The organism is Roseateles cavernae (assembly GCF_040187885.1).
Lineage (GTDB): Bacteria > Pseudomonadota > Gammaproteobacteria > Burkholderiales > Burkholderiaceae_C > Roseateles_E > Roseateles_E cavernae.
Genome location: NZ_JBDPLH010000003.1, coordinates 560,638 through 618,308, shown reverse-complemented (window position 1 = coordinate 618,308; position 57,671 = coordinate 560,638). Strand labels below are relative to the sequence as shown.

Below are 57,671 nucleotides of genomic sequence, written 5' to 3'. Positions count from 1 at the left end.
CCGCAATCGGGGCCCATCTCTAGCCCGGTGCCGATCTTGGTCATCACCCCGGTGGCCTGGATGCGCACATAGGGCCCGATATTGCAGCGCTCGCCGATCCGCACACCTTTGGCAGCGAAGGCGTCGATATAGACACCGTCCTGCAGCGTGACCGCACGGCCCAGCGTCAGGAAACCCTTGTTGACCAGCGATACCTGCCTGCCGATGAACACTGTCTTGCCCGTGCGCAGCAGGCCGCGCAGCAAGCCCAGGCCGCGTCGCCAGCCCAGGCCGAGCAGCACGCCCAGTGGAATGTCATCGGCCAATCTGTACTGCGGCCCCTTGAGCAAACGCGCGACGAAATTCAGAACACTCCGAATCATTGCTCCCTCAATCCAGTCAGAAATCTATTCATGCTGCGGCGACTTGGCTCAGAACTTGGCCATGGTTCTGCACGCTAGCAGGCCGCGCAGGGACGCCATGGCCTTGCCCGGCTTGCCCTTGGCGAAGAACTTCAGCGCGTCGATCAGCAGGGAGATCGCCGCCGTCGGCAGATAGGCAGGGTAGTAGCGCTTCGTGAAAACCAGCTTGTTGCGGAACAGATAGAACAGCGACAGCTCGGAGCCGCCCGACGACGCGGTGCCGATGGTGGCGCCATGCTTGTGAAAGACCAGCGACTGAGGCGCATAGCCGAGGCGGAAGCGCCCGCGCCCGCGCTGTGCCCAGTCGTGCTCCTCGGAGTAGAGGAAGTAGCGCTCGTCCATCAACCCGACCTCGCTCATGTAGCGGCGCGACACCAGCATCGCCGCGCCGATCACATAGGCCAGTTTCGCTTCGACGGCGGCCGGCGACGCGGGGATCTCGTCGACCCTGGCATTGATGCCCAGCGCGGCCGAGCGCGCGCGCAGCGGGTTGTAGCTGGAGCCGGCAAAGGCCTGCAGGCGCTGGCGGTCGTGGTGCAGCACGAGGCTGGAGCCGCAGATGCCGATCGATTCGTCCTGCTGCATGCGGCCGACCAGATGGGTCAGCGCATCAGGGTGCACCTCGGTGTCATTGTTCAGCACCCAGCAGTAGTCGGTGGCGGGGTTGGCCAGCGCATAACGCATGCCGACATTCATGCCGCCGGCGTAGCCCAGGTTGGCGCCGGTCTGTATCAGCGTGATGTCCGCGCGCGGCGCGCTGCTGGCCAGGGCTTGCTGCAGCGACTCAAACACCTGCACGCGCCCCGGGAACTCCTCGGTCAGCGCCTGCAGCGACTGCCAGGACTCGGGCTTCGAGGCGTTGTCGCAAACAACGATGTCGAAGCGCGGGTAGTTGAGCGCAAAAAGGGAGCGAACACAGGCCTTGCTGTCGTCGGCGCCGTTCCAGTTGAGGGTAATGACAGTGGTCTTGGGTGAAATTTCGCTCATGGCTGGACGGGCTCCTCAGCTGCGGTTCGGGTTCTGACCCAGAGCAGCAGATACATCAGCAACAGAAGCAAGGTGCAAGCCAGCGTCGTCAGCAACCAGGCTTGCATGCCGCCCTTGTGGATGGCCAGCCAGCCAATCGCCAGCATCAGCGTCAACTGCCCGGCAACCAGCCAGACCTTCTTGGACTGCAGGCCGGCGGCAACCAGCACCAGGCCGCAGCCGGTTTCCAGAAAACGCAGCGCCAACAGGCAACCGAACAGGGGGAGCAGCTGTGCGAGCTCGGTGAATTCGGCACCAAACAGCAGCAATGTGATCGGCTCCGCAAACACGGCAAGACACCCGCCAGACAGCAAACCGACACCGCCGAACAACAGCAGCGTGCTGGCTGCCTGCTTGGTCGAACGGCTGCCGTTCTTCATGTCACCGGCCAGGCGAGGCAGGATGTAGAGGGCCAGAATGGGCGCCAGGCGCGAGAAGCCCTGCACCAGTTTCATGCCGGCCTGGTAAAGCCCGACGGCTCGCAAACCGAGGGCCGCATTGATCACCAGCGTGTCGAGCTGCGTATAGGCCGTCGACAGCGCCAGTTCGACGGCATAGGCAAAGGCGCTGCGGCTGAAGGCCAGCGCATCCTTGAGCGGCGCAAGGCCGATGTGATCGAACGCGGCATGGGACTGCGCGCGCGTGATGAGGAGTCCCAGCACGCGCGACAGCAGAAACGCTGCCGCGACCGCTTGGACCGAATCGAACAGCCACGGCGTCGTCAACATGATGACGATGTGGACGAGGGAAACAACGGAGGCCGTCCGGGCTTCGGCGGCGAAATTGGAGGCAGCCCTGAATCCCAGCCCATAGAGCTCAGACACCGACTCCGCGATCTGGGCCAGCAGCAGCGGCATCAGGATCAAGGCAGCCGAGGTATCGAGCGTCAGACCGCCGATGACGGCCGCGATGGCCAGGACGCCGCCCGCCAGCAGGAGCTTGGCCGTGAGCACCGCAGCCATCTGCGCCTGCTTGCGCTCGGGGTCGACACCGAAGGCACGCAATGTCGCCGTGGTGAAACCGAAGTTGACAGGGATCACGGCCAGCGTGGCGATGGCGAGCCAGAAGGCGAAGCTGCCGAAGTCACTCGGCCCTAGGCAACGCGCCAGGACGACAAACACGACCATGCCTGCGCCCAGCCTGAGCACATTGCCCAGCACGACCAGCAGGAAGTTGGGGGAAATCTTCAATCGCATCGCAGGAACCGATGCCTGCACAGGCATGGCTTAGCCATCCACGATGCGCTTGACTTGATCGATGATGACCAGCTCGGATCCATCACATGCTCTCATTTCATGGTGAAGCTCAGGGGTGCTGCTTGGCAAGGCACCCGGGCCGTTTCAGATCACTCGCCGCCTGAACCGGGGTGCCACGCCATCAGCAGGTACCGTGTCTGCACGTGCCCCGGACGCGAGGACGGCCAACAGGCAGCAGAAAAAGAGCGCGCTGTAGGCGGTCACCATCTCGGGCTGCGTGATGCACAACCCCAGCATGGCAGGCAGGACAGCGACGGCCGCGATACGCAAGGGTTTGTGCCGCTCATCACTGGCAGCGATCGCTTTGCGGCCGCGTTGCCAACTCAGTGCCAGCAGCGCCAACAAAGCGGCCAGCGCCGGCACACCGACCTTCAACGCAACAAAAACATAGCTGTTGTGCACATAGCGCGTGTGGTCCTCGAAGAGCCGGATCTCGCTGATCCAGCGTCGATATTCACCACCCAAGCCAACACCAACCAGCGGCGAACGGGCAATGCGGCGCATGGCGTCTTCGTTCTCGAGCTTGCGCCAGCCCAGGGAGGTACGGCTGCCGCCTTCGTCACGCACGCTGACGAAGCGGGTGACCACCGCATCAAGCACTGCGGGTTTGAAGAGCGCCAGGGCACTGACACCGATCACGCCGCTGAAGAGCAGGATGGTCAGCATGTAGACCGCCCGCCGCTGACCGACCCAGAAGATGCTCAGCAAAACCGCACAGGCGGTCCAGAACCACAGCGCCCGTCCGAAGTTCACATACAGCGCGCCCAGCAGCAGGAAGAGCGCAGGGATCAGCAGCCATGGCCGCCTGCCGTGCACCAGCGACACAAAAGCCCAGACAAAGCAGAACAGCACAAACACGAAGCCATGCATCTGCACCCGGGTCTGCTCTGCTTGAGAACCGCCGGCGGTGTCGAGGGCCCCGACACGGCCCGACGCCACGATCTGGATGCCGGTGCTCCACTGCAGCAGCGCGATCAGGCAGACGGCACCCCCGATGAACAGTATCAGGCCGGACAGCTTGCGCATGCCGTCAGCTTCCTTGTTCACCAGCCAGTAGAGCAGTGGCAACCAGAGCCAGTACAGGAAGGCCCGGCCATCTCGATACAGAAAGGGCACCTGGTTATGGAACCAGGTCAGCGCCAGGACGCCAGACAGCGCCACCAGGCCCACGAACACCAGATAGGAATTCAGGATCGCCTTGGGCGGAAGGAATCGGCCGCTTGAACCCAGGGCCTTCAGCCCGAGAACGGCCAAGGTTCCGAACGTCGCCACGTCGGCCCATTTCACATCCGGCGCGACCAGGACGACCAGCGCATAGGCCCCGATGCCCAGCCAGGGGAAGTTCCAGACCAGCAAGGGATAGACGATGGCCATGCACAGAGCCACGACAAAAACCCAGGGCAGGAACACGCACAACAAGCCGGCAAAGGCCGCTGCAAAAAGCAGCGCTCCGATGGCCAGCGTGTCCTGAGCCCGCTTCTTGAAGGGTCTGGGGGACAGGCCTTGCCTGCGCGGCCGACCCAGCATGGACGAACCCGTCATCACAACTGCTGGCCTCGCATCAGGAGCCTACAGACCCGGCCACGCGAGGCACATGCTGCTGAGGCATGGCCCGCAGCAGTTGGCCGGCAAAGGCGTCCTGGAGTGCGAAGGCATTGGCGGTATCGCGGTCGATGCTGGACACGCGGAACAGCAGACCATCGGGGATCAGATCCTTGAAGCCATAGCGCATCTCGGCCAGCTTCTTGTTGACGCCGCCACGAACAGCCGTCTCACCGATCACCGTCCAGTAGGTCACCGGCTCGTAGCGCTGGTTGCCGAGCACCGTCTCCAGCCTGCGGGCCGGGATGGACACAGCGCCTAGGTTCAGCTCCACCGGCTTGTTGCTCTTGAGCTGGAAGCCCTGCGCGGGGTAGCAGATCTCGGGGTAGTGCATCTGCATGCTGTCGCGCTGGTCGTTGCCGTAAGCAATGCTCAGCATGATGCGCTGGCCACGGCTGTTGACATAGGTGCGCGAGAGGATCTGGCTGTAGAGCTGGTTCAGCAGTTCTTCCTGCTGCGGATTGACGACGCCGCCCACAACGGTGGTGTCCTGCTGCCAGTCGCCGAAGCGGCTGGGGATGATCTGCTCCAGCTCGAATTCGCCATGCAGCGTGGCCATGCGGGTGGTGGGCGTGAGCTTCCAGCCGACGGCGGCTGCGGCGGCCATCAGCAGCAGGGCCACGCTGGCACGCCGGACCTGGCTTTGGGGCGTGTTGTTCATGATGTTGCTTGCTCCTTGCTCAGACGGCCGCTGCCAAAGCGCAGCAGGCTGTCGGTGGCGATGATGAGCATCAGCGCGCTCATGAACAGCACCATGCCGGCAAAGCCGTGCAGGAAGCCCTGGCCGGCTTCGTCGCCGAAGTGGTAGGTGATCAGGGTCAGCACCATCACGCGGATGACATTGGCCGCAAAGCTGATCGGCACGATCAGGATGGCCAGCGCCACATTGCGGAACAGCGAGGCGTAGCGAACGATGTTGAGGTACAGCAGGCCCAGCGCTTCGAGCGTGAACAGCGTGTGCAGACCAGCGCAGGCATCGGCCACCAGCAGCTGGTAGGGGCCGATCTGCAGGATCACGCCGGTGCGGCTGATCGGGTAGCCGGCCGCGTGCAGGATGTTCTCGGCCACATAGGAGACGGCCATCTTCATCGGCTGGGTCAGCGCGTCCACCACGGCACCCGGCAGCGGGATCATGAAGAACATGAAGAAGATCGCGAAGCCGATAGCCTTGAGCTGGCGCGGGCCGCGCAGCAGCAGCACGATGCCGCACACCATCGCAATGGCCGAACCGACCTCGAACAGCCAGATGCCTTGCGAGCGCCCGATGGCATAGGCCAGGCCGCCCAGCACCAGCAGAATCCAGGCCAGCATGGGTTTGGGCGGCGAGCTGCTGACGTCCATCAGCTCGCCCCATTTGCGGTAGATCAGCCAGATCGTGACGCCCAGCACGATGGGACCATGACCTTGCTCATCGGTCGCCCAGAGGCCATTGAACAGGCTCACCAGCGTGGGCCCATACATGGCCACCAGGCCGAGCCCGGCGATCAGCCAGGGCACCAAATGGGCGCGGCCTTTGTCGGCCGGTGCCAGTGCTGCGCTCATCGGGGTCACCTCAATACTCGTTCATGATGACCCCGGCCAGCTTGGCAGGGCTGTTCTTCAGGGTGGCGACCAGATCATGCACCGCGTTGACGCGCGTCGTGCCCTTGCGGGCCAGCGCCAGCGCAGCGCCACAGCGGGCAGCAATGACGGCATAGTCGGCGCCGTAGGTGGCGGCCGGTGTATCGACGATGACGTAGTCGAACTTGGACACCAGCTCGCGCATCAGCAGGCCGAAGGCGGGACGCTCGACCAGTTCCATCGGATTGGGCGGCTGGGTGCCGACCGGCATCACGAACAGGCTGGGCAGATCAGCCACCGGGCGTATCACATTGGCCTCGGAGCGGCCGGACAGGATGCCTGACAGGCCCGAGTTGTTCTCGATGCCGAAGACCGAATGCTGGCGCGGGTTGCGCATATCGGCGTCCACCAGCAGGGTGCGTCCGCCGAGCTGGCTGAAGGCGATGGCCATATTGGCGGCGAAGAAGGTTTTGCCATCGCCGCTGTCATGGCTGATCACGGCAATGGCGCGGCGCGGCTCATCGGCATTGAACAGCTGCATATTGATCTGGCTGCGCAGCACGCGGAAGGCCTCCGCCTGGTGGCTGAAGGGCTTGTTGGCCAGCACCAATTCCTCGCTGGGCAGCTTGCCGCCACCGGGCGCATAGGGGTAGTGGAACTGCTGGCTCAGGGCCCACAGCACATCCTCGCCCTTGGCCAGACCGAGGGCCACGGCGGCCTCGCCGAACTTCAGGCCTTTGGCACGCTGGTGCGCCAGGATGCGCTCGACCTGCTCGGCCGTGAGGTTGTTCGCCTCGGCAATGATGTGACCGATGGAGCGGTCCTGCAGCGCAGGCTTGGCATCCTGCCCACCATATTCGCCGCTGATGGCTGAATCTTTGAAGTTAGACATGGGTTCAGGCGGCTTTCGTGGGCGAGGCGATGTGACCGATCAGGCGCTGATGCATCGCGGCATCTTTCTTCTTGCCGGCGGCGCTGTGGCTGTTGGGGCCAGGCAGCAGACCGATCACGGGCAGGCCCAGCAGGCCTTCGATATCGTCGGTGTCGCGCACGCGGCGGTCGCGCAGCTCGGCCCCCAGCCCGACGCCGGTGGCCATCAGCAGACCCACGAAGAGCGCCAGCACCGAGTTCAGCAACACACGCGGCGACGAGGGTTCAAGCGGCGGCACGGCCGAGTTCAGCAGGCTGACATTGCTGGAGGTGGCCTGGCTCTCAAGGCTGGTCTGGGTCAGGCGCTGCAGGATGGCGTCGTAGGCGCGCTGGGCGTTCTCGACATCGCGCAGGATCAGGGCCCCCTCGTCGCGCACCTGCTTCATGCGCAGCACCTTGTTGCGCTGGGCTTCGAGCTCGGCGCGGGTCTGGGCCTCGCGCTGGCGGCTGATGTTGCCGCTGACGCCGACACCGGCGGACAGGCGCTTGATCTCGCTGTCGATGCGCTCGCGCAGCTCGGTGATGCTGGCCTTGAGCTCGACCACTTGCGGGTTGCGGTCCCCCAGGCGGGCACTCAGCTCCTGCAGACGCGCTTCCTGGCGCGACAGGTCAGCGCGCAGCGAAGACACCACCGGGTTGCTGGTGATTTCCTGCATCTTGTCGGCGGAGCCGGCATTCGCCTGCGCCTGACGGCTGGTGGCTTCGCCGGCCAGAGACTGCAGGATCACCAGCTGACTGGACAGCTCGTTGAGGCGCTGGTTCTCGATGTCCATGCGCTCGTCGGTCATCACGACGCCGCTGTCGCGCTGAAAGGCGCTGAGCCGGTTCTGCGCCTGTTCCAGGGCGTCGCGCGCTTCCTTGGCCCGGTTGTCAAAGAAGGCGCTGTACTGCTTGGCCGGATCAACCCGCAGATCGACGGCGGTGTCGATATAGGCCTGCACGAAGGCATTGGCCAAACCGGCCGCGAAGCGCGGGTCGGGTGCGCGATAGGAGATATTGATGACGCTGGATTCGCGCGAGGGCTTGACGTCCAGGTCCTTCTGGAAACGGGCAACCAGCCAGGTTTCTATATCGCCTTCGCCCTGGGTGTCGTCCTGCCACTGCTCGCGAATCTGCGCGTTCTCGACCAGCTTGAGTGCGCGCACGACACGGCGCGCCACCCGATCACTCTGGATGATGTCCACCTGGGTGGCCATCACGGCGGGGTTGGTCATCGACTGGAAGGCGATCGCGGACAGCGGATCGGGCTTGGCATCGACGACGACGCTGGCGGTTGCCGTGTATTGCTTCGGCAAGAGCAGGCTGATGACCACGGCCGGAATCAGCACCGCCAGCAAGACGGCCAGGAACAGCCATTTGCGGGCGATGAGGATGGAGAGGAACTGTCTGAATGTCATTGCAATGGCCCTGCCTTAGAACAAGCTCTCGCGCACATACACCACATCGCCATCCTTCAGCGATTCATCCATCGCTGCTTGCAAGATCTGGACCTTGCCGTCGGCGCCCTTGCGGTGCACGCGGATGCCCTTCTCGGTGCCGCGCTGGGTCAGGCCACCGCCGGTGGCCAGGCTTTGCATCAGCGTCATGCCGCGCTCCAGGCGCATCGCGCCGGGGCGCTGCACCTCGCCGTAGATGTAGACCATGGGCGCACGGTCGACCCACAGCACATCGCCGTTCTGCACCAGGATGTCCTGGCTGCGGCCGCCGGGGGCGAACAGCGCCGGCAGATCGATCTCGGTGCGGAAGGCCTGGCCGTTGCGGGTGCCGCTCAGGATCACGATCTCGGCACCGCTGCTCGCGACGCCGCCGGCATTGGCCAGCAGATCGGTCAGACGCATATCGGCCACCTCGATCGGGAAGCGGCCGGGGCGGTTGACCTGGCCCAGCACGCTGGCCTGGTTGCCCTTGACCTGCAGCACGACGATGGTGACCTGGGGCTGCTTGACGAAGTTGCCGCTCTTCAGGCCGTCGGCGATCAGCTTCTCGGCCTGGGTGACCGAGAGGCCGCCGATCTTGATCGTGCCCAACAGCGGGAAGCTCAGCACGCCGGCCTCGGAGACACGGGTCTCCAGCGTCAGGTCGGGGTTCTGGTAGACGCTGATGCGCAGCACATCGCCGGAACCGAGCCGGTATTCGGCCGTGGCGGTGGCCGGCGCAGCGGCGCTGGTCTGGGCCGAGGCCGGTGCGATAGCGCCGAGCAGGCCGGCGGCGGCCAGGGCAATAGCGAGGAGGTGATGCTGAGTGCTGCGCATTACTTGAGGCCCATTCCCTTGGAGATGGCGTTGGCGTCCAGGCCGCTGGCGGCCGGGGCGGCCGGCGTGGCGACCGCAGGCGCGGCGGGGCTGGGCGTCGTCACCGCAGCGGACGCTGCGGCGGCCGGCGGCGCGCCCTCGGCGAACTTGCCGACATATTCGATCTTGGCGGCTTCGCGCATGGCCTTCATTTCCTTCACGACCAGCTCGGACTTGCGCTGGTTGCTGAGGAACTGCTCGATGGCCGGGCGGGCGCGGGCTTCGTCGACCGGCTGGCTGCGCGAGCCCACCAGGAACAGCACCTGCAAGCCGTTGGGCGCGGCGGTGACGGCGGAGTCACCGTCCTTCATGCGGGCGATGGCGTCCAGGCTGGCCAGCGGCAGCTGCTCGGCGGCGCGCACCGCCTGGTTGCCGGCAAAACGAATATCGCTGGCCTTCAGATACTCGGCAAACTCGGCCATATTCTTGGCCGCCTGCAATTTGGCGCGAATCTCGGGAATCTGCTCGGGCTTGGCCTCGATGGCCAATTCCTGCAGGCTGTAGATACGGCGTTCCTTGAACAGCGCGGGTTTCTCGTTGTAATACTTTGAAACCTCCTCGGCCGTAGGTTTGGCCGCGCTCTCGCCGAGCCGCTCGACATAGGCGCGCGCGATGATTTCGCGCTTGGCGGCCTCGACCTGCTGGACCACGCGCGGGTCGCGGTCGAGCTTCAGGTCTTCGGCCTTCTGCACCGCCAGTTCCTGCTCGATCAGGCGCTCCAGCACCTGCTTGCTGGCCGCCTCGGCCTGCTCGGGCTTCAGACCTTGCTGGCGCTGCAGCACGAAGTTGATCTGATGAACGGTGATCTCTTCCTTGTTGACCTTGGCCGCCGTCTGCGAGGCCTTGTCCTTCTTATCACCGCCGCCGCAGGCGGCCAGCAGCACGACCGCCACCGCCGCCAGGGCAATCGCGCTGGCGCGCATGCCGCGCGGCTGCTCTTGCTTCATCAGATTCATAGCTATGACTTTCTGTTTTTGGGCTCTCGGGTGAGAGCGTGCACCCCGGGCTCTCCGACGGCGCTATGTTGCAGCGCACAATGGCGCCCGGTGGCAGTCGGCGAGTGTAACTTTGCAAAATGACAATTGACTCCCCCCTAAGGCGTGATCCGGTTCCATATTGCTACAGGAAACCTGTTCGATCGCGCCCTCCCGGACCGCAGTCCAGCCGTCGGGAACCCCTCGTCATTGTTTTGTCAAACACCGGGAAAACCCGGTGCTTCCGGCCCCTCCGGCATATTGTTGACCGGTCGGCTGAATGACTGATCCATTTAGTCACGCCGAGTTCCGGACACCCCCGTGGATCGGGGGGTGGCTGATTTGCAGAAAGCTCGTTGGCCCGGCGGGCTGCGCAGGGAGGGGCCGGTTCAGCTCAGCACTTAATGCCGGCGTGCAGCGCGACGATGCCGGCGCTGAGGTTGTGCACGTCCACATGGCCGAAGCCGGCCGTCTTCATCATGGCCTTGAGTTCGGCCTGGGGTGGGTGCATGCGGATCGATTCGGCCAGGTAGCGGTAGCTCTCGGCATCGCCGGCAATCATCTGGCCCAGCTTGGGCAGGATCTTGAACGAGTACCAGTCGTAAGGCTTTTGCAGCGGCGCCGCCACCTTGGAGAACTCCAGCACCAGCAGGCGCCCGCCGGGCTTGAGCACCCGGCACATCTCGGCCAGGGCCTGGTCCTTGTGGGTCATATTGCGCAGGCCGAAGGCCACGCTGACGAGGTCGAAGCTCTCGTTCTTGTAGGGCAGTTTCTCGGCGTCGCAGAGATTGGTGGGCAGCACCAGGCCCTCGTCGAGCAGCCGGTTGCGGCCCTGGCGCAGCATCGCCTCGTTGATATCGGTATGCACCACCATGCCGGTCTCGCCGACCTTCCTGGCGAAGGCGCGCGACAGATCACCGGTGCCGCCGGCGATGTCGAGCACGCGCTCGCCCGGCTTCAGATTGGCCACGGCCACCGTGTAGGCCTTCCAGGCCCGGTGCATGCCCATGGACATCAGGTCGTTCATCACGTCGTACCTGGAGGCGACGGAATCGAACACGCCGCGCACGCGGCTCGCCTTCTCGCGCTCGTCGACGGTCTGGAAGCCGAAATGGGTGCTGCTCATAGGTACTTATTCCTCAATGGGACGAACAGGCGCTGCCGCCCTTGGCCGGCATGGCATCGTCGCGACCCTTGCCGGCGGCGGCCAGCTTGGCCTCGTAGTCGGTCCAGAGCCGGGCCTGCTCGGCGCCGAGCTGGTAGAGATAGTCCCAGGAGAACAGGCCGCTGTCATGGCCGTCGCTGAACTGCGGACGGATCGCGTAGTGGCCGACCTGCTCCAGCGCCGTGATGCCCACCTCGCGCTTGCCGGTCTGCAGGGTTTCCTGGCCCGGGCCATGGCCCATCACCTCGGCCGAGGGGCTGTAGACGCGCATCAGCTCGAAGGGAATCGAGAAGCGCGCGCCGTCGGAGAAAGCGATCTCCAGCAGCCGCGACTGCTGGTGCACGGTGATGTCGGTGGGCGTGGGGGAGTTGGGGGTGAGGCCGGCCATGGGAGAGGACTGCTGCGCGAGCGAGGGAGCCAGTGTAGCCGGCCGCCCCGGGCCGGGCCCCGCCTCAGCTGCCTATCACCCCACCATCGAGCTTGCGCACCACCACGGTGGCCGAGCGAGGCCGGCCGTCGGGGCGCTGGTCGGGCCAGTTGGAGAAGCGGCGCGGCTGGGCCGGGTCGCTGCGCTCGCTGGGGCTCTCACCCGGGTGCTGGATATTGATGAACATGGTGCGGCCGTCGGGCGTCATCGTCGCGCCGGTGACCTCGCTGCCGGCCGGGCCGGTCAGGAAGCGCCGCACTTCGCCGCTGCGCGGATCGGCGGCCAGCATGCAGTTATTGCCCAGCCGGGCCAGATCGCCCTTGCCCATCGCCGAGGTGGACATATCGGTCTGAATCCACAGCACGCCGCGCCCATCGACCCACAGGCCGTCGGGGCAGCCGAAGGCATCGCCCTTGACATTGCCCTTGGCCTCGGCACGCTCGTTGGCCGGGTCGCCGGCCAACACGAAATGATCCCAGCGCAGCGCGGTGGCATCGAAGTCGCCCTGCTCCTTCCAGCGGATGATGTGGCCCATGCTGTTGTTGGCGCGCGGGTTGGCCGCATCGACGGCCGGCTGCTTGTCGCCGGCACGGTTGCTGTTATTGGTCAGCGTGCAGTAGACATAGCCCTGCTGGTCCACCGCGATCCACTCGGGGCGGTCCATCTTGGTGGCGCCCAGCAGATCGCTGGCCTGGCGGCTCTTGATCACGACCTCGCCCTGGTCGGCGAAGCCGGCAGCGGCGCTCAGCGGGCCCTGGCCCTGGCTCAGCGCCAGCCAGCGGCCCGTGCCATCGGCGTCGAAGCGAGCGACGTAGAGCGTGCCGTGGTCCAGCAACTCGCTGTTGGCGGCAAAGCCGCCGGGGCGTATCTTGTCGCGGCTGACGAATTTGTAGATGTACTCGAAGCGGGCGTCCTCGCCCATATAGACCACGGCGCGGCCGTCCTGGGTCACCGCCACGGTCGCACCCTCGTGGGCCGCGCGGCCCAGCGCGCTGCGCTTGATGGGCGTGCTGCTGGGGTTGAAGGGGTCGATCTCGACCACCCAGCCGAAACGGTTGGGCTCGTTGGGATGCTTGACCGCGTCGAAGCGCTCGTCATGCTCGTGCCAGCGGTAGCCGGCCGGGTCGCCCTTGCGCAGGCCCCAGCGGCGCTGGTGCGCATCGGGCGCATCCGGGCCCTTGAAGTAGTTGATGAAGTTCTCTTCGCAGGTCAGGTAGGTGCCCCAGGGCGTGATGCCGCTGGCGCAGTTGTTCAGCGTACCCAGCACACGGCGGCCACTGGCATCCTGCGCGGTCTGCATCAGCGCATGGCCGGCGGCCGGACCGGCCACCTGCATCGGCGTATAGGCGGTGATGCGGCGCGCCCAGGGCGAGGACCGCACCAGCTCCCAGCGCCCGCCGCTCTGCTGCTGCACCTCGATCACCGAGACGCCGTGCGCGGCCTGGGCCTTGCGCACCTTCTGGGCGTTCCAGCTCTGCATGCCGTCGGGGTGCAAGAGGCCATCGTCGCTGTATTCATGGTTCATCACCAGCAGGCCGGACTTGGAGCCCTCCTGGGCGAAGAAGTGGATGCCGTCGTGGTGCATGCCCAGCTGGGTTTCCTGCTGGGCCGCCGTGTTGCTGCCGTCGAAGCGAAAGGCGCTGTCCTCGCCCGACAGCCCAACCGGCTCGCCCCAGGCGGCGATCACCTGAGCGCTGTAGCCCTCGGGCACCACGATGCTGTCGGCCGTCGACACCGGCACGCTCTTGAAACCCAGCAGCGGGCCACCCAAGGCCCCGCCGCTGGCGCAGCCGCCCAGCCCCAGCAGGCCGCCGAGGCCCAGGCCCAGACCGCCGCGCAAGAGGCTGCGGCGGGCCGGGTCGGAGACCTCGTGGATGCTGGTGTTGGCGCTGCGGTTGCTGTCTTCCATCGTCAGGAAATCCTTGGCCATTGCGGTCTGCCTCGTCTGGGTGGATGCCAAAACCGCGAGCTTGACCCGCCGATGATGACAAGACCGTGACAGACCCCGCCGGCCAAGGTGGCAGGTCGGCTTACCAGCTCAGGCTCAGCGAGTAGTTCACATTGGTGCTGCCGCTGTAGTAGTAGACCCGCACATAGAAGTTCTGCGTCGTGCTGCCGGCGTTGCGATAGCTGGCGCTGTCGGTCAGGCCGACATCGCGCTCGCTGCGCGCGACCACGGTACCGGCGCTGTTGACGATGTGCAGGTCGTAGTCGGTGCTGCCATTGGGCATGGGCAGACTGGCCGACAGGGTGCGACCGGCCGGCAGACTGACGCGGAAGTAGTCCGAGTCGGTGCTGCTGGACAGCACCGCCCGCAGGCTGCGCGGCGCAGCCACCGCATTGGCCTGGGCCAGGCTGTTATTGGGCTCGACCTCGTCCAGCGTCGGTATGTCGCCGCTGATGGCCAGCACCGCCGCGTGCGCGTCCAGCAGGCCGCTGCCGCACTGGCTGCAAGTGCCCGGGAAGGCGCGCGCGCTGCTCTTCAGCGCGGCAGCGATCTGGTCGGGCGTGGCGCTGGGCTTGGCGCTGAACATCAGGGCCGCGACTCCGGCCACATGGGGGGCCGCCATCGAGGTGCCTTGGTAGAAGGCGTAGTTGTCGGCGGCCGGCGTGCTGGTGCCGGTGTTCAAGGTGGACAGGATGCCGTTGCTGGTGCCCGCGCCGGTGTTGCCGCCGGGCGCGGCCAGGGCCACGACCGCGCCGTAATTGGAGTACGGGGCGCGCGCGCCATAGCGGTCGGTCGCGGCCACCGTGACCACACCGGCGCAGCTGGCCGGGCTGAAGCCGCTGGCGTTGGCATTGGAGTTGCCGGCCGCCACCACCACCACCGAGCCGCGCGAGCGCGCGCCATTGACCGCGCTCTGGGTCGTGCTGTCGCAGCTGCCACCGCCGCCCAGCGACAGGTTCAGCACCTTGGCCGGCGTCGCGTTGGCCGGCACGCCCGGCACGCTGCCGCCCGAGGCCCAGATGATGCCGTCGGCGATGTCCGAGGTGTAGCCGCCGCAGCGGCCCAGCACCCGCACCGTCTGCAGCTTGGCGTTGAAGGCGATGCCGGCAATGCCGGCCGCGTTGTTCGTGCGCGCCGCGATGGTGCCGGCCACATGGGTGCCGTGCCAGCTGCTGTTGCGCGCGCCGCTGCCCGTACCGCACTGGCCGGCGCTGCTCCAGTCGCCGGGGTCGCTGGGGTCGGCGTCGCGGCCGCCGCCGTCATTGGCGGTGGGCACATTGGCGATCATGTCGTAGCCGGCCACGGTCTGGCCGGACAGATCCGAATGGGGGCGGATGCCGGTGTCGATCACCGCCACCACGACGCCGGCACCGGTGGCCAGGTCCCAGGCGGCCGGGGCGCGGATGCCGCCGGTGGCCTCGAACAGATCCCATTGCTGGCTGTACTGGCTGTCATTGGGCGTCAGCAGCGCATACATCTTGCGGTCGGGCTCGGCATACTCGATGTCCGGGTCCTCGGCCTTCAGCCGGGCCGCCAGCGCCTGCATCTCGGCCAGCGGCAGGGCCCGGTCCAGGCCCATCACATGGGCGCCGACGCCGCTCTGGCGCAGCAGCTGCAGCTTCAGGCCGCGCTGCGAGACCAGGCCACGCGCCCGCTCGACCCGCTGGCTCAAGGTGCCGGCCTCCAGCACCCGGGCCCGGGCCACCAGCTGGCCGCGCTCCAGCACGGCCTCGCTGGCATCGCGGTACTTGATGATCAGGCGATCGGTCTCGCTGCTGGGGACGGCGCGCAGCCCCGGGTCATCGGCCTCGGCGGCGGACTGGCCGGCCTGGGCGGCACCGGCAGCGGCCAGCGCCAGCGCCAGCAAGACCGGCTTGCGGCCGGCACGGAATCGACGAAGTGAGTGCATGAATGAAACTCTCCGAAGTCGGACGCCCGGCCGTGCTCGGCATGGCGTCCTGGCTGGCCCCCGGTGGGGGGCCTGATGTCCGCCGGAACGGGCGGGTAGCCCGGCGGCGGCAGTGGCTTCCGCGGGCCGGTTCCGGACCCGGCCCGCGAAAGTGGGCGCAGTGTAGGCAGGCCAAACGGGCGCATATCGCCCACCTGTCAACCCTTGCAGGGCGGGCAAACCCGGGCGCCGGTGGCGGCCCCGATGGCCGGCGGCCCCGCTTGCCGCTACGCTGGCCGGCTCTTACAAGCCTCTGCCAAACCCATGCCACGCCTGACAAAAATCGCCGCCGCCCTGCTGGCCGCCAGCACGCTCGCCCTGCCCTCGGCGCGGGCGCTGGACCTCAAGAATCTGTCGCCCGATGTTGCGGCCTGCAATGACTTTTACGAGTTTGTGAACGGCCGCTGGGACGCCGCCACGCCGCTGCCCGACGGTCGCGCGCGCATCGGCAGCTTCATCGATCTGCGCATCGCCAATGACGCCATCCTGCAGCAAGGCCTGGACGAGCTGATCGCCAAACCGGCGCTGCAGACCAGCCCGGGACTGAAAGCCGTGGCGGCCTTCTATGCCAGCGGCATGGACCTGGCCGCCATCGAAGCCGGTGGCCTCAAGGCCTTGCAGCCGCTGCTGGCCCAGATCGCGGCGCTGCGCGGGCCGGCCGATCTGCCGGCGGCGCTGGCGGCGCTGAACCGGGTGCAGGTGGCCGCACCGTTGAGCGCCTATGTGTGGCACGACCCCAAGGACACGCGCCGCCATGCGCTGATCGTTGCCCAGGCCGGCCTGGGCCTGCCCGACCGCGAGGACTATTTCAAGAGCGATGCCGTCTCGCTGCGCCTGCAGGCCGCTTATCGCGCCTACGCCAAGACGCTGCTGGCTGCGGCCGGGCTGCCGGCAGAGGCCGCCGATATCGAGGAGCTGATGGCCTTCGAGGCCCGGCTGGCCGAGGCTTCGCGCACGCGCGTCAAGCTGCGCGAACCGAATGCCAACTACAACCCCTTCGATGCCAAGGCCCTGGCGGCCAGTGCGCCGGGATTCGACTGGGCCGCCTACCTGGCCGCCTACACCGGTAGGCCCGAGGGCGTGGCGCGCTTCATCGTCGGCCAGCCCGAGTTCGCCCAGCGCCTGGGCGAGCTGGCCCGCGAGGCGCAGCCAGCCGTCTGGCGCAACTACCTGAGCCTGCGCCTGCTGGACGCCAGCGCGGCGCGCCTGCCCAAGGTCTTTGCCGACGCGCATTTCGCCTATCACGGCACCGCCATCGCCGGGCTGAAGGCGCCGGCGCCGCGCAGCGAAGACGTGATCATGAGCATAGGCGGGCGCACCGGCAGCGCACCGGTGGGCCTGGCCCTGGGCGAGCTCTTCGTGGCCAAGGCCTTCCCAGCCGAGGCGCAGGCGCGCTCGCAGCAGCTGGTGGCCGATATCAAGGCGGCGATGCGCGGCCGCATCGAGGGCCTGACCTGGATGAGCGCGCCGACCAAGCAGCGCGCGCTGGCCAAGCTCGACGCGATGGCGCTGAAGATCGGCGCGCCCGAGCGCTGGCCCGACTATGCCGGCCTGCCACTGAAGGCCGATGACTATGCCGGCAATGCGCTGCGCGCCAGCGCCTGGCAGAGCGCCCAGCGCCTGGCCGATCTGGACCGGCCGGTGGACCGCTCGCGCTGGTTCACCAGCCCGCACATCGTCAACGCCTTCGCCGGCGGGCTCAACGAAATCGTGTTCCCGGCCGGCATCCTGCAGCCGCCCTTCTTCTCCGCCTCGGCCGACGACGCGGTCAACTACGGCGGCATCGGCATGGTGATAGGCCACGAGATCACCCATCATTTCGACGACCGCGGCCGCCAGTACGACAGCGTCGGCAATCTGGCCGACTGGTGGACGCCCGAGGACGCCGCCGCCTACCAGGCCCGGGCCGAGCAGGTAGCCGGGCTCTACAGCGGCTACGAGCCGCTGCCGGGCCAGCGCATCAACGGCCACCAGATGCTGGGCGAGAACATCTCCGACATCGCCGGCATGCCGATCGCCTTCGAGGGCCTGCAGCGCGCACTGGCCCGCAGCGGCGCGCGCGACAAGGTCGACGGCTACACGCCCGAGCAGCGCTTCTTCCTGTCCAACGCGCTGATCTGGCGCACCAAGATGCGCAATGAGCTGCTGATCAACCAGCTGCGCACCGGCCAGCACTCGCCGCCCAAGTACCGGGTGCTGGGTCCGATGTCCAATCTGCCGGCCTTTGCCCAGGCCTTTGCCTGCAAGCCCGGCGACGCCATGGTGGCGGCCGAGCCGATCAGGGTCTGGTGAGGGCTCAGGCTGCGGCCGTCACGGCGGCCGCGATGGCCGCGTCCAGCGCCGGCAGGCGCTGACGCAGCGCCGCCAGCCGGGCCTCGTCGGCGGGGCGCTGCGCGCTGCCCCAGACCGGGTTGGGGTAGTGGCTGTCCCAGTCGAAGCGGGCGATCACATGCCAGTGCAGATGGGGCACGACATTGCCGAGACTGGCGAGATTGATCTTGGTGGGGGCCAGGTCTTGCCTGAGCACCGTCTCGATGCGGTTGACGGCCTCCATGCAGGCCAGTCGCGCGGCGGCGTCGAGGTCGCTGAACTCGGCCACATGGGCGCGCCAGATCAGGCGATAGAAGGCCGGGAACGCGGCCTCGTCGGCGCGGATCACGCGCCACAGCGGGGTTTGCGCGATCAGCAGGCCGCCGTCGTCGCGGCACAGCGGGCAGTCGGATTGAGTGGTGATGTCCATGGCAGCGGCACTGTAACCGGACGCGCGGCTTCGTCATGACTTCCGGCACGGCAGGCCCGTCGCAGCGGGGCTTGTGACGAAATCAGTTCGTCGCGAATTCCGGCCGATCATCACCCGACTTTGGCTTTTGGTCGCGGCGACCTTGGTCCGACCCCAGGGGCAACCCTAGGCTGTGCCCATGTTCCGGAGCGAGCGCTCCGGTTCTTCGCACCCACCGACAGCCATCGATCAAGGAGATTCCCATGACCAAGACCCTCTACCGCACACTGAGCGCCACCGCACTGGTTCTGCTCGCCGGCCTGGCCCAAGCCCAACCCGAGGGGCTCAAGCGCGTCGAAGTCAGCGGCAAGCAAGGCGAGCCGGTGCGCCGCGATGTCAGCCGCAGCTGCCCCGGCGTCGCCGCCACGCTGCAAGACGCACTGGAAAAGTCCTGGCACCTCGAAGAGCAGGAGGCCACGGTGCGCGTCTCCTTCCGCCTGCAGGGCGAGGACACCACCGAGGTCAAGTCGCAGGGCGGGCCGTTGGCCTACCGCATGGCCGTGCGCCGCGCGGTCAGCGGCATGCAGTGCACCAAGCAGGCCACGGACGGCCAGCTCTACAGCTTCGAGATCAGCTTCGTGGCGCCGAAAGACGAAGACGGCAGCTATCGCGTGGCGCTGCAGGAAAACTGACAGCGCAACGCCGGCGGCGCGACAGACAGCGCGGCCAACTTTGTCACGGATTGATCGAGATCAAGCCGCAATTGCTGGGTTTCTGACAGCTCCGCGCCCCCGTGAGGGGGCGATTACCGTACATTGCGCCCTTGCCCGATCGGGCGAGTGCGAGGCGCGGACCGCGCCTCTCTTCCAAGCACCAGCGCCAGCCGCATAGACAAGGCGAGCACGCCCTCCGGGCTCGCTCTGCGGCATAGCACCGATCCCCATGCATAGACCCCGCTGAGCCCACCCGGCTGCAGCGAGAGCCGCGCGTGCGCATCGCAATGCCTGGCTCGCCACCGAAGAGCATCATGAGAATCGACAACTCCGACCCCCGTGCATCGACCCTGGGCTACGCCAGCGTGGCGCGCCGCGTCTCGCTGATCAGCTGCCTGGGCATTGCCGCCCTGCTGATCGCCATCTGCGCGCTGATCTCCTGGCTGCTGACCGAGCAGGCGCGCCAGCGCAGCGTCGACTACATGACCAGCGAGGCCGCCGCCGTCGCGCGGGTGGCCGATGCACTGGACCGCACCGCCCGCCAGTCCGCCGACCGGCTCTACGCGGTGCTGGCCGCCGAGCTGACCGGCAGCTTCGCGCTGCAGGGCGAGGCCGAGCTGACGCACGACGGCCAGGCCCTGGCCGGCGAGCTGGGCCTGGTGGATCGCTTCAGCGCCAAGACCGGTGGCGTGGCCACCATCTTCGCGCGCAAGGGCGAGGACTTCATGCGCGTCACCACCTCGCTGACCAAGCAGGACGGCTCGCGCGCGATGGGCACGCTGCTGGACAGCCAGCATCCGGCCTTCGCCAAGATGATGGCCGGCGGCAGCTATGTGGGCCCGGCCACGCTGTTCGGTGTGCCCTTCATGACCCGCTACCAGGCCATCAAGGACGCCCAGGGCCAGGTGGTCGGCATCCTCTTCGTCGGCTTCGATATGCGCGGCCTGCAGCAGGAGCTGGTGGCGATGGCCCAGGCCGTGAAGCTCTACGAGAGCGGCGGCCTCTACATCATCGACCCGGCCAAGTCGGCCGCCGACGCCTATCTGCGCGCCCATCCGAGCGCCCAAGGCAAGAAGCTGGCCGAGCTGCTACCGGGTGGTGCCGAGGGCCTGCTGAAGGCGCTGGCCGAGGCGCCCAAGGGCCTGCTCAGCGAGGCCCCGGCCCTGTACAACGACAAGCACGACGACGCCTTCGCGGTCGCGCAGCGCAGCGAGGGCACCGGCTGGTGGGTGGTGGCCGAGGCCTCGCAATCGACCGCGCTGGCCGCGCACTACCGCTCGCTGCAGGCCTTGTGGGGCCTGATGATGCTGGCCGTGCTGGTGCTGGGCCTGGGCATCACCGCGCTGCTGCGCCGCTGGGTGGGCCAGCCGCTGGAAGCGCTGAACGGCGCGGTGCAGGCGATTGCCGATGGTGATCTGACCCAGCCGGTCGGCGTCGCGCGCCGGGACGATATCGGCGCGCTGGCGACCGGCGTGGAAACCATGCGCCAGCAGCTCGCGGGCACGATTGCCGAGGTTTCGCGCGCCAGCGACCAGATCGGTCTGGCCAGCGCCGAGGTGGCGGCCGGCAGCCGCGACCTGTCGCAGCGCACCGAGCAGTCGGCCAGCCGCCTGCAGGAGACGGCCGGCGCGATGGAAGAGCTGTCCGGCTCGATGAGCCAAACGGCGGCCGCCGCCGAGCAGGCGCATCAGTTCGTCGGCGCGTCCGACCAGGCGGCCGAGCATGGCGGGCAGGTGGTGGCGCAGGTGGTGCAGACCATGGAGCAGATCCGCGGCGCCAGCGCCCAGATCGCCGAGATCACCGGCACCATCGACTCGATCGCCTTCCAGACCAATATCCTGGCGCTGAACGCCGCCGTCGAGGCGGCCCGCGCCGGCGAGCAGGGGCGCGGCTTCGCGGTGGTGGCCAGCGAGGTGCGGGTGCTGGCGCAGCGCAGCGCCGAGGCGGCCAAGCAGATCCGCAGCCTGATCAGCAGCAGCTCAGAGAAGGTCGAGTCCGGTGCCCGCCTGGTCGGCGAGGCCGGCACGGCGATGCAGGAGATCCTGGGCAGCGTCAAGCGCGTGGCCGGCATCATCGGCGAGATCTCGACCGCCGCCCGCGAGCAGGCCATAGGCGTGGGCCAGATCAATGCCGCCGTGGCCGACCTGGATCAGGGCACGCAGCAGAACGCGGCCCTGGTGGAGCAGAGCACGGCCGCCGCCGAGAGCCTGCAGGAGCAGGCCGACAAGCTGGTGCAGCAGGTCGGACGTTTTCGCGTCTGAGCTGCTGCCCGCTCACACGAGCACGCGCTCGATGCCGCCGGCGTTGGCCTTGGCCACGTACTCCGGCATCCAGTCCTTGCCGAGGATCTGATTGGCCATCTCGACGACGATGTAGTCGGCCTCCAGCAGGCCGTTCTGCAGATCGCCGCCATAGCGTGAGAGGCCTTGAAGGCAGCTCGGGCAGGAAGTCAGGATCTTCAGGTTCTCGGCGGCCGCGACCTTGCCGCTCTCGCGCAGCTGGGTCTCGGTCTTGCGCAGCTCCTCCTCCTTGCGGAAGCGGATCTGGGTCGAGATGTCGGGGCGGGTCACGCCCAGCGTGCCGCTCTCGCCGCAGCAGCGCTCGCTCTTGACCACCTCGGCGCCGACCAGGGCCTTGACCGTCTTCATCGGGTCCTGCAGCTTCATCGGGCTGTGGCAGGGGTCGTGGTACAGGAAGGCCTGCTTGCTGTCGAGCGTGATGCCCTTCTCCAGCAGGTATTCGTGGATGTCGATGATGCGGCAGCCCGGGAAGATGTCCTCGAACTTGTAGCCCTGCAGCTGGTCGTAGCAGGTGCCGCAGCTGACCACCACGGTCTTGATGTCCAGGTAGTTCAGCGTGTTGGCGACGCGGTGGAACAGCACGCGGTTGTCGGTGATGATCTTCTCGGCCTTGTCGAACTGGCCCGAGCCGCGCTGCGGATAGCCGCAGCACAGATAGCCTGGCGGCAGCACGGTCTGCACCCCGGCATGCCAGAGCATGGCCTGGGTCGCCAGGCCGACCTGGCTGAACAGCCGCTCCGAGCCGCAGCCCGGGAAATAGAACACCGCCTCGGTCTCGGCCGTCGTCGCCTTGGGGTTGCGGATGATGGGGACGTAGTCCTTGTCCTCGATGTCCAGCAAGGCGCGCGCGGTCTTCTTCGGCAGGCCGCCCGGCAGCTTCTTGTTGATGAAGTGGATCACCTGCTCCTTGATCGGCGCGGCGCCCAGGGTCGCGCGCGGCGCGGCGGTCTGTTTCTTCGCAAAGGTCTTCAGCAGGTCGTGGGCCAGGCGCTGGGCCTTGAAGCCCACGCCCACCATCGCGCTGCGGGCCAGCTTGATGGTCTCGGGATTGGTGGCGTTGAGCATCAGCATCGCGGCGGCATTGCCGGGGCGCCAGCTCTTCTGACCCATCTTGCGCAGCAGGTTGCGCATATTCATCGTCACGTCGCCGAAGTCGATCTTGACCGGGCAGGGATTCGCGCATTTGTGGCAGACCGTGCAGTGGTCGGCCACGTCCTCGAACTCCTGCCAATGCTTGATCGAGACGCCGCGGCGGGTCTGCTCCTCGTAGAGGAAGGCCTCAACCAGCAGCGAGGTCGCCAGGATCTTGTTGCGCGGGCTGTAGAGCAGATTGGCGCGCGGCACATGGGTGGCGCAGACCGGCTTGCATTTGCCGCAGCGCAGGCAGTCCTTGACGCTGTCGGCGATCGCACCGATATCGCTCTGCTGCATGATCAGCGACTCATGCCCCATCAGCCCGAAGCTCGGGGTGTAGGCATTGGTCAGATCGGCATAGGTGGTCAGCGACTCGGGGCCGCCCAGGCGCAAGAGCTTGCCCTTGTTGAAGCGGCCCTCGGGGTCAATCCTTGCCTTGTAGTCGGCAAAAGGCGCCAGCTCGGCATCGCTGAGGAACTCCAGCTTGGTGATGCCGATGCCGTGCTCGCCCGAGATCACGCCGTCCAGGCTGCGTGCCAGCTTCATGATGCGGGCGACGGCTTCGTGCGCCGTCTGCAGCATCTGGTAGTTGTCGGAGTTGACCGGGATATTGGTGTGCACATTGCCGTCGCCGGCATGCATATGCAGGGCCACCCAGACGCGGCCGCGCAGCACTTCCTTGTGGATGCGCTTGCACTCGTCCAGGATCTGCGCGAAGGCGCCGCCGCTGAAGATGTCCTGCAGCGGCTTGAAGATCTGGGTCTTCCACGAGGCCCGCAGGCTGTGGTCCTGCAGCTGGTCGAAGAAGCTGCGTTCCTCGCCTCGGGCTATATCCAGCTCCTGCATCCACTGCTGCCACTGCGCCCGCACCTCGGCCAGCAGGCTCAGCGCCTGCGCGACGCGGTCGCCGAGCAGCTCGGCGCTGGGGATCTCGCTGGCATCGTCGGTCTTGCCCAGCGGCAGATTGCCGCGCTCGAAAAAGGCCTGCAGCTCGTCCACCAGGGCCAGCTTGTTGCGCAAGGAGAGCTCGATATTGATGCGCTCGATGCCCAGCGTGTACTCGCCCATGCGCGGCAAGGGGATCACGACGTCCTCGTTCACCTTGAAGGCATTGGTGTGCTTGGAGATCGCGGCGGTGCGCTTGCGGTCCAGCCAGAACTTCTTGCGCGCATCGGCGCTGATCGCGACAAAGCCCTCGCCGCTGCGGCCGTTGGCCAGGCGCACAACCTCGCTGGTCGCTCGCGCCACCGCATCGGCGTCCTCGCCGACGATGTCGCCGACCAGCACCATCTTGGGCAGGCCGCCGCGCTTGCTCTTGGTCGCGTAGCCCACCGCCTTCAGATAGCGGTCGTCCAGATGCTCCAGGCCCGCGAGCAGGACGGGGGAGGGGCCCCGTCCCTCCCCTGTGTCGCCGTCGGGCTTTTTGGACAGGGCGAACATCAAGTCGCGGATCTCGACGATGGAGGGCACGCAGTCCTTCGGATTGCCGAAGAACTCCAGGCAGACGGTGCGCACATGGGCCGGCATCTTGTGCACGACCCAGCGGGCACTGGTGATCAGGCCATCGCAGCCCTCTTTCTGGATGCCGGGCAGGCCGGCCAGGAACTTGTCGGTGACATCCTTGCCCAAGCCTTCCTTCCGGAAGGTGCGGCCGGGGATGTTGAGAACCTCGGTGCGCTCGAGCTTCTTGCCGCTCGCATCGAAATAGCGCAGCTCGAAGCTGGCCGTCTCGACATCATGGATCTTGCCGAGGTTGTGATTGAGCCGCACCACCTCCAGCCACTTGGCCTCGGGCGTCACCATGCGCCAGCTGGCCAGATTGTCCAGCGCCGTGCCCCACAGCACGGCCTTCTTGCCGCCCGCATTCATCGCCACATTGCCGCCAACGCAGCTGGCTTCGGCCGAAGTGGGATCGACCGCGAACACATAGCCATGCAGCTCGGCCAGGTCGGCCACGCGCTGGGTCACGACGCCGGCCTCGCTCCATATCGTCGCGACCGGCTTGTCGACGCCGGGCAGCGCCATCACCTCGACGCCGCGCAGCGCTTCGAGCTTCTCGGTATTGATGACCGCGCTGTTCCATACCAGCGGCACGGCGCCGCCGGTATAGCCGGTGCCGCCGCCGCGCGGGATGATGGTCAGGCCCAGCTCGATGCAGCCCTTGACCAGATGGGCCATCTCCGCCTCGGTATCCGGGGTCAGCACGACAAAGGGGTACTCGACCCGCCAGTCGGTCGCGTCGGTCACATGCGAGACGCGCGACAGGCCGTCGAACTTGATATTGTCCTTGGCGGTGCGCTTGCCCAGCAGCTTGGTGGCGCGGCGGCGCAGCTCGGCCACCTCGTCGAACTGGCTGGAGAACTGCTGCACCGCCCGGCGCGCGGCCGCAAGCAGCTCGCCCACCGAGGCGTCGCGCTGTGGGTCGCTGGCCGGGTCGCGGCGCTTCTCGACCTCATGCAGCCGGTGGTTCAGCGCTTCGATCAACTGGCCCCGGCGCTTCGGGTTGTCCAGCAGATCGTCCTGCAGATAGGGGTTGCGCTGCACCACCCAGATATCGCCCAGCACCTCGTACAGCATCCGGGCCGAGCGGCCGGTGCGGCGCTCCTCGCGCAGCTTGTTCAGCAGCTCCCAGGCGCGCGCGCCCAGCAGGCGGATGACGATTTCGCGGTCGGAGAAGGAGGTGTAGTTATAGGGAATCTCGCGCAGCCGGGCGGCGTGCGGGGCGTCCTCATGCCCGGCGGCGGCGGTGTGGGTCGGGTCGACAGGCATCAGCGGATGCGGTGCATTCATGGCGGCCAGGCGCTTGCGCACCCTTGGTTGGCCGGGCAGCCGGTCAAGGCGGAACACCCGGCGAAAGCTGGAAATCTCTCGTTCGATCTGCATCGACGCGCCGGGCTTGTGACCTGCTGGCGGGGATGCGGGCGGCAGCCTCATCAGGTGCGCACACCGGCATCACACCGGCAGCCAACCCCACTCGCGTCGGGTCCGTGATCCTACCGCAGTGCAGCATGCCCGCCCTGCGCACGGCCGAGAGCCCTTGCCGGACCCGCCTGTTTGGGGCGGTATGGACAGGCGGCTGTGGCGCGCACGCCAATGGCGGCGCACCAAATGATGGCGCCGACGCCGTCTTCAGGCGCATCGGGCACCACACCCGGGCCAGGCCCTATTGCCCGGACGCGGCGACCATGTCACAACACGGATGTCACAATTGACACATAAGCTTGTTGGCTCATGCTGTGATCCACATGATCCACACCAGCCCTGTCGAATAACGGAGCATCCAAGACAATGAAAGCACAACACCTCGTCGCCGCGCTGCTGGCCGCCGGCCTTGCCACCGGTGCGCAAGCACAGACCGAAGTCCAGTGGTGGCATTCCATGGGCGGCGCCCTGGGTGAATGGGTCAATGATCTGGCCAAGGATTTCAACGCCAGCCAGAAAGATTACAAGATCGTGCCCACCTTCAAGGGCAGTTATGACGAGTCGATGACGGCCGCGATCGCCGCCTTCCGCGCCGGCAATGCGCCGCACATCCTGCAGGTCTTCGAGGTCGGCACGGCCACGATGATGGCCAGCAAGGGCGCCATCGTGCCGGTGGGCGAGGTGATGAAGAACGCCGGCGCCAAGTTCGACCCGAGCGCCTATGTGCCCGCCGTGGCCGGCTACTACACGGCCCCCAACGGCCAGATGCTGAGCTTCCCCTTCAACAGCTCGACCACGGTGTTCCACTACAACAAGGACGCCTTCAAGGCCGCCGGCCTGGACCCGAACAAGGCGCCCGCCACCTGGCCCGAGGTGGCACTGGCCGCCGCCAAGCTCAAGGCCAGCGGCCACAAGTGCCCGTTCACGACCAGCTGGGTCAGCTGGACCCAGTTCGAGAGCTTCTCGGCCTGGCACAACGTCGAATTCGCCAGCAAGAACAACGGCTTCGGCGGCCTGGACACGCGACTGAACTTCAGCACCCCGCTGCATGTGCGCCATATCGAGAACCTGGCGAACATGTCCAAGCAGGGCCTGTTCGTCTACAAGGGCCGCGGCAATGCGGCCGACGCCACCTATGTCTCGGGTGAGTGCGCGATGACCACCGGCTCCTCGGGCCTGTATGCCAATGTGAAGCGCAATGCCAAGTTCGGCTTCGGCATCTCGCCGCTGCCCTACTACCCCGATGTGACCGGCGCACCGCAGAACACCGTGATCGGCGGCGCCAGCCTGTGGGTGATGTCGGGCAAGAAGGCGCCCGAGTACAAGGGCGTGGCCGCCTTCTTCAGCTATCTGGCCCGCACCGATGTGGCGGCCGACAGCCACAAGCGCACCGGCTATCTGCCGGTGACCAAGGAGGCCTACAACGCCACCGAGAAGTCGGGCTTCTACAAGGAAAACCCGGGCACCGAGGTGGCCGTGGTGCAGATGATCCGCAAGACCACCGACAAGTCGCGCGGCGTGCGCCTGGGCAATTTCGTCCAGATCCGCACCATCATCGACGAGGAAATGGAACAGGTCTGGGGGGGCAAGAAGAGCGCCAAGGAAGGCATCGACGCCGCGATCAAACGCGGCAACGAACAGCTGGAGCGTTTCGAGAAGGCCAACAAGGGCTAAGCTCCTCGCTTTGAATGATCGATAGAACCCGCCGCCCTGGGAAACCGGGGCGGCGGGTTGATGCTTTTGGGAAGGGACATCATGTCCGTAGAAAAACGCGTGCTTTTCAAATCGGGCTGGCTGCCCTGGGTGCTGCTGGCACCTCAGGTCATCGTCATCACCGTGTTCTTCTTCTGGCCGGCCGGCCAGGCGCTGCTGCAGTCGCTGCAGCAGCAGGATGCCTTCGGCATGTCCACCGAGTGGGTGGGGCTGCAGAACTTCCGCCAGCTCTTCAGTGACGAGAGCTATCTGGCCTCGTTCAAGATCACCGCGCTGTTCTCCGCGCTGGTGGCGGGCTTCGGCCTGGCCATCGCGCTGCTGCTGGCCGTGATGGCCGACCGTGTGATCAAGGGCGCCTTCGCCTACAAGACCCTGCTGATCTGGCCTTATGCGGTGGCGCCGGCGGTGGCCGGCGTGCTGTGGCTGTTCATGTTCGCGCCCTCCTTCGGCGTGGTCTCCTACATGCTGCAAGCCGCCGGCACCGACTGGAACCACCTGCTGAACTCCAACCATGCGATGACGCTGATCGTGGTCGCCGCGGTCTGGAAGCAGATCTCCTACAACTTCCTGTTCTTCCTGGCGGGGCTGCAGTCGATCCCGAAATCGCTGATCGAGGCCGCCGCCATCGACGGTGCCAGTCCGGCCCGGCGCTTCTGGACCATTGTGTTCCCGCTGCTCTCGCCGACTACCTTCTTCCTGCTGGTCATCAATGTGGTCTACGCCTTCTTCGACACCTTCGCGATCGTCGACGCGGCCACCCACGGCGGCCCGGGCAAGGACACGGCCATCCTGGTCTACAAGGTCTACTACGACGGCTTCAAGGCCCTGGACCTGGGCGGCTCGGCCGCGCAATCGGTGGTGCTGATGGTCATCGTGATCGCGCTGACCGTGCTGCAGTTCCGTTTCGTCGAGAAGAAAGTGCAGTACTGACATGATCGAACGTCGCCCCGCCCTCACCGTGCTGGCCCATCTGACGCTGATACTCGGCGTGCTGATCGTGGCCTTCCCGGTCTACCTGACCTTTGTCGCCTCGACCCAGAGCGCCGAGCAGATCGCGCAGAGCCGCCCGCTCTCGCTGCTGCCCGGTGACCATATGCTGGAAACCTGGAAGCTGGCCCTGTTCGGCGGCGAGACCAGCGCCGGCAGCAAGATCCCGCCAGCCCTGCCCATGCTGAAGATCAGCCTGATCAGCGCGCTGGTGATCTCGCTGGGCAAGATCGCGATCTCGCTGCTCTCGGCCTTCGCGATCGTCTACTTCCGCTTCCCCTTCAAGAGCTTCTTCTTCTGGGCCATCTTCGTGACGCTGATGCTGCCGGTGGAGGTGCGCATAGGCCCGACCTACCAGGTGGTGTCGGACCTGAAGATGCTCAACACCTATGCCGGCCTGACCGTGCCGCTGATCGCCTCGGCCACCGCCACCTTCCTGTTCCGCCAGTTCTTCATGACGGTGCCGGACGAGCTGGTCGAGGCCGCGCGCATGGATGGCGCCGGGCCGATGCGCTTCTTCAAGGACGTGCTGCTGCCGCTCTCGCGCACCAGCATCGCCGCGCTCTTCGTGATCCAGTTCATCTATGGCTGGAACCAGTATCTGTGGCCCCTGCTGGTCACCACGCAGGAGGATATGTACCCGGTCGTGATGGGCATCAAGCGCCTGATCACCGGCGAGTCCTATACCGAGTGGAACGTCGTGATGGCCACCGCGCTGCTGGCGATGATCCCGCCGGCCCTGGTCGTGATGCTGATGCAGAAGTGGTTCGTCAAGGGCCTGGTGGACACCGAAAAATGATCGCTTGCGGGACGTAGCGCCGCGCTGCGGCCAGCGCTGTTCCCAGCGGACTAGAGAACAAAAGTAGAGCAAACAAGATGGCAAGCATTTCCCTTCGCAATGTGGTCAAGCGTTATGGCCACGGCCCCAAGGCCAACCAGGTGATCCACGGCGTCAACGCCGAGATCAAGGACGGCGAGTTCATCGTCATCGTCGGCCCCTCGGGCTGCGGCAAGAGCACCTTGCTGCGCATGGTGGCCGGGCTCGAAGAAGTCTCCGGCGGCGAGATCGCCATCGGCCCGCGCGTCGTCAACGATGTGGAACCGGCCGATCGCGATATCGCGATGGTGTTCCAGAACTACGCGCTCTACCCGCATATGAGCGTGTTCGAGAACATGGCTTACGGCCTGAAGATCAAGAAGGTGCCGATCGCCGAGATCAAGACCCGCGTCGACAAGGCCGCCAAGATCCTCGAGCTGGGCCATCTGCTGGACCGCACGCCGCGCGCCCTGTCCGGCGGCCAGCGCCAGCGCGTCGCGATGGGCCGCGCCATCGTGCGCAACCCGCAGGTCTTTCTGTTCGATGAGCCGCTGTCCAATCTGGACGCCAAGCTGCGCGCCCAGACCCGGCTCGAGATCCAGAAGCTGCACCGCGAGCTGGGCGTGACCTCGCTGTTCGTGACCCACGACCAGGTCGAGGCGATGACACTGGCCCAGCGCATGATCGTGATGAACGGCGGCCATATGGAGCAGATCGGCACGCCCGAGGAGGTCTACCAGCGCCCCGCCACCACCTTCGTCGCCAGCTTCATCGGCTCGCCGCCGATGAATCTGCTGAAAGGCCAGGCCAAGGGCAATAGCTTCACGGTCGGCGGCATCACCCTGGCCCTGCCGGCCCCGGCGCCGCGCGAAGGCGAGCTGATCCTGGGCCTGCGCCCCGAGCATCTGGACCACTGGAATGCCAGCAGCGGCTGGCCCCTGAAGGTCGAGATGATCGAGATGCTGGGCGCCGAGCGCCTGGTCTATGGCCGTCTGGGCAGCGAGCAGTTCACGCTGCGCATCGACGGCACCCTGGTGCCGCCGGCCGTTGGAGACACGCTGATGCTGGAGCTCAGCGACAAGCAGCTGCACTGGTTCGACGCGCAGACGCAAAAGCGCGTCGGGAGCTGAGTCATGAGCGCAGCGCAGGGCCGCCCCAAGCAAGCTCGCTCCCGCATGGCGGGACAGGCCGCAGGCCGAAGGGTGCACCAATGAGCGACTGGCCGATGCCGTTCTGGATCGCCCATCGCGGCGCCGGCAAGCTCGCACCGGAGAACACGCTGGCCGCCTTCCGCGAGGGCGCACGGCATGGCTATCGCGCCTTCGAGTGCGATGTGAAGCTCAGCAGCGAGGGCATCCCCTTCCTGCTGCATGACGCGACGCTGAACCGCACCACGCCCGAGCGCGGCGTGGCCGGTGAGCGCCCCTGGGCCGAGCTCTCGCGCATCGATGCCGGTGCCTGGCACAGCCGCGCCTATGCCGGCGAGCCACTCCCCAGCCTGGATACGCTGGCTCGTTACGTCATCGCGAACCGCTTCGCGCTGAACATCGAGATCAAGCCGACGCCGGGTCAGGAACTCGTCACCGGTCAGGTGGTGGGCCGCGAGGTGCTGCGCCTGTGGGCTGGCTCGGGCCTGCTGCCGCTGTTCAGCTCCTTCCAGCCCGAGGCCCTGGCCGGCGCCCTCGAAACCGCGCCCGCCGTGCCACGCGGCCTGCTGCTGGACAAGCTCTCGGATGGCTGGCTGGCACAAGCCCTGCGCCTGCAATGCCGCGCCGTGATCACGAACTATGCGCTGATGAACCAAGCCCTGGTCGAGCAGCTGCATGCCGCCGGGCTGAAAGCCCTGGTCTATACCGTCAACGACCCCGCCTCGGCCGAGTGGCTGATCGGCAATGGGGTCGACGGCATCATCACCGATGCGGTGGACAGGTTCGCGCCGGCGGGGTGAGAGGGTCGGCGGCTGCAGATGGAAAGCGGTCGGCGAAAGGCCGATCAATCGCGATCGATGGCGGCGTGAACCACTGCGCGCCGTTCTCCGTCACGTAGAAGTGGTCCTCCAGCCGCACGCCGAACTGTCCCGGCACGACGATCATCGGCTCGTTGCTGCAGCAGTGGCCCGGCGCCATCGGCTGCCGGTTGCCGCGCACGAGATAGGGGGCCTCGTGGATGGACAGGCCGCAGCCGTGGCCGGTGCGGTGTGGCAGCCCCGGCAGGCGGTAGTCGGGGCCGAGGCCGGCGGCCTCCAGCACCCGGCGCGCGGCGGCGTCCACCGCCTCGCAAGGCACGCCGGGGCGCACCGCGTCGAAGGCGGCTTGCTGGGCGGCCCGCTCCAGCGCCCAGATGCGCTGCTGCGCCTCGTTCGCCTCGCCGAAGATCCAGGTGCGCGTCACGTCGGAGTTGTAGCCCTCGATGCTGCAGCCGGTGTCGATCAGCACCAGCTCATCGCGGCGCAGATGCTGCACGCCGGGGATACCGTGCGGATAGGCCGTGGCATGACCGAACTGCACGATGCAGAAGGTGGAGCCACCGTCCGCACCCAGCGCGCGGTGCGCCTGGTCGATGAAGCGCAGCAGCTCATCCGTGCCAATGCCTTCGCGCGCGATGCCGGCGGCCAGGCGGTGGACTTGCAGCGTGATGTCGCAGGCGTGCTGCATCAGCGCCAGTTCGGCAGCACTCTTGCACATGCGGCAAGCGTCGATGATGGGCTGGGCGTCGACAACGAGTCCCGCCTCCAGGTGGCGGCCCAGCCCGGTGCTGATGCGCAAGGCAGCCTCGGGGTCCAGCGCCAGCGTGCGTGCGCCGCGCTCGGCCATCGCACGCGCCACCAGCGCGTACGGGTCTTCGTGCTCCTCCCACAGGCGCTTGCCCGCCGGTATGCGCAGCACCGCGTCCAGCGAGCCCTCCTCGAAGGCCGGCGCGATCAGCAGCGGCTCGCCCGCGGCGGTCAGCAGCATCGCGACGAGGCGCTCGCTCGCGCCCCAGCCGATACCGGTGAAATAGCGCAGCGACTGCCCCGCCGTGACCAGCAGCGCGTCGACGTCAGCCTCCTGCATCAGCGCACGCGCCTTGGCCAGGCGCGCTGCATACTCGGCGGCGCTGATGGCAGGCGGGCGCGCCGGGAGACTTTGCCGCCGGGTGTCGAACTGCGCCTGGGCTTGCGCGGTCGTGAGGTGGCCGATCTGGTCGTTCATCGAGGGTTCCTTGTTGATCGAAGCGAGTGAAGGCTCAGCAAGCCAGCAGCCGGGCATTCACGCAGGCGCGGCCAGGGCGCCGATGCAGGCGTGGGGAGGATGAGCGCGCGGCGCTCTCAAGATGCTAGAGCTTGGGGCGCGTCCCGGCTATGCCAATTTCCGCATCTGGGGTGCGCGTCGGAATGACACTCAGGCGCGCGCCTCGAGCATGATGCGCCGGTAGTCTCGCGGGGTCGCACCGACCGAGGCCTTGAACTGGCGGCTGAAGGCGCTCTGGTCGCTGAAGCCGCAGGCCAGGCCGATGGAGGCGATGCTGTCGCCGCCGCGCAGCAGGCCCATCGCGGCCTCGATGCGCAGCCGCGTCAGCCATTGCTGCGGCGTCAGGTGGAAGACGCGGTGGAACTGGCGCTCGAGCTGCGACAGCGACAGCCCCGCCAGGCCGGCCAGCGCCTGCATGCGCACGCTCTCGCCGAAGTGCGTCTCCATATGGTCGAGCACGCGGCGCAGCCGCGCGAAGCCGGGATGGCGGCCGTCCGGCTGCTGCAGATCGTGGGAGACGCCCATCAGGCCGAGGATCGCGCCGCCCGGTCGGTCCTGCAGCGGCTTCTTGTGGGTCAGGCACCAGCCGGAGGCGCGGTTCGGAAACAGATGGACCTCCAGCTGGCTGGCGATGGACTGGCCGGCCAGCACGCGCCGGTCCTGCGAGGCATAGGCTTCACCCAGGCGCTGCGGGAAAACCTCCAGCGGCGTGCGCCCCAGCACCTCCTCGCGCCGCGACAGCCCCAGGCGCCGCACCAAGGTCATGTTGGCATGGGTGTAGCGGCCGTTCAGGTCCTTGATGAAGAACACGGTGGCCGGCAGCGTGTCCATCAGGCACTGCAGCTGCTCGGCATCGACCTGGGTGGGCAGGGGCTGGCTCATGGGCTCAACTATAGGAACTCCCGGTGGTATTTATTGTGCCGACTTCCGCATGTGCATGGCCGGAACATGCCTAGATGGCGCCGGGCTTTCAAGCCATGCTGCCGGCCATGCAATACATCGACTACATCGACTCCCACACCGGCGGCGAACCGACGCGCGTGGTCCTGTCTCCCCTGCCCGGCCTGGATCGCGGCAGCCTGGCCGAGCGCCGCGCCGCGCTGGTGCGCGAGCATGACCGCTGGCGCAGCGCGATCGCCTGCGAGCCGCGCGGCTCGGACACCATGGTCGGCGCGCTGCTGCTGCCGCCCGAGAACCCCGGCTCGGTGGCCTCGGTCATCTATTTCAACAATGTCGGCGTGCTCGGCATGTGCGGCCACGGCACCATCGGCCTGGTGCGCACCCTGGCCCATCTGGGTCGCATCCAGCCGGGGCGCCATGCCATCGACACGCCGGTTGGCACCATCACGGCCGAGCTGCATGCCGACGGCCGCGTCAGCCTCGCCAATGTCGAAAGCTACCGGCATGCGGCAGGCATCGAGGTCGAGATACCTGGACACGGCACGGTGCGCGGCGACGTGGCCTGGGGCGGCAACTGGTTCTTCATCAGCAAGGACTGCCCGCTGCCGCTGGAGCATGCCCATTGGCGCGAGCTGACCCGCTACACCGCCGCGTTGCGCGAGGCGCTGACGGCGGCCGGCATCAGCGGCGCGGACGGCGCCGAGATCGACCATATCGAGCTGAACGCCGCCCCCATCGATCCGGCCCACGACGCGCGCAACTTCGTGCTCTGCCCCGGCCTGGCCTACGACCGCTCGCCCTGCGGCACCGGGCTGTCCGCCAAGCTGGCTTGCCTGGCGGCCGACGGCAAGCTGGCGCCCGGCGCGGTCTTCCGCATGGAGAGCATCATCGGCAGTCTGTTCGAGGGTAGCTACACGCCGGCCGAGCAAGGCCGCATCGTGCCGCGCATCACCGGGCGCGCTCATCTCTCGGGCGAAGGCCGCCTGCTGATCGAGGCCGACGATCCCTTCGCCTGGGGTGTCGTCGCGCGCTGAGCCTTGCCGCTCGGCGCGCAACCTCGGCTGCGTCAGTTCGCCAGCCCGCCCATCAGCCGCTGCTGCAGGAAGCCATAGCTGAGCGACCACAGCCGCGCCTGCTGCGCCGGTGTCGCGGCGCCGGCATGGCCGCCCTCGATGTTCTCCCAGTACAGCACCTCGTGGCCCTGCTCCTGCAGCCGGGCCACCATCTTGCGGGCATGGCCGGGATGCACCCGGTCGTCACGCGTGGAGCTGGTGTAGAGCACCGGCGGATAGCGTTTGCCGGGCGCGGCGTTGTGATACGGCGAGTACTTGCCGATGTAGTCCCATTGCTCTGGGATGTCGGGGTTGCCGTATTCCTCGATCCAGGACGCGCCGGCCAGCATCTCGTGATAGCGCCGCATATCGGTCAGCGGCACCTGGCTGACGACGGCGCCGAACAGCTCGGGCCGCTGCACCATCGCCACCGAGGTCAGCAGCCCGCCCAGGCTGCCGCCCATGATGCCCAGCTTCTCCGGCCGCGTGATGCCGCGGCGCTGCAGATCCTCGGCCACCGCGATGAAGTCGCTGAAGCTGCGCTGGCGATGCTCGCGCTGCGCCGCCTGGTGCCAGCGCGGGCCGAACTCGCCGCCGCCGCGCAGATTGGCCAGCACATAGACGCCGCCGCGCGCCAGCCAGGCGCGCCCCAGGATGCCGCTATAGCCGGGCTTCATCGAGATCTCGAAGCCGCCGTAGCCATAGAGCAGCGTGGGCCGCCCCTCCTTGGGGGCGGGGCCGCGCGGCGCGACGATGAAGTAGGGAATCGTCGTGCCGTCGGCGGAGCGCGCCTGCAGCTGGCGCACCTCCAGACCGCTAGCGTCGAAGAAGGCGGGCAGCTGCTGCAGCGTCTGCCGCGTCGTGCGGCCGACCTCGGCGGCCTGCAGGCGCGCGGGCTCCAGGAAGCCGCTGCGCGTCAGCAGGTAGCGATTGGAGCTCTGCCCGGCCAGCGCGGCGACCCAGAGGCTCTCCAGCGGCCCGGTGGGCACGACGCGGCGCTGCCATTGCCGGCCCGCGGGGCGCCACTCGGTCAGGCTCTGGCGCACGTCCCGCATGCCGACCACGAGCAGCGCGTCCCGCAGGATCGTCAGGCTCTGCAGCGCCCCGTCGCGGGCCGGATCGTGCAGCAAGGTGAAGCGCGGCCTGCCGTCCAGCCAGGCCTGCAGCGGCGTCGCGATCAGGGCCCCGGCCGGATAGCGGCGGCCGCCCTGCTCCCAGTCGGAACGCAGCTCGATCAGCGCCATCGTGCCGAACAGCCGGGCCTGCGCATCGTCGGGCTTGGGCAGCTCGACCAGCTGTCCGTCCCGCAGCAGGTACTGCTTGCCGGCGAAGAAACTGGTGCGGCGCTCCAGCACGAACTGCTGCCGGCCCTGCAGGCGCTCGCCCCAGGCCCACAGCCCCACCTCGTCCCGGGCACCTTCCAGCAACAGCCGCGCCTCGCTCAGCGGGCTGCCGCGCCGCCACAGCTTCAGCTGGCGCGGATAGCCGGAGGCGGTCAGACTGCCGGCGCCGAAGTCGGTGTAGACGCCCAGCGTGTCGGCATCGATCCAGCCCGCGCCGCCCTTGGCCTCGGGCAGCGCGAAGCCGCCCTCGGCGGCCGGCACAAAGCGGCGCTCGACCGTGTCGTACTCGCGCAGCACATGGGCGTCGCCGCCGCCGCGGCTGAGGCTGACCAGGCAGCGCCTCGCCTGCGGCGCGAGGCAGTTCGCACCGGCCCAGACCCAGCGCTCGCCCTCGGTCTTGGCGAGCTGGTCGACGTCCAGCACGGTCTCCCATTGCGGCCGGTCCTGCAGATAAGCCTCGGGCGCGCTACGGCGCCAGAGGCCGCGCGGATGCTCGGCATCGCGCCAGAAGTTGTAGACCTGCGCCCCCAGCTGCTCGGCGGGCGCCAGCCTGGCCGGCGAGGCCATGACCTCGGCCAGCTCGGCCTCCAGCCTGGCGAAGCCCGGCGCCTGCAGCAGCGGCGCCAGGCTCGGCTGCTGGCCGCGCACCCAGCCGAGGGCGCGCTCGCCGTCCACCTCCTCCAGCCAGCGGTAGGGATCGGGCAGGTCGGCCGGCGGTGCGGCGCAGACCAGGGGCGCGGCGGCGAAGGTCGCCAGCAGCGCAAGAAGGAGTCGTGCTTGCTTGATCATCATCAGAACTTCACCTCGGCGCTGAGCTTCAGCACGCGCTCGTTCAGGCCGGGCAGCGTGCTGCTGGCGCGGCGGTAGACGGCCGGCTGCTCGTTGAAGGCATTGGACAGATTGGCCGACAGCGTCCAGCGCTTGATGCCGGTGTACTGCAGCCACAGGTCGGTGCTGGTCCAGGACGCGATGCGGCAATGGCTGTCCGGCTCCTTGCGCTCGGCGCAGCCCGAGGCCTGGTACCAGTCGTCATCGTTCTCGTCCCAGGCCAGCTTGGTGGAGCCGCTGAAATAGGTGCGGGTCCCCAGCTTCCAGTCGCCGCGGGCCCAGTTGGCCTTCAGCACCAGGCGCTCGCGCGGCACGCCGTTGTAGCCGACGCGGTTGATGCGGTAGGCGTTCGCATTCAGGTCCCAGTACAGCAGCTTGGACTGGATATTGGTCTCCAGCCCCGCGTCCAGCTTGCCCCAGTCGCCCAGGTTCCACTTGCTGCGCAGGTCGATGTCGAAGCCGCTGACCTTGGTCTTGTAGAGGTTGCGGTACTGCAGGCGCATCGTGCGGATCGGGCCGGCGGCGAAGCCGATGTCCTTGCCCGTGAGCTCCTTGGCGCGCTGCGACCAGAGCTTGTCCTGCGCCGAGACGGGGTCGCGGGGCACCAGGCCCGGGCTCTGGTCCTCGTTCTCCAGGATCTGCGCGATGTCGGGCACGCCGATCTCGTTGCGGCGCTTGATCGAGTAGTAGTCGATCGAGGCGCTGACATTGGACGCCAGCTGCAGCACCATGCCCAGCGTGGCATTGCTGGAGCGCTCGGGATTGAGGTCGAGATTGGGCGTGACGGCCGAAGGGAAGCCGGCCGCGCAGCCCGCGTTGAAGGCCAGCGTGGCCTCGATCTGGTCGGCCGCGTTGCCGGTCTTCAGCGCGTCGCGCAGCGCGCGGGCGGTGGCGCAGCGCTTGGGATCGACGATGCTGCTGTTGAACCAGGAGGCACCGCCATTGCCGGTCTCGGGCAGGCTGGGCGCGCGGAAGCCCTGTGTCACCGTGCCGCGCAGCATCAGCGCCTGGAACGGACGGAACACCAGCGAGGCCTTGGGCGTGACGGCGCCGAAGCCGTCGAACACCTTGTCGCCCCGCAGCGCCAGAGTGGCCTCCAGCTGCTTGGTGATGGGCGCGGCCAGCTCGGTGAACACCGCGGCCATATCGCGCTTGCCCTCGATGGCAACACCCGAGAAGCCGACGATGCGCGCCTGCAGGATGTTGTCCATGCTGCGATGGGAGAACTCCTCGTGGCGCAGCTCGGCGCCCACGGCCAGCATCAGCGGGCCGCCGGGCAGCGTGGCGATCTCGCGCGAGCCCTTGAAGTCGGCGAACTGCTGGCGGTAGCGGCCGGTCGAGCCCATCTCCGGGAACATCTTGTCCAGCACCGATTGCGGGTTGGTCTGGCCGAACTTGTACTCGCCGCTGAGCACGGCCTCGGTATAGCCGAAGCGGTCCAGGTAGAGGTGCTGGCGCTGCGTGGCGCGCGAGCCCATGGTGCCGATCGCCGTGTTGATGTCCCAGCCGGCGAACATGCCCTCGATGCCCAGCACAAAGCGATGATCGGTCGACGCGCCGACGTTCTTGAACATCTCCGGGTTGTCGACGAAGCGGTAGGCCAGGGTGACCGGGAAGCTGTACGGGTTGTTCGGATGACCCACCGGCAGCGCCGGGTAGCTCCAGGACTGCAGCTCGCCCTTCAGCGAGTCGTACCAGGTCTGGGTGAAACCCGCGGCCTGGCTGCGCGGTGCCGCGGTGTGGTACCTGGCCTTGATGTCGGCGAACTGCAGCTCGGTGAAGGCCGTCAGATCCCTGCCCAGCTTGAGGCGGCCGCCGAGCATGCCGGTGACACGCTCGGTGGCGGGGCGGGCGTCGCTGTCCTGCCAGTAGTCGTAGAGGCAGACGCCGCCGACCAGATTCTCCGCTGCGCAGCCCGGGGCCGCCGTCGTGAAGGTCTTGCCGGTGGCCGGGTTGACGCCGGTGTAGTTGCCCGGGAAGGAGCCGGATGATTTCTGCAGGCGGCCCGGGTTCTCGTCGGTGTACCAACTGGGCAGCAGGGGGCGCACCTCGCTGTCCTTGTAGCTGCCGCGCTGGTAGAGCTCGAGGTGGCCGTAGACGTTGTAGCCCTCGGCATCCAGATGGCCATGGCCGGCGGTGACGGAGCCGGACTTGTCCCCGGCCAGGAAGCTGCGGCGCAGCGACTGCTGGGCGCTGGCGTTCAGCGCGACGCCAGTGAAGTCCTTGCTCGTGATGATGTTGATGACGCCGCCGATGGCGTCGGAGCCGTAGATGGCCGAGGCGCCGTCCTTCAGGATCTCGACCCGCTCGATCAGGTTGGCCGGGATCGCGTCGATATTGGTGAAGTTCAGCTGCAGGCCGTCGGCAAAGCCGTAGCTGGAGAGGCGACGGCCGTTGAGCAGGGTCAGCGTGCCGCCCAGGCCCAGGTTGCGCAGCGAGATGCCCGAGGCGCCGCTGGCCCAGGAGTTGGCGCCGCCCAGGTCGCTGAGCGCGCCGCGGTCGTTGCCGGTGAGGTTGCCCAGCACCTCGCCGACGGTCAGCGCGCCCGAGGCCTTGATCTCGTCGCGCGAGATCAGCTGCAGCGGCTGCGAGGTCTCGGCCAGCGTGCGTTTGATATTGGAGCCGGTGACGACAACGCGCTCCAGCGTCTTGTCGGCTTCCTTGGCTGCCTCCTGGGCATGGGTGTTCAGGTGGGCCAGCAGCAGCGCTGCGGCCATGGCGGTCGGGGTGCGGAAGGGCTTGCTCACGTGTCTCCTCATGCTTGTAGAAATATGAGGTGCGAGCTTAGAAATCGGTGGCCGGGCCGTATTGATGCGGGGCGCCGCGAGGCACGCCGATTTCTGCACAATTGGCGCGCTGCCGCCACAGGGAGACGCCAGCTTCAGGGTTGACCCTGGGCCAGAACAAGACGCAGCCGATGCAGTGGAAGCACTTCGATACGACCCGGCGCATGAGGCCCGGACCAGCTTGCTAGTCCGTCCAGACCGGCGGATGCCGCCGCTGCCAGGCAAACATCTGTTCCAGCGCGCCGGCCAGGCCCAACAGGCGCTCATCCTGGCCGGGCATGGCCATCAACTGCACGCCGACCGGCAGGCCCGATGCCGTCTGATGGACCGGCAAACTGATGGCCGGCGCGCCGCTGAGATTGGCCCAGGGTGTGAAGGCACTCCAGCGCAGCATGGCCTCGCTCGATGCGCGGCCGTCATCCAGGCGCAACGCGCCGCTGGGCAGGGCCGGCGCGCTGCTGGTCGGCGTCAGCAGCACATCGACGCCGGACTGCCATTTCAGCCAGGCGCTGGCCGCCGCCGCCAGACGCATCATCGACTGGGCATAGCGCTGGCCGGTGGTTGCCTCGGCGTTCTCGACATACCAGCGCGTGTAAGGCATCAGCGCCGCGCGGCGGTCCTCGCTCACCTGGGTCTGCACATGCAGGCTCAGGCTCACGCCGATCACATCGCACAGCGGCTCCATCAAGGCCCAGATGCGCAACGCCGGCGGCAGCACCATAGCCACGATCTCGTGCCCCTGCGCTTCCAGCGCCTGGGCGGCCTCGGTGCAGGCCTGCCGGCAGTCCGCATGGACCGTCGTCTCGTCGCTACCGGGGTCGGTCAACAGACCGATGCGCAGGCGGCCTTGCAGCGGCGTGCGCGCGGCCTTGCGGTGCGCATCGGGCGCCCAGCTTGGCTGGCGCCACAGCTCGCCGGGGCCGATGGCGCCGACGGCGTCGAGGAACAGCGCCGCATCGCCGACCGTGCGGGCCACCGGTCCTTCGCTGCCGAGCTGGTACCAGGACGGCAGCACCGAGGGGATGCGGCCGCGGCTGGGCTTGATGCCGACCAGGCCGCAGTTCGAGGCCGGCGTGCGCGTCGAGCCCAGGCCGTCGCTGGCATGGGCCATGGGCGCCAGGCCGGCCGCCACCGCGGCGGCCGCACCGCCGCTCGATCCGCTGGCCGACAGTCCTTCGCCATAGGGGCTCAGCGCCGGTGAGGCCAGCTGCGTCTCGGTATAGCAGCAGGGGCCGAACTCGGGCGCATGGGTCTTGCCGATCACGATGATGCCGGCCTCGCGCAGCCGGCCGACGACACCGCCGTCCTGCTCGGGCACCCAGCCGGTGATCGCCGCGCTGCCCAGCGAGGTCGGCAGGCCGGCGCTGGGATGCAGATCTTTCAGCGGCATCGGCAGGCCGTGCAGCAGGCCCGAGGGGGCTTGCGTATCGGCCCGCCGAGCCGCGTCCAGCGCCTGCTCGGCGAAGACAGTCACGAAGGCCCCCAGCGCCGCGCCATGGCGCTCGATGCGCGCCAGGTAATGGGCGACCAGCTCGACGGAAGAGATCTCGCGGCGCTGCAGCGCCGCGCACTGCGCCTCGGCGCTCAGCTCATGCAGCGCGGCCATCAGGGCTCCCGCCGCCGGCCCGGGGCCGCCGCGATCTGCGCCATCAGCGCATCAACCTCCTCGGCGACCTGGGCGACAAAGGGCGGCAGCACCGCGATGCTCATGTGCTCGGAACCGGCCAGCTCGCGCACGCGGCCGCGCGTCGACAGCTCCGCATGCGCCTGCTGATAGCCCGGCCAGCGCTGGTAGACCGCATCCAGGCCCTCGATGCCGGTCGGCGCCGGCGGCTTGGGCGCCCACAGCACCACCAGCGGGCGCTCGCCCAGATCGGGTGCGGCTGCGGCCTGGCTCCCTACCTGCCGCAGGCCCTGCACCTCGTAAAGCATCGCGTCCACCGCCTCGGGCGTGAAGGTCGACTTCACCTGCTCGGCGACCTCGGGCATGTCGGCACACACCGCATCGATCATCGCGAACTCCGGCGGCGGCGGCCCGCCGGCGCGCAGCTTGACGCGTTTCGCGCGCTCGGCGGCCATCTGCTCCGTGGGCGCCTCGTCGTAGAGCGCGAACTGGTCTGGATGGCTGGCATCCAGCATCATCAGGCCGGCCACCTGCTCGGGGTAGAGACCGGTGTAGACGCGCATCAAGAGGCCGCCCAGCGAGTGGCCGATGAAGAGCAGCGGGCCGCGCACGCCGGCCGCGTCCAGCAGCGCATGCAGGCGGCGCGCATTGCGCTCGGCGTCCAGCGGCTGCGCATCGGGCTGGCTCCAGCCCAGGCCCGGTCGGTCATAGCTGCAGACCGGGTATTTGCGGGCCAGTGTGCGCTGCAGGCGCGCGTAGACCGGCGAGACGGTGCCGGCGCCCGATTCGATCACGATGGTGGGCTGGCGCGGATCGGTGGGCACGGGGCCGCTCAGGTGCAGGTGCAGGCGCAGGCCGTCGATCTCGTAAAGCCGGCCCGGGGGCTGGGCCGCCGGCGCGAGCCAGTGCGGATCGGCCACCCGCGGCCAGTAGTCCAGGCTGCGCACGCGATAAGGCAGGCTGGCGAAGTCGGTGTTCACCGTGCCGGGCGTGCTGACATAGAAGACCGCCTTGGCCAGCGGCGCGAAGCGGGCATGGAAGTGCTGGGCCGATTTGACGACGATCAGCCGCTTGCGCGCGAGTTCGATGCCCAGGCCGGTGAAGAGCTGGGGATCGAGCACCTGGCTGCGCTTGCTGATCAGCGCGATGTCGATGCCATCGGCCAGGCGCACCCAGACGCTGCGGCCCAGGGCCATGCGGTCGCCACCGTCGCTACTGCCATTCAAACCCGGCTGGTAGAAATCCTCGACCACCGCCATCACCGTGGCGCTGAGATCGAGCGGTGCGCCCGAGGCCGGGCCGCCCTTGCCCCCCAGGCGCAGCTCGACGCGCGCGCCGACGCCGGCATCGCTGCAGATCTGCACCGCGCCCAGATCCCAGAAGCCGCCGATCGCGACATCGGCTATGCCCTGCGCCAGCAGCTCGCGCAGGATGAACGTGCTATCGCTCATCGCGCCGCCGCCGGCGTTGTCGGCCACATCGGCCAGCACCACGGGACCGCCCTGCACCGCCAGCGCCTGCGTCAGCGCATCGCCGATGCTCAGGTTCGGCGTGCGGGTCTGCTCGCGCAGCGCCCAGAACTCGCGGCCCAGCTGCTCGGCCAGCGCGGCCGCCAGCGCCGCATCGTTGTCGGTCGTCACCCAGAGCTTGGCGCCGCCCTCGGCCACATCGGCCAGCACCACGGGACCGCCCTGCACCGCCAGCGCCTGCGTCAGCGCATCGCCGATGCTGAGGTTCGGCGTGCGGGTCTGCTCGCGCAGCGCCCAGAACTCGCGGCCCAGCTGCTCGGCCAGCGCGGCCGCCAGCGCCGCATCGTTGTCGGTCGTCACCCAGAGCTTGGCGCCGCCCTCGGCCACATCGGCCCAGGGGAAGCCATGGCCCAGCGAGACCGACAGCACGCCGGCCTGCTGCTCGACGGCCTGCATGCGCCGCACGAAGCCGGCCATCGGTTCGCGCGTCGTGTGCCACAAGCCCACCATCTTGCAGTCGAACACGGCCGTGCTCGGCTTGACAAGGCCCTGTGCCGCCTTGAGCACGATGTCGAGCACCTCGCGCAGGCGTGGCAGCGCATCGGTGTGCGGGTACTCCTTGTAGGCCACGATCACATCAGCCGAGCGCTGCATCAGCGCGGTGTAGTGGCAGTGCAGGTCCAGCTCGACGCCGATGGGCACGGTAGGCCCGACGATGGCACGGGCCCGCTCGATCAGATCGCCCTCGCAATCGTCATAGCCGTCGGCCACCATCGCGCCGTGCAGCACCAGGATCACGCCGTCCAGCGGCCCCGCTGCATGGGCCGCCTGCAGGTCGGCCAGGATCTCGTCGCGCAGGCCCTCGTAGACCTCGCGCACCGTGCGGCCCAGCGGCATCGCAAAGGCGGTCGTGCTCTCGACCAGCTCGTGGCCCTGCTCGGCCAGCCAGCGGCGCAGGGTCAGCGGGTAGAGGCCGAAGCCCTGCGGGTCGCGCGTGCTGGCATCGCCGCGAAAGATGCCGTACTCCCGGAAGCAGCCCCAGCCGGTCGGCGCGGCGGCGAAGGTGTTGGTCTCGGTGGCGAGGAAGGCGGTGAAGAACTTCATGATGGCGGGATTCCCTTACTGGTCCAAGCGCGTGAAGCGCATGTGGCGGGTGCGGACGCTGTCGATCCGCAGGCCGACCACCCGGGCGCCGGCGCGGTCGAGGTTGACGACATTGCTGTTGGCGAGCGCGGCCAGCAGCGGGTCGGTCGGAACGATGAACAGCACATCCTCCGAGACGGGCTGCAGGCGAAAGCGCAGCTGGCCATGCCGGCCTTGCACGGTCAGCGTCAGCATCGCGCCCTCGATGGCGATCTGCGCGTCGGCATCGAGGTCGGCGCTGCGGTAGCGGCCGACCAGCTGCGGCGCCAGCGCGGCCGACTCGGGCGCGGCCTCGGCCAGACGCCGGAAGCGCTGCACCCGGCCGCCGTCGCGCACCTCCAAGGTATCGGGGGCCTGCGCGGAATCCGCGCCGGCCAGCTCGACCTCGAAGGCGCTGGTCCCCATGTCCATGACGCCCAGCCAGGCACTGCTCTCGCCGCGTTTGCGCAGCGGCAGCACAGGGCTGCCATGCACGGACAGACCCAGCATGCCGGCCACCTCGCCGAAGCGCATCAGGCTGCCGCTCTCGGGCTCGTGGTAGTGCTGGCCGGGCAGGCCGGGGAAGGCGCTGGCCACGACCCGCGGCACCGCCGCCTCGGCACTTTGCGGCAGCTGATCGGCCAGCAGCAGGTCGATCAGCTTGAGGGCGATCGCGGCGGGGGCGGCGGCCAGGCCATTGGTCATGATCGTGATGTCCAGGCCATGCGCGGGCACGGTGATCATCTGCGAGCCGCCGCCGAGGATGGCACCGTTGTGATGGATCACCTCGACGCCGCGGTAAGGATGGCAGACCAGGCCGAAGCCATAGGGCGAGACCTCGCCCGAAGCCAGGGTGTTGGGCGCCAGCATCTGCGCCCAGCTCTGCGCGCTGCCGACCGTCTTCTTCTCGCTGCGCAGGTGGGCCAGCCAGGCCAGCATATCGTCCACCGTCGAGACCAGCGAGCCGCTGCCCTCGAACTCGGTCGGGTAGAGCGCACGGGTCCATTGCGCGCGCGCATCCGGCGCGGCGCCCGGCACCGGCATGTAGAGCCCCGCCAAGCCGCTTCGCACATCGAGCACGCTGGGGATGGACTCGCTGTCCAGCATGCCCAGCGGCTCGAAGATGCGCGTGCGCAGGAACTCGGCAAAGCTCAGCCCGCTGACGCGCTCGACCGTCAGGGCCAGCAGGCGGTAGCCGCCATTGCTGTAAATCATGCGGGTGCCGGGCTCGAAATTGAGCTCGCTTTGCCGCGCCATCAGCGCCAGGCTGCTGCCGGTCGGCTGCAGGTTCAGTCCATTGGCCCAGGTCCAGAGCTCATCATGGCCGCGCCAGCCGCCGGTATGCGCCATCAGCTGGCGCAGCGTCGGGCCTTCGGCGCCGAGCCTGGGCAGCTCGGGCAGATGCTGCTGTACCGCATCGTCGATCTGCAGGCGGCCGTCCTCGGCCAGCAGCAGGATGGCCAGCGCGGTGAAGTGCTTGCTGGTCGAGGCCAGGCGCATGCGGGTGTGCGGCGTGTTCGCTACGCCCTGCTCGAGGCTGGCCAGACCGAAGCCGCGGCGGTAGCGCAGCCGGCCTTGCTGGTGGATGCCGACCACCATGCCGGGCGCATCGCCACGACACAGCGGTTGGAGAAGCGCGTCGATCGCTGCAATCGCGGCGGTCGGATCGGTAGTGAGGGTAGACATGGGTAGCGGGCTCAAGCGGCAGGGTTGACGGTCTTGATCAGGCGCACGAACGCGGGCTCGGTCGCGCGCAGCAGGGCGGCGCCCAGCAGGCAGCCGGTCATCGTGGCGGCGACGATGGCCATCGCCAGGCCGTTGGGGATGTGCTTCACGGCGTCCGAAACCATGCCAATGGCCAGCGGCCCCAGCACCGCGAAGGGCAGGCCGGCTATCGACAGTACCCCGACCACGCGGGCGCGCAGATGGGCCGGCGCGACCTCCTGCAGCACGTTCGGCAGCACCACCGCGCCGCAGATCAGCGGCACCAGCAGCATGGCCAGCAGCACGAACACATCGTTGGCCGAGCGCACAAACAGCAGCGCAATCGAGATCAGCCCGGCAGCGGCGTAGCCCAGCGTCATCACTCGCACCGGCGCGGCCAGGCCGACGCGGCGCCGCGCCACCCGCATCGCATTGACGCCCAGCACCCCGCCAAGCAGGGTGCCGACCATCACCGCCACGCCGATGCCCTGCCCCAGCTGCGCCGGCTGCACGCCGAACTGTCGCGCCGCGACGATGGGGATCCAGCTGCCTATCGAGCTCAGGCCCACCGAGGCCAGGCCGGCCGCGGTCACCAGGCAGGCCAGCGTGCGCCAATGGGCGCGCAGGTAGTCGCCAAAACTGATGCTGTCGGTCTCGCCGCTGACCTCGATGCCCGGCGGAGGCGGCTCGTAGCCGACCGCGGCGGCGCCGCGTGCGCTGCGTATCGTCAGCACCAGCAGCATCACCGGCGCACCGACGATCGCCATCGCAAAAAAGGTCAGGCGCCAGGTCTCGTAGGCCTGCAGCGCGACCGGCAGCAGGTGGTGCGACTTCTCGATCGCCTGCACGATGCTGCCGCCCACGATCGCGCCGAGCGCGCCACCGAAGAGGGCCGCGATGCCGAAGATCGCGTTCGCCAGCACCCGCTGGGCACGCGGGAACAGATCGGGGATCAGGCTGTTGGTGAGCGGCCCGAGCCCGGCCTCGCCGACGCCCAGGCCGATGGACGCGATGAACAGCATGCCGTAGTCCATCGCGGTGCCGCGCAGGCCGGTCGCCGCGCTCCAGACCAGCACGCAGGCGGCCAGCACGATGCGGCGGTCGAAGCGGTCGCCGAGCCAGCCCAGCGGCAGGGTCGCCAGGCCGGAGAACAGCACCAGGCCGGCGCCCTTGAGCATGCCGATCTGGGTGTCGGACAGCGACAGGCTCACGCGCATCGGCTCGGTCAAGAGGGTCACCAGCATGCCGTCGATCGAGCCGAGAATGGTCGCGATCAGCAGCACGGCCAGCGTGTACCAGGAGGCCGCGCCGGCGCGCCGGGTCGCTGGCGCCGATGCAGGGGCGTGCGAGGAGGAAGCCGCCGGGGCAGCGGCGGTCTGAGTGAAGAAAGCCATGGTCAGAAGGGGACGTTGACGGCGACGCCGAGGGTGCGGGGCTCGACCACGACGGCCTTGCCTGCGGTCGCCGAGTCGACGGCGACCGCCGCCAGACCGCGGCTGTTCGCCAGATTGCGCAGATAGGCGGAGAGCTTGAAGCGCTCGAAGTCGATGCCGGCCTGCAAACCGTACACGGTGTAGGACGGCAGCAGATAGTCGCGCGCCAGCGTGCTGCCGGGGAATCCGGCATGGCGTTCGCCGACATGGCGGGCATTCAGGCCCAGATAGGCCGGGCGACCCGCGAGCTCGAAGTCGCGTGTGGCGGACATCGAGGCGGAGACGCGGGCGGTGTTGGGCAGCTTGTCGCCGGCACGGCCGCCGAGGCCCTGGGCATCGGTGCGCAGTTTGGCATCGATCAGGGACAGCGAGCCGTCGAGCCGCCAGCCCGCGCTGGGCAGCCAGATCAGGCCCAGCTCTCCGCCGCGGATGCGCGCCTTGCCGGCATTGGTGAAGAAGCCGAAGACACCGTCTTTCATCGTCTGCTGGATATCGCTCCACTCGATGTCATAGACGGCGGCCTCGACCATCAGCCGGCGGTCCAGCAACGTGGCCTTGTAGCCGGCCTCGTAGCTCCACAGCGAGTCGGACTTGAACATCGGCTTGACGGAAGGCGAGGTCGTCGGCAGCAGGCCATTCGGCCCGCCGGGCCGGTAGCCGCTGGCGACGCGCAGATAGGCCGAGCTCAGCGGGTCGAGCTTGTAGCCGGCGGTGGCCAGCCAGGTGGTGGCGGTCTCCTCGGACTCGCCGCCATTGGTCGAAGTACCACCGGCCAGCAGGCCTGCCGACGTGTTGGTGAAGCGCTGCTCCATGCGGCCGACACGCACGCCGCCGGTCAGCGCCAGCGCGGGCGTGGCATGCCAGGTCACATCGCCGTAGAGCGCGAGATCGCGGTAGGTGGCGGGCTTGCTGGTCTGGTAGAGATTGAGCGTGCCGGGGCCGCTGGCGGTCGTGTAGCCGAAGCCGCCGTCGATGCTGGAGCGCTCGCGGTTGATGTAGAGGCCGGCCAGCCATTCGAGATCGCGCGAGGCGCTCGAGGTCAGCCGGAACTCCTGGCTGACACGGTGCTGCTCGCCACGGCTGTCGCCCCAGACCGAGGTGGCCGGAACGCCGGCGCCGACCAGCACGGGCAGCAGCAACGAGGAGGCGTCCTGCTGGCCATGTAGCTTCACATCCTGCACCGAGGTGATGGCATTGAGCCGGGCCCAGCCCATGTTGTATTCGATGTCCATGCCGAGCAGATCGGTGCGCACGCTGCTGGGCTCGCGGGCGCCGAGCCGGCGCAGGCGCTCGCCCAGCACCGGCTGCCCGGTGACGAGATTCAGGTCCTCGTAGTCGTGGCCGACGCGCCTGGCCTCCTGCGAGGTGAGCGTCAGGCGCATCGAGAGGTTACGGCTCGGCGTCAGCAGCGCCGAGATGCGGGCGCCCGTGGTGGTGCCGCGGTTGACGTTCTTCTCGGCCGCCACGCCGATGGTGTCGTCATAGCCGCCGAAGCGCGTGCTGTAGGCGGCGACGCGCACGGCCGCCATGTCCTGCTTGATCGGCAGATTGACCACGCCATTGACCGTGTGACCCGTACCGCCGTACTGGGTGGAGCTCAGCGCGAGCCTTGCGCTGCCGGAGAACTCGCCGGTGTCGGGCTCGTTGGTCACATACTTGATCAGGCCGCCCATCGCACCGGCGCCGTACAGGGTGCCCTGCGGCCCGCGCAGGATCTCGATGTGGTGCAGGTCCAGCAGGCCCATGTCCAGCGGCGTGACAGCCCCCAGGCCATAGGGCGCACTGGAGCCGGTGGCGACATCGTCGACATAGACCCCGACCGAGGCGGCGCCCACCGAGGCGGTCGCCAGGCCGCGGATGCTCAGGGCGCCGGCGAAGGCACCGCCATGCGTCAGCGTGACGCCAGGCTGGCTGGCCACATAGTCACCCAGCTCGCGCGCGCCGCCGCGCTCCAGCGCCTCGGTCTGCAGCACGTCGACCTTCAGCGGCACCTCGCGCACCGGCTCGCGGCGGCGCGAGGCGCTGACCATGACCGTGTCCAGGGTCGACACATCGGCACGCGGCTTGGGCTCGTCGGGCGGCGTGCTGTAGAGCACGATGGCGCCGCTCTCGTCGCGCCGCACCTTCAGCCGCGTGCCGTCGAGCAGGCGGGCCAGCGCGTCCTCGGGCGAGAGCTTGCCCTTCAAGCCCTTGGTCGACAGGCCCTTGATGTCGTCGACCTTGTAGAGCAGCTGGACGCCGGCCTGCGCGATATAGGCATCGAGGGCGGCCTTCAGATCACCGGCAGCGACGTCGAACTCGCGGCTCTGCCCATGGGCCGTGGCGGCGATGGCCAGAGTACACACCAGGGCCAGATGACGGAGAGTCCGGCCGCGCACGCTTTTCTTCATTGGAATTCCTTGGTTGGAAACGATGAACTGCTATCCAACGAAGACGGGCCGCTCGTCATATTCCGGTAGCAATTTCATCAGTCCCAGCGTAAACACCTAGGCCGCAGCTGACAGCATGCCGGAAACGGGCGGCTGGCTCGTCTGTACAGGAGGCACACCCGTCTTCCCTCCACTGCGATCAAGCCATGACCTCTACCGACTCTTCCTCCTCCCCGACCGGCCTGACGGCCGTCGACGCCCTGCTGCAGCCCTTCAATCGCAGCGATGCGCCGGGCCTGGTCGTGGGCATCGCGCGCGCGGGCCGGACCGTCTACCGCCGTGGCGTCGGCCTGGCCAGCATCGAGCAAGGTGTCGCGATGGCGCCGCACACGCGTGTGCGCATTGCATCCACCAGCAAGCAGTTCACCTGCCTGGCCGTGCTGCTGCTGGCCGAGGACGGGCTGCTCGACATCGACGACCTGGTCTACCGGCACCTGCCCGAGCTGCCGCAGCTGCACCCGGCCGGGCCGACGCTGCGCCAGCTGATGCATCACACGGGCGGCTGGCGCACGGACCTGGCCGCCGTCGCCCAGGGCCTGGCCATCCTGCCCAAGGCCGACTGGTCCAAGCCGCTGCACGATCCCAACCGCGAGCTCAACTTCGAGCCGGGCACGCGCATGATTTATTCGAACACCGGCTACCAGCTGCTGGCGCGCGTGATCGAGCGCCTGAGCGGCCAGCGCTTCGAGGACTTCATGCGCGAGCGCATCTTCGCGCCGCTGGGCATGCACGACACCGAGTCGCTGAACAGCGACCTCGAGATCCGCGCCGGCATGGCCATGCAGTACCAGGCCCAGCCGGCGGGCGGCGGGCTGCAGCGCGGCATCTACCCGGGCGAGCTGCGCGGCAGCGGCTCCCTGGTCTCGACTATCGCCGATATGCTGTGCTGGCTGGCCCATCTGCGCAGCCCGGCAAAGACAGTCGGCAGCGCGGCCAGCTGGGCCCAGATGATTGCGCTGCCGCAGCTGTCGACCGGCATGCGCCTGTCCTATGCGCTGGGCCTGATGCGCCACGACTACCGTGGCGTCGAGGTGATCCACCATGCGGGCGCGGTGCTCGGCGCCACCTCGCAGATGATCACGGTGCCCTCTCATGAGCTGGACATCATGATCATGGTCAACGGCGCCCCCATCTCGCCGGTGGCGCTGGGCTTTCAGATCATCGACGCACTGCTCGGCGAGGCCCTGGACGCGCCGCCCGCCCCTGTGCTGGCCGCCGCCCATGCGGCGCTGCTCGGCCAGCGTTATCACGCCGCCGCGACCGGTGCGGTATTCGGCTTCGAGGACGCCGGCGGCAAGCTCGCGCTCAACTGGCTGGGCAGCCGCGGCATGCCGCTGCGCCAGGCCGGCAGCGAGGCCCTGCTGCCCTGCGAGGACAGCGCGCTGAACCCGCTGGGCTTCGCACTCGAGGAGCTCGCCGGCGAGACCGCGCCCGACACCCTGACCCTCAACGACGGCGGCCATCTGCTGCGCTGCAAGCGCCTGCCCGATGTGGCTCCCACCAGCGCCGCGCTGGCGCCGGCCCTGGCCGGCCGCTACCGTGTGCCGGATCTGCAGACCGACGCCCACGTCGAGATCGAGGGCGAAGGCGAGGCCTTGCAGATCATCGTGCGCCTGCAGGGCCGGCACGGCCACAGTGCCTACCGCCTGCAGCCGCTGTCGTCGGACCTGCTGCTCGCCATGCCGGCCGATGCGCTGTTCGCCGGCATGGGCGGCGCCGGCATCATCAATATCGATCGCGAGGCCGGCCGCGTCAGCGGCCTGCGCCTGGATGCGCCGCGGCTGCGGCATCTGCGCTTCATCCGCGAGGAGCACGCCGCATGAGCAACAAGATCTTCGGCGCCTTCCTGGCCACCGAGACCAATACCTATGCGGCCGCGCCGACCGGCTGGGGCGGCTTCGAGGAATACGGCATCTTCCATGGCGATGGGAGCCTGCGCGATCCGCAAGGCATTGGCGCGCCGATGGCCGATCTGCGCCGGCTGCTGGCCGACCAGGGGCATGCGCTGGTCGAGAGCATCAGCGCCTTCGCCCAGCCGCTGGGCCGCACGGTGCGCGCGGTCTACGAGGGCCTGCGCGACGAGATCCTAAGCGATCTGCGGGCGGCGCTGCCGGTCGATGGCGTGATCCTGGTGCTGCACGGCGCGATGGTGGCCGAGGGCTATGAGGACTGCGAGGGCGATCTGATCACGCGGGTGCGTGCCCTCGTCGGGCCGGCCGTGCCCATCGGTGTCGAGCTGGACCTGCACTGCCACACCACCGTGCTGATGCAGCGCTCGGCCGACGCGCTCATCGCCTACAAGGAGTATCCGCATGTCGATGCGCTGCCCCGGCTCGAGGAGCTGCTGCGCATCGTGCTGGACACGGCGGCCGGCAAGGTCCGGCCGACCACCGCGATGTTCGATTGCAAGATGGTGGGCCTGTGGCACACGACGCGCGAACCGATGGCCGGCTTTGTGCGTCGCATGCAGGCGGTCGAGCGCCAGCCGNGCCGACGCGCTCATCGCCTACAAGGAGTATCCGCATGTCGATGCGCTGCCCCGGCTCGAGGAGCTGCTGCGCATCGTGCTGGACACGGCGGCCGGCAAGGTCCGGCCGACCACCGCGATGTTCGATTGCAAGATGGTGGGCCTGTGGCACACGACGCGCGAACCGATGGCCGGCTTTGTGCGTCGCATGCAGGCGGTCGAGCGCCAGCCGGGCGTGCTCTCGGTCTCGCTGGGCCATGGCTTTCCCTGGGGCGATGTGCCCGAGTCGGGGGCGCGGCTGTGGGTCATCACCGACGACGACGCAGGCCTGGCCAGCGCGCTGGCCGAGCAGCTGGGCCGCGAGTTCTGGGCGCTGCGCGAGCAGACCGTGACGCCGATGCTGGAGATTGACGCGGCGCTGGACCGCGCCGCGCGGACAGCGGACGGTCCGGTCGTCATTGCCGACATCGCCGACAACGCCGGCGGCGGCGCGATGAGCGACAGCACCTTCATCCTGCAGGCCCTGCTGGCGCGCAGCGCGCAGGACGTGGCGATCGGCGCCTTCTGGGATCTGGGCGCAATCCAGCTCTGCCGCGATGCCGGTGTCGGCGCCCGCATCGCGCTGCGCATCGGCGGCAAGTGCGGCCCGGCCTCGGGTGAGCCGGTGGATCTGGAGGTCGTCGTCAAGGCGGTGCTGGACCAGCACGTGCAGATCGGCCTGAACTCTAACGACGAGATCGCGCCGCTAGGCCCCAGCGTCTGGGTGCAGGCGGCGAACGGGCTGGACATCGTGCTGGTCAGCGTGCGCAGCCAGACCTTCTCGCCCATGGTCTTCACCGGCCTGGGCATCGACCTCGCGTGCAAGCGCCTGATCGTGGTCAAGTCCACCCAGCACTTCCACGCCCAGTTCGCGCCGCTGGCCCGGGATATCCTCTATGTGACGACACCCGGCGCGATCAGCATGGACTTTGCCGCCCTGCCCTACCGGGTGCGCGAGCTCGACTACTGGCCCCGCGTGGCCGACCCGCACGGTTTCGACACCGCCGACCAGCAAGAATCCACATGACGCTTCCCGACATTATCTCGGCCGACTGCCTCGTCATCGGCGGCGGCATCGCCGGCGCCTCAGTGGCGCGCTGGCTGGCGCCGCATGCGCGCACCATCGTGCTGGAGCGCGAGAGCCAGCCCGGCTATCACGCCACCGGCCGCTCGGCCGCGCTCTTCATGGAGAGCTATGGCAACACCCAGGTGCGCGCGCTGACCCGCGCCAGCCGCAGCTTCTTCGAGCAGCCACCGGCCGGCTATTCCGAGCATCCGCTGCTGACGCCGCGCGGCGCACTTTTCGTCGCCACCGAGGCGCAGCGCGAGGCCTACGAGCGCCACTGGGAGGTGCTGCGCGCGATCACCCCGAATGCGCACCGGCTCTCGGCGGACGACGCCTGCACGATGGTGCCGGTGCTCAGACGCGAGCGGCTGCTCGGTGCGATCCACGAGCCCGAGGCGGTGGACATGGATGTGCATGCGCTGCACCAGGGCTTTCTGCGCGAGCTGCGCCGCGCCGGCGGCAGCCTGGTCTGCAATGCCGAAGTCTCGGCGATCGAGCGCCACGGCGCCGACTGGCGCGTGCGGGCCGGCACGGCCGTCTATCAGGCGCCCGTGCTGATCAACGCGGCCGGTGCCTGGGCCGATGTGATCGCGGGCCTGGCCGGCGTGCGGCCCATAGGCCTGGAGCCACGGCGCCGCTCGGCCTTTATGTTCGCGCCGCCGGCCGGGATGGACACGCACGCCTGGCCGCTGGTGTTCGGCGCCGACGAGGACTGGTACTTCAAGCCCGACGCTGGCTTGCTGCTCGGCTCGCCGGCCAATGCCGACCCGGTGGCGCCGCAAGATGTGCAGCCCGAGGAATTCGATATCGCGCTGGCAATCCATCGCATCGAGGAAGCCACCACACTGACCATCCGCCGGCCCAGCCACACCTGGGCCGGGCTGCGCTCCTTCGTCGCCGACGGCGGCCTGGTCGGCGGCTTCGATGCCCAGGCGCCCGGCTTCTTCTGGCTCGCCGGCCAGGGCGGCTACGGCATCCAGACCTGCGCCGCGATGGGCGAGGCCTGCGCGGCCCTGGCGCGGGGATTGGCGCTGCCGCAGCGGCTGGCTGACTTCGGGCTCAGCGCGGCGATGTTGTCGCCGGAGCGGTTGCAGCGGTAAGTGCGGCAGAGGCCACTCAAATGCGCCTGCGGTCCAAATTTCGCGAGGAGAGCTTGCCTCAGCGAGACCGTCGGGCGCCGGGACACGGGTGTGCGCAATTGCTCCATGTCCCCCGGGCCGCAAGCGGCCCTCCTCCTTTACTTGCGCAATTGCGCACACCCGCATCCCGGCTTCTCCACCATTGGTTTTTTGCGAGGAGAAACCAATGCAGCGCCAAGCAGGAGGACGGGCAGGCCTGATGCCGAGGTAAAGGAGGAGGCCGCGAAGCGGCCGGGGGATTGAGCCCGGACACCGGAAGTCCGGTGGACTTGCGGTGCCTGGCGAAAGCCAGGGCCGCCAGGCCCTGGCACGCAGCAGCAGGTCTGCCCGTCCTCCTGCGCTCAGCACATCGGTACTTCAACGGCTCTTGCCGGGCCTGCGCGTCAGTTCGGCGAGAGCTTCAAAGCCAAGCGTCGCGCTCCCGAGGTCGCGAAGGATGAGGCGCGCCGCGTAAAAATGGTTTCGTGATGCCGGGCGGCACGACTCCTACGATGCCGCAGGTTGCGGGCAGCGGGCCTGCCAAGCGGCACCACAACACCCGGCGAACAAGCGGCCAGGGCCTTGGGAGTTTGAGAGGAGTCGGTGCATGGGGAGCAAATCTAACAGCATCTCTCCAGGGCTTGCGCTGCGATGTGGGCGCAGCCGGCGCCACGCCCACTCGCCCCTCGGCTCCGGCCTGCCCCCCGCTCAGCCCCAGAGCGCCGGCTCGGCGGCGCCAAGCAAGGCGCCTTCGTAGTGCATGGCCTGGGCGCGGTCGGACTGCATCAGCATCGGGCCGTCGAGGTCCACATAGCTGCAGTCCTGTGCGATCAGATGGGCCGGGGCCATGGCCAGCGAGGTGCCGCCCATATTGCCGACCATCAGGCCGAAGCCCATCGCCTTGGCCTCGCGGGCCAGGGCCAGCGCTTCGGTCAGGCCGCCGGACTTGTCGAGCTTGATGTTGACGTACTGATAGCGGCCCACCAGCGCCGGCAGCGAGCTGCGGTCCACGCAGGATTCATCGGCGGCCAGCGGGATGGCGCAGACCAGCCCGTCGAGCTGGGCATCCGTGCCGCGTTCGACCGGCTGCTCGATCAGCTCGACGCCCTGGGCCTGCAGCTCGGGCAGGATGCGCTCGAGCAGCTCGCGGCTCCAGGCCTGGTTGGCATCGACGACCAGGCGGGCGGACGGATGTTCCTCGCGGGCGAAGCGCACCATGTCGACATGCCGGCGCGCATCGGCCTTCAGCTTGAGCAGGGGCAGATGCCGCGCCGCGCGGATCTTGCGCCGCACATCGGCCTCGCTGCCCAGGCCTATCGTGTAGGCCGTCAGCACCGGCGCGACGTGCGTGAGGCCCGCCAGCTGCCAGGCGCGACGGCCGGCCTGCTTGGCGCGCAGGTCCCACAGCGCGCAGTCCAGCGCGTTGCGCGCGCCGCCGGGCGGCAGCAGCTGCATCAGCGCCTCGGTCGACAGGTCCTGATGCAGCCGGGGCCGCAGGGCCTCGATCTGCGCGGCCATCGACAGCGTCGTCTCGCCCTTGTAGGGCACGCCGGTGGCCTCGCCATAGCCGCTGCGGCCCTCGCGATCGGACAGGCGCACGACCAGCACCTGGATCTCGGTCATCACGCCGCGCGAAATCTCGAAGGGTTCCTGCAGGGCCCAGCTCTCGCTGGTGAGCGTGCAATCAAGCGACATGGGAATACTCCTTGTGTGGGTGGATGGCTTGGGCCAGACGCTCGACACCGCCGCGCATCGGATCGACCACGGGCAGGCCCAGCTCGGCCTCGACGCGGTCGCGGTAGGCCAGCCAGTCCGCATCGCTGAGCGCGGACGAGTTGATGCTGATGCCGACGCAGCGCACCGCCGCATTGGTCAGGCGTGCGGCGCGCAGATAGGCCTCGATGGCCTCGGCCAGCGGCGGGGTCGGGAAGTCGGGCAGGCTGGCGATGTGCTGCCGGCCAGCGTGGTGGCACAGCACCAGCGCGTCGGGCTGCGAGCCATGCAGCAGGCCCAGCGTGACGCCCGCATAGGCCGGATGGAACAGCGAGCCCTGGCCCTCGATCACGTCCCAATGCCCGGCCTCGTTGTCGGGCGAGAGCTGCTCGGCCACGCCGGCGACGAAGTCGGACACCACCGCGTCGATGGCCACGCCGCTGCCCGAGATCATCACCCCGGTCTGGCCGGTGGCGCGGAAGCTGGCCGGCACGCCGCGCGCCTGCAGCGCCCGGGCCAGCGCCAGCGCGGTGTACTTCTTGCCCAGCGCGCAATCGGTGCCGACGGTCAGCAGCCGCTGGCCCGTGCGCTTGCGGCCGGTGCCGGTCACGCGCGGCCAGGCGCCGTGGCGCACATCCTGCAGCTGCACGCCGGCGGCCTGGGCAGCGGCGGCCAGCTCGGGAATGTCGCTCAGCCGGGTGTGCAGGCCGCTGACGATGTCCAGCCCCGCGCGCACCGCCTCCAGCAGGCTGGGCAGCCAGTGCGCCGGCAGCTTGCCGCCGACCGGTGCGATGCCGATCAGCAGCGAGCCGGCACCGGCCGCGGCCGCCGCGGCGATGCTCAGCGCCGGCTTGCCGGTGCTGACAGTAGCCTCGGGGAAGGCCAGCTCGCCGAGCACATCCTCGGGGCACCAGTCGGCCACGCCGAAGGCGGTCTTGGCATCGACGGCCGAGCTCGCGTCGCCGAGAAAGATCAGATAGGGTTTGCGCAATACAAGCATGTCGGAGGAATCCGTAGGGAAAAGGAAGGGAAGACGAGGATCAGTCGCCGCAGCGCTCAAACGCCAGCTGGCGGGTGCGCGGTGTGTCGAGACGGAAGCCGCTCACGGAACCGCTCGTCGGGCCGTCAGCGGGCGCGGCGCGCAGCACCGCGTTGCCGCCATGGCCCATCGGTACGTCGAGCGCCTGGCAGCCGAACACCTCGGCCGAGAGGGCCCGCAGCTCGAAGCGGTTGCCACCATAGGCGCCGCGAATCTGCAGCAGCAGTCGCTCGCCGTCGAAGGCGATGTGGGCCTCGGCGTCGAGGTCTGACGAGCGGTAGCGGCCCAGCAGCGGCGCGCCGGCCTCGGCCAGCGGTGGTGGCGTCTGGGGCAGCAGCTCGCAGCATTCGCTGCGGCCGTCCGCGACCAGATCGAGTTGCGGCGGCGCCGCCACGCCGGCGGTGGCCAGTTGCGCGGTCGGCAGCAGGTATTGGCCGATACCGCCCTCCTCGAAGGGCTGGCAGAGCTGCGCGCCCTGGTCGCGCAAGGGCATGGGCGGGCCCTCCAGCAGGCTCAGGCCCAGCGCGTCGCCGGCTCCGGCAAAGCCGAAGACCAGGCCCGTGTCGCGGCCGCGATAGCGCCGGCCCAGCATAGGCGCAAAGCGCTCGGCGGCCACCGGCGGCGCGACGGCGGCCAGCCCTTGATCGGCCAGCAAGGCATCGACGATGCGCAGCGCCAGCTCGCGCGGGCTGCATGGCGCACCATTGCCGAGGATGACGATGTCCAGCGCCTGGCTGGGCACGCTCAGCATCTGGCTGGCCCCGCCGATCACGGCACCCGGATGGTGGATCACTTCCAGGCCACGGTAGTCGTGCCGCATCAGGCCCAGTCCGTAGGGCGTGTGGTGGCCATTGGCCAGCCGCGTCGGCGCCAGCATCTGCTGCCAACTGGCCGCGCTGCCCACGAGCTTGTGCGGCGCGCGCAGATGGGCCAGCCAGCGCAGCATGTCGTCGATGCTGGAGACCATCGCGCCCTCGCCACGCAACTCCTCGGTCGGGAAGATGCCGCGCCGCCAGCCACCGCCTTGTGCGGCCGGCAGGTGCAGGGTGGCCGTGCCCGGATGCAGCTCGAAATCGCTGGGCACCGAGGCCGTGTCCTCCATGCCCAGCGGCGCGAAGATGCGCTCTTGCAGGAACTGCTCGAAGGGCAAGCCGGAGACGTCCGCGATCACTCTTGAGAGCAGCTGGTAGCCGCTATTGCAGTAGATGACCTGGCTGCCGGGGGCAAAGTTGGCTTCGCGCTGGCGCCGCTGCACGCGCCAGGCCACGCCGGCCGGCTTGATCGCCATGCCCTCGGCGATAAAGCCCAGGTCGAGGTAGCAGCGGTAGCCGCTGCTGTGGTTCATCAGCTGGCGCAGGCTGGGCTCGGGCCCCTGCGCCGGGAATGCCGGCAGCTCGGGCAGATAGCTGCGCACGGAAGCATCGATATCGAGCCGGCCCTCCTCGACCAGCAGCAGCGCGGCCAGGCAGGTGAACT

The 57,671-nt window shown here is 68.4% G+C and carries 40 protein-coding genes and 1 pseudogene (2 of these 41 only partly in view); 13 read left to right on the top strand and 28 right to left on the bottom strand.

From position 1 onward, the window contains the following. The 14 genes from ABGI63_RS13425 to ABGI63_RS13360 form a co-directional block, all read right to left on the bottom strand. Nucleotides 1-281: the 5' end (the start) of an acyltransferase gene (locus tag ABGI63_RS13425; protein ID WP_349742872.1), read on the bottom strand. The gene continues 346 nt to the left of window position 1, outside the view; 281 of the gene's 627 nt are visible here — the first part of the coding sequence; it begins with the start codon at nt 279-281; its stop codon lies beyond the left edge, outside the window. 129 nt (nt 282-410) lie between these two features. After that, nucleotides 411-1,388 (bottom strand): glycosyltransferase family 2 protein, encoded by a 978-nt coding sequence (locus ABGI63_RS13420; RefSeq protein WP_349742871.1) that lies wholly within the window; start codon nt 1,386-1,388, stop codon nt 411-413. Beyond that, on the bottom strand, nt 1,385-2,623 hold the full coding sequence (locus ABGI63_RS13415; RefSeq protein ID WP_349742870.1) for an oligosaccharide flippase family protein: 1,239 nt from the start codon (nt 2,621-2,623) through the stop codon (nt 1,385-1,387). The genes ABGI63_RS13420 and ABGI63_RS13415 overlap by 4 nt, the downstream gene beginning before the upstream one ends. 144 nt (nt 2,624-2,767) lie before the next feature. Then, a complete protein-coding gene (locus tag ABGI63_RS13410; RefSeq protein ID WP_349742869.1) occupies nt 2,768-4,225 on the bottom strand; it encodes an O-antigen ligase family protein in 1,458 nt (485 codons plus the stop codon). A gap of 19 nt (nt 4,226-4,244) precedes the next feature. Further along, nucleotides 4,245-4,946 (bottom strand): exosortase-associated protein EpsI, B-type, encoded by a 702-nt coding sequence (gene epsI, locus ABGI63_RS13405; RefSeq protein ID WP_349742868.1) that lies wholly within the window; start codon nt 4,944-4,946, stop codon nt 4,245-4,247. Continuing rightward, nucleotides 4,943-5,827: an exosortase B gene (gene xrtB / locus ABGI63_RS13400; RefSeq protein ID WP_349742867.1), complete on the bottom strand. Its 885-nt coding sequence runs from the start codon at nt 5,825-5,827 to the stop codon at nt 4,943-4,945. Before xrtB ends, epsI begins: the two co-directional genes overlap by 4 nt. A gap of 10 nt (nt 5,828-5,837) precedes the next feature. After that, complete coding sequence (locus tag ABGI63_RS13395) at nt 5,838-6,737, bottom strand: polysaccharide biosynthesis tyrosine autokinase (RefSeq protein ID WP_349742866.1); 900 nt, start codon at nt 6,735-6,737, stop codon at nt 5,838-5,840. A 4-nt stretch (nt 6,738-6,741) separates the two neighbouring features. Further along, nucleotides 6,742-8,172 (bottom strand): chain length determinant protein EpsF, encoded by a 1,431-nt coding sequence (gene epsF, locus ABGI63_RS13390; RefSeq protein WP_349742865.1) that lies wholly within the window; start codon nt 8,170-8,172, stop codon nt 6,742-6,744. A gap of 15 nt (nt 8,173-8,187) precedes the next feature. Next, on the bottom strand, nt 8,188-9,027 hold the full coding sequence (epsE, locus tag ABGI63_RS13385; RefSeq protein WP_349742864.1) for a polysaccharide export protein EpsE: 840 nt from the start codon (nt 9,025-9,027) through the stop codon (nt 8,188-8,190). Further along, nucleotides 9,027-10,022, bottom strand: coding sequence for an EpsD family peptidyl-prolyl cis-trans isomerase (locus ABGI63_RS13380; RefSeq protein WP_349742863.1), 996 nt, complete (start codon nt 10,020-10,022; stop codon nt 9,027-9,029). Before ABGI63_RS13380 ends, epsE begins: the two co-directional genes overlap by 1 nt. Before the next feature lie 412 nt (nt 10,023-10,434). Next, nucleotides 10,435-11,166, bottom strand: coding sequence for a bifunctional demethylmenaquinone methyltransferase/2-methoxy-6-polyprenyl-1,4-benzoquinol methylase UbiE (gene ubiE / locus ABGI63_RS13375; RefSeq protein WP_349742862.1), 732 nt, complete (start codon nt 11,164-11,166; stop codon nt 10,435-10,437). Between the two features lie 13 nt (nt 11,167-11,179). Then, the gene (locus tag ABGI63_RS13370; RefSeq protein ID WP_349742861.1) at nt 11,180-11,593 is read right to left on the bottom strand and encodes a gamma-butyrobetaine hydroxylase family protein; all 414 of its coding nucleotides are present in this window, start codon (nt 11,591-11,593) and stop codon (nt 11,180-11,182) included. A gap of 64 nt (nt 11,594-11,657) precedes the next feature. Continuing rightward, nucleotides 11,658-13,562 carry a PhoX family protein gene (locus ABGI63_RS13365; protein ID WP_349742860.1) on the bottom strand — a complete coding sequence of 635 codons (1,905 nt, stop codon included), beginning with the start codon at nt 13,560-13,562 and terminating at the stop codon, nt 11,658-11,660. A 100-nt stretch (nt 13,563-13,662) separates the two neighbouring features. Next, entirely contained in the window at nt 13,663-15,489 is a 1,827-nt protein-coding gene (locus tag ABGI63_RS13360) for a S8 family peptidase (protein WP_349742859.1), read from the bottom strand. Nucleotides 15,490-15,792: 303 nt separating this feature from the next. On the opposite strand from ABGI63_RS13360, the gene ABGI63_RS13355 reads away from it, so the two are divergent. Then, complete coding sequence (locus tag ABGI63_RS13355; RefSeq protein ID WP_349742858.1) at nt 15,793-17,820, top strand: M13 family metallopeptidase; 2,028 nt, start codon at nt 15,793-15,795, stop codon at nt 17,818-17,820. Nucleotides 17,821-17,824: 4 nt separating this feature from the next. Here the strand turns inward: ABGI63_RS13355 and ABGI63_RS13350 are convergent, their stop codons facing one another. Beyond that, nucleotides 17,825-18,262 carry an HIT family protein gene (locus ABGI63_RS13350; protein WP_349742906.1) on the bottom strand — a complete coding sequence of 146 codons (438 nt, stop codon included), beginning with the start codon at nt 18,260-18,262 and terminating at the stop codon, nt 17,825-17,827. Nucleotides 18,263-18,510: 248 nt separating this feature from the next. On the opposite strand from ABGI63_RS13350, the gene ABGI63_RS13345 reads away from it, so the two are divergent. Together ABGI63_RS13345 and ABGI63_RS13340 are read left to right on the top strand one after the other, a co-directional pair. After that, a complete protein-coding gene (locus ABGI63_RS13345) occupies nt 18,511-18,939 on the top strand; it encodes a hypothetical protein (protein WP_349742857.1) in 429 nt (142 codons plus the stop codon). 335 nt (nt 18,940-19,274) lie between these two features. Continuing rightward, the gene (locus ABGI63_RS13340) at nt 19,275-21,221 is read left to right on the top strand and encodes a Cache 3/Cache 2 fusion domain-containing protein (protein WP_349742856.1); all 1,947 of its coding nucleotides are present in this window, start codon (nt 19,275-19,277) and stop codon (nt 21,219-21,221) included. Nucleotides 21,222-21,233: 12 nt separating this feature from the next. Here ABGI63_RS13340 and ABGI63_RS13335 read toward each other — a convergent pair whose 3' ends face one another. After that, on the bottom strand, nt 21,234-25,184 hold the full coding sequence (locus ABGI63_RS13335) for a DUF3683 domain-containing protein (RefSeq protein ID WP_432767417.1): 3,951 nt from the start codon (nt 25,182-25,184) through the stop codon (nt 21,234-21,236). Between the two features lie 498 nt (nt 25,185-25,682). Between ABGI63_RS13335 and ugpB the strand changes: the two genes are divergently transcribed. The 5 genes from ugpB to ugpQ all read left to right on the top strand — a co-directional run bounded on the left by ugpB (nt 25,683) and on the right by ugpQ (nt 30,781). Continuing rightward, entirely contained in the window at nt 25,683-26,990 is a 1,308-nt protein-coding gene (ugpB, locus tag ABGI63_RS13330; protein WP_349742855.1) for a sn-glycerol-3-phosphate ABC transporter substrate-binding protein UgpB, read from the top strand. Between the two features lie 81 nt (nt 26,991-27,071). After that, nucleotides 27,072-27,959, top strand: coding sequence for a sn-glycerol-3-phosphate ABC transporter permease UgpA (gene ugpA, locus ABGI63_RS13325; protein WP_266008549.1), 888 nt, complete (start codon nt 27,072-27,074; stop codon nt 27,957-27,959). Between the two features lies 1 nt (nt 27,960). After that, nucleotides 27,961-28,815, top strand: coding sequence for a sn-glycerol-3-phosphate ABC transporter permease UgpE (ugpE, locus tag ABGI63_RS13320; protein WP_349742854.1), 855 nt, complete (start codon nt 27,961-27,963; stop codon nt 28,813-28,815). Between the two features lie 77 nt (nt 28,816-28,892). After that, a complete protein-coding gene (locus ABGI63_RS13315; protein ID WP_349742852.1) occupies nt 28,893-29,963 on the top strand; it encodes a sn-glycerol-3-phosphate import ATP-binding protein UgpC in 1,071 nt (356 codons plus the stop codon). A gap of 80 nt (nt 29,964-30,043) precedes the next feature. Further along, nucleotides 30,044-30,781 (top strand): glycerophosphodiester phosphodiesterase, encoded by a 738-nt coding sequence (gene ugpQ, locus ABGI63_RS13310; RefSeq protein ID WP_349742851.1) that lies wholly within the window; start codon nt 30,044-30,046, stop codon nt 30,779-30,781. On the opposite strand, the gene ABGI63_RS13305 is transcribed toward ugpQ, so the two are convergent. Next, nucleotides 30,744-32,024: a M24 family metallopeptidase gene (locus tag ABGI63_RS13305; RefSeq protein WP_349742850.1), complete on the bottom strand. Its 1,281-nt coding sequence runs from the start codon at nt 32,022-32,024 to the stop codon at nt 30,744-30,746. The genes ugpQ and ABGI63_RS13305 overlap by 38 nt on opposite strands. Nucleotides 32,025-32,213: 189 nt before the next feature. Further along, on the bottom strand, nt 32,214-32,945 hold the full coding sequence (locus ABGI63_RS13300; RefSeq protein ID WP_349742849.1) for an AraC family transcriptional regulator: 732 nt from the start codon (nt 32,943-32,945) through the stop codon (nt 32,214-32,216). A gap of 107 nt (nt 32,946-33,052) precedes the next feature. Here ABGI63_RS13300 and ABGI63_RS13295 point away from each other — a divergent pair, with 107 nt between their 5' ends. Further along, complete coding sequence (locus ABGI63_RS13295) at nt 33,053-33,997, top strand: 4-hydroxyproline epimerase (protein WP_349742848.1); 945 nt, start codon at nt 33,053-33,055, stop codon at nt 33,995-33,997. Nucleotides 33,998-34,029: 32 nt separating this feature from the next. On the opposite strand, the gene ABGI63_RS13290 is transcribed toward ABGI63_RS13295, so the two are convergent. The 7 genes from ABGI63_RS13290 to ABGI63_RS13260 all read right to left on the bottom strand — a co-directional run bounded on the left by ABGI63_RS13290 (nt 34,030) and on the right by ABGI63_RS13260 (nt 48,714). Continuing rightward, nucleotides 34,030-36,150 carry a prolyl oligopeptidase family serine peptidase gene (locus tag ABGI63_RS13290; protein WP_349742847.1) on the bottom strand — a complete coding sequence of 707 codons (2,121 nt, stop codon included), beginning with the start codon at nt 36,148-36,150 and terminating at the stop codon, nt 34,030-34,032. Then, on the bottom strand, nt 36,150-38,933 hold the full coding sequence (locus tag ABGI63_RS13285) for a TonB-dependent receptor plug domain-containing protein (RefSeq protein ID WP_349742846.1): 2,784 nt from the start codon (nt 38,931-38,933) through the stop codon (nt 36,150-36,152). Before ABGI63_RS13285 ends, ABGI63_RS13290 begins: the two co-directional genes overlap by 1 nt. 223 nt (nt 38,934-39,156) lie before the next feature. Continuing rightward, on the bottom strand, nt 39,157-40,578 hold the full coding sequence (locus tag ABGI63_RS13280; RefSeq protein WP_349742845.1) for an amidase: 1,422 nt from the start codon (nt 40,576-40,578) through the stop codon (nt 39,157-39,159). Then, nucleotides 40,578-43,169, bottom strand: coding sequence for an alpha/beta fold hydrolase (locus ABGI63_RS13275; RefSeq protein ID WP_349742844.1), 2,592 nt, complete (start codon nt 43,167-43,169; stop codon nt 40,578-40,580). The genes ABGI63_RS13280 and ABGI63_RS13275 overlap by 1 nt, the downstream gene beginning before the upstream one ends. 15 nt (nt 43,170-43,184) lie before the next feature. Continuing rightward, on the bottom strand, nt 43,185-44,873 hold the full coding sequence (locus tag ABGI63_RS13270; protein ID WP_349742843.1) for a serine hydrolase domain-containing protein: 1,689 nt from the start codon (nt 44,871-44,873) through the stop codon (nt 43,185-43,187). Nucleotides 44,874-44,884: 11 nt separating this feature from the next. Further along, nucleotides 44,885-46,285, bottom strand: coding sequence for an MFS transporter (locus ABGI63_RS13265; RefSeq protein ID WP_349742842.1), 1,401 nt, complete (start codon nt 46,283-46,285; stop codon nt 44,885-44,887). 2 nt (nt 46,286-46,287) lie between these two features. Then, complete coding sequence (locus ABGI63_RS13260) at nt 46,288-48,714, bottom strand: TonB-dependent receptor (protein WP_349742841.1); 2,427 nt, start codon at nt 48,712-48,714, stop codon at nt 46,288-46,290. 185 nt (nt 48,715-48,899) lie between these two features. Here ABGI63_RS13260 and ABGI63_RS13255 point away from each other — a divergent pair, with 185 nt between their 5' ends. From ABGI63_RS13255 to ABGI63_RS13240, 4 genes and pseudogenes are all read left to right on the top strand, one after another. Continuing rightward, entirely contained in the window at nt 48,900-50,576 is a 1,677-nt protein-coding gene (locus tag ABGI63_RS13255) for a serine hydrolase domain-containing protein (protein WP_349742840.1), read from the top strand. Then, a pseudogene (locus tag ABGI63_RS13250) lies at nt 50,573-51,181 on the top strand (M81 family metallopeptidase); the annotation flags it as partial. The gene ABGI63_RS13255 and the pseudogene ABGI63_RS13250, both read left to right, overlap by 4 nt. 136 nt (nt 51,182-51,317) lie before the next feature. Next, nucleotides 51,318-52,286, top strand: coding sequence for an MlrC C-terminal domain-containing protein (locus ABGI63_RS13245; protein ID WP_432767416.1), 969 nt, complete (start codon nt 51,318-51,320; stop codon nt 52,284-52,286). Then, nucleotides 52,283-53,425, top strand: coding sequence for an NAD(P)/FAD-dependent oxidoreductase (locus ABGI63_RS13240; RefSeq protein WP_349742838.1), 1,143 nt, complete (start codon nt 52,283-52,285; stop codon nt 53,423-53,425). The genes ABGI63_RS13245 and ABGI63_RS13240 overlap by 4 nt, the downstream gene beginning before the upstream one ends. 726 nt (nt 53,426-54,151) lie before the next feature. Here the strand turns inward: ABGI63_RS13240 and dgcA are convergent. The 3 genes in view from dgcA to ABGI63_RS13225 are tightly spaced (at most 40 nt apart) and all read right to left on the bottom strand, a layout consistent with a single transcriptional unit that may run on beyond the window. After that, complete coding sequence (gene dgcA / locus ABGI63_RS13235; protein WP_349742837.1) at nt 54,152-55,138, bottom strand: N-acetyl-D-Glu racemase DgcA; 987 nt, start codon at nt 55,136-55,138, stop codon at nt 54,152-54,154. Beyond that, nucleotides 55,128-56,156, bottom strand: a complete 1,029-nt coding sequence (locus tag ABGI63_RS13230) for an N-acetyltransferase DgcN family protein (protein WP_349742836.1) — start codon at nt 56,154-56,156, stop codon at nt 55,128-55,130. The genes dgcA and ABGI63_RS13230 overlap by 11 nt, the downstream gene beginning before the upstream one ends. A gap of 40 nt (nt 56,157-56,196) precedes the next feature. Beyond that, nucleotides 56,197-57,671 carry the 3' portion of a serine hydrolase domain-containing protein gene (locus ABGI63_RS13225; RefSeq protein ID WP_349742835.1) on the bottom strand. It continues 220 nt past the right edge of the window, so only the last 1,475 of its 1,695 coding nucleotides appear in the window; its start codon lies off the right edge, out of view — the gene reads right to left on this strand; it ends in the stop codon at nt 56,197-56,199.

Bases quoted from the DNA above. Each gene is read 5' to 3' on its own strand.
- ABGI63_RS13420 (WP_349742871.1), bottom strand. From the start codon at position 1,388: ATGAGCGAAATTTCACCCAAGACCACTGTCATTACCCTCAACTGGAAC.
- ABGI63_RS13415 (WP_349742870.1), bottom strand. From the start codon at position 2,623: ATGCGATTGAAGATTTCCCCCAACTTCCTGCTGGTCGTGCTGGGCAAT.
- ABGI63_RS13410 (WP_349742869.1), bottom strand. From the start codon at position 4,225: ATGACGGGTTCGTCCATGCTGGGTCGGCCGCGCAGGCAAGGCCTGTCC.
- epsI (WP_349742868.1), bottom strand. From the start codon at position 4,946: ATGAACAACACGCCCCAAAGCCAGGTCCGGCGTGCCAGCGTGGCCCTG.
- xrtB (WP_349742867.1), bottom strand. From the start codon at position 5,827: ATGAGCGCAGCACTGGCACCGGCCGACAAAGGCCGCGCCCATTTGGTG.
- ABGI63_RS13395 (WP_349742866.1), bottom strand. From the start codon at position 6,737: ATGTCTAACTTCAAAGATTCAGCCATCAGCGGCGAATATGGTGGGCAG.
- epsF (WP_349742865.1), bottom strand. From the start codon at position 8,172: ATGACATTCAGACAGTTCCTCTCCATCCTCATCGCCCGCAAATGGCTG.
- epsE (WP_349742864.1), bottom strand. From the start codon at position 9,027: ATGCGCAGCACTCAGCATCACCTCCTCGCTATTGCCCTGGCCGCCGCC.
- ABGI63_RS13380 (WP_349742863.1), bottom strand. From the start codon at position 10,022: ATGAATCTGATGAAGCAAGAGCAGCCGCGCGGCATGCGCGCCAGCGCG.
- ubiE (WP_349742862.1), bottom strand. From the start codon at position 11,166: ATGAGCAGCACCCATTTCGGCTTCCAGACCGTCGACGAGCGCGAGAAG.
- ABGI63_RS13370 (WP_349742861.1), bottom strand. From the start codon at position 11,593: ATGGCCGGCCTCACCCCCAACTCCCCCACGCCCACCGACATCACCGTG.
- ABGI63_RS13365 (WP_349742860.1), bottom strand. From the start codon at position 13,562: ATGGCCAAGGATTTCCTGACGATGGAAGACAGCAACCGCAGCGCCAAC.
- ABGI63_RS13360 (WP_349742859.1), bottom strand. From the start codon at position 15,489: ATGCACTCACTTCGTCGATTCCGTGCCGGCCGCAAGCCGGTCTTGCTG.
- ABGI63_RS13355 (WP_349742858.1), top strand. From the start codon at position 15,793: ATGCCACGCCTGACAAAAATCGCCGCCGCCCTGCTGGCCGCCAGCACG.
- ABGI63_RS13345 (WP_349742857.1), top strand. From the start codon at position 18,511: ATGACCAAGACCCTCTACCGCACACTGAGCGCCACCGCACTGGTTCTG.
- ABGI63_RS13340 (WP_349742856.1), top strand. From the start codon at position 19,275: ATGAGAATCGACAACTCCGACCCCCGTGCATCGACCCTGGGCTACGCC.
- ABGI63_RS13335 (WP_432767417.1), bottom strand. From the start codon at position 25,184: ATGAATGCACCGCATCCGCTGATGCCTGTCGACCCGACCCACACCGCC.
- ugpB (WP_349742855.1), top strand. From the start codon at position 25,683: ATGAAAGCACAACACCTCGTCGCCGCGCTGCTGGCCGCCGGCCTTGCC.
- ugpA (WP_266008549.1), top strand. From the start codon at position 27,072: ATGTCCGTAGAAAAACGCGTGCTTTTCAAATCGGGCTGGCTGCCCTGG.
- ugpE (WP_349742854.1), top strand. From the start codon at position 27,961: ATGATCGAACGTCGCCCCGCCCTCACCGTGCTGGCCCATCTGACGCTG.
- ABGI63_RS13315 (WP_349742852.1), top strand. From the start codon at position 28,893: ATGGCAAGCATTTCCCTTCGCAATGTGGTCAAGCGTTATGGCCACGGC.
- ugpQ (WP_349742851.1), top strand. From the start codon at position 30,044: ATGAGCGACTGGCCGATGCCGTTCTGGATCGCCCATCGCGGCGCCGGC.
- ABGI63_RS13305 (WP_349742850.1), bottom strand. From the start codon at position 32,024: ATGAACGACCAGATCGGCCACCTCACGACCGCGCAAGCCCAGGCGCAG.
- ABGI63_RS13300 (WP_349742849.1), bottom strand. From the start codon at position 32,945: ATGAGCCAGCCCCTGCCCACCCAGGTCGATGCCGAGCAGCTGCAGTGC.
- ABGI63_RS13295 (WP_349742848.1), top strand. From the start codon at position 33,053: ATGCAATACATCGACTACATCGACTCCCACACCGGCGGCGAACCGACG.
- ABGI63_RS13290 (WP_349742847.1), bottom strand. From the start codon at position 36,150: ATGATGATCAAGCAAGCACGACTCCTTCTTGCGCTGCTGGCGACCTTC.
- ABGI63_RS13280 (WP_349742845.1), bottom strand. From the start codon at position 40,578: ATGGCCGCGCTGCATGAGCTGAGCGCCGAGGCGCAGTGCGCGGCGCTG.
- ABGI63_RS13275 (WP_349742844.1), bottom strand. From the start codon at position 43,169: ATGAAGTTCTTCACCGCCTTCCTCGCCACCGAGACCAACACCTTCGCC.
- ABGI63_RS13270 (WP_349742843.1), bottom strand. From the start codon at position 44,873: ATGTCTACCCTCACTACCGATCCGACCGCCGCGATTGCAGCGATCGAC.
- ABGI63_RS13265 (WP_349742842.1), bottom strand. From the start codon at position 46,285: ATGGCTTTCTTCACTCAGACCGCCGCTGCCCCGGCGGCTTCCTCCTCG.
- ABGI63_RS13260 (WP_349742841.1), bottom strand. From the start codon at position 48,714: ATGAAGAAAAGCGTGCGCGGCCGGACTCTCCGTCATCTGGCCCTGGTG.
- ABGI63_RS13255 (WP_349742840.1), top strand. From the start codon at position 48,900: ATGACCTCTACCGACTCTTCCTCCTCCCCGACCGGCCTGACGGCCGTC.
- ABGI63_RS13240 (WP_349742838.1), top strand. From the start codon at position 52,283: ATGACGCTTCCCGACATTATCTCGGCCGACTGCCTCGTCATCGGCGGC.
- dgcA (WP_349742837.1), bottom strand. From the start codon at position 55,138: ATGTCGCTTGATTGCACGCTCACCAGCGAGAGCTGGGCCCTGCAGGAA.
- ABGI63_RS13230 (WP_349742836.1), bottom strand. From the start codon at position 56,156: ATGCTTGTATTGCGCAAACCCTATCTGATCTTTCTCGGCGACGCGAGC.